The 57,671-nt window shown below is 72.7% G+C and carries 49 protein-coding genes and 2 pseudogenes (1 of these 51 running past the window's edge); 29 read left to right on the top strand and 22 right to left on the bottom strand.

The window, feature by feature from the left end:
* Together AB1460_RS06805 and AB1460_RS06810 are read right to left on the bottom strand one after the other, a co-directional pair.
* A pseudogene (locus AB1460_RS06805) lies at positions 1-221 on the bottom strand (alpha/beta hydrolase); the annotation flags it as partial.
* 44 nt (positions 222-265) lie between these two features.
* The gene (locus AB1460_RS06810) at positions 266-1,117 is read right to left on the bottom strand and encodes a Sir2 family NAD-dependent protein deacetylase (RefSeq protein WP_368959747.1); all 852 of its coding nucleotides are present in this window, start codon (positions 1,115-1,117) and stop codon (positions 266-268) included.
* A 242-nt stretch (positions 1,118-1,359) separates the two neighbouring features.
* Between AB1460_RS06810 and AB1460_RS06815 the strand changes: the two genes are divergently transcribed.
* From AB1460_RS06815 to hypB, 14 genes are all read left to right on the top strand, one after another.
* Positions 1,360-1,530 (top strand): HypC/HybG/HupF family hydrogenase formation chaperone, encoded by a 171-nt coding sequence (locus tag AB1460_RS06815; RefSeq protein ID WP_420497207.1) that lies wholly within the window; start codon positions 1,360-1,362, stop codon positions 1,528-1,530.
* Between the two features lie 41 nt (positions 1,531-1,571).
* Positions 1,572-2,627: a hydrogenase expression protein HypE gene (locus AB1460_RS06820; protein ID WP_368959749.1), complete on the top strand. Its 1,056-nt coding sequence runs from the start codon at positions 1,572-1,574 to the stop codon at positions 2,625-2,627.
* On the top strand, positions 2,624-4,414 hold the full coding sequence (locus AB1460_RS06825) for a nickel-dependent hydrogenase large subunit (RefSeq protein WP_368959750.1): 1,791 nt from the start codon (positions 2,624-2,626) through the stop codon (positions 4,412-4,414). Before AB1460_RS06820 ends, AB1460_RS06825 begins: the two co-directional genes overlap by 4 nt.
* A gap of 6 nt (positions 4,415-4,420) precedes the next feature.
* Entirely contained in the window at positions 4,421-5,023 is a 603-nt protein-coding gene (locus AB1460_RS06830) for a hypothetical protein (RefSeq protein WP_368959751.1), read from the top strand.
* Complete coding sequence (locus AB1460_RS06835; protein WP_368959752.1) at positions 5,020-5,682, top strand: DUF5947 family protein; 663 nt, start codon at positions 5,020-5,022, stop codon at positions 5,680-5,682. Before AB1460_RS06830 ends, AB1460_RS06835 begins: the two co-directional genes overlap by 4 nt.
* The gene (locus AB1460_RS06840) at positions 5,682-6,299 is read left to right on the top strand and encodes a DUF6084 family protein (RefSeq protein WP_368959753.1); all 618 of its coding nucleotides are present in this window, start codon (positions 5,682-5,684) and stop codon (positions 6,297-6,299) included. The genes AB1460_RS06835 and AB1460_RS06840 overlap by 1 nt, the downstream gene beginning before the upstream one ends.
* Complete coding sequence (locus AB1460_RS06845; RefSeq protein WP_368959754.1) at positions 6,296-7,543, top strand: hypothetical protein; 1,248 nt, start codon at positions 6,296-6,298, stop codon at positions 7,541-7,543. The genes AB1460_RS06840 and AB1460_RS06845 overlap by 4 nt, the downstream gene beginning before the upstream one ends.
* Positions 7,540-8,151 carry a hydrogenase maturation protease gene (locus AB1460_RS06850; RefSeq protein WP_368959755.1) on the top strand — a complete coding sequence of 204 codons (612 nt, stop codon included), beginning with the start codon at positions 7,540-7,542 and terminating at the stop codon, positions 8,149-8,151. Before AB1460_RS06845 ends, AB1460_RS06850 begins: the two co-directional genes overlap by 4 nt.
* 2 nt (positions 8,152-8,153) lie before the next feature.
* Positions 8,154-8,258 (top strand): DUF6893 family small protein, encoded by a 105-nt coding sequence (locus AB1460_RS38335; protein ID WP_420497208.1) that lies wholly within the window; start codon positions 8,154-8,156, stop codon positions 8,256-8,258.
* Between the two features lie 5 nt (positions 8,259-8,263).
* Entirely contained in the window at positions 8,264-8,536 is a 273-nt protein-coding gene (locus AB1460_RS06855) for a HypC/HybG/HupF family hydrogenase formation chaperone (RefSeq protein ID WP_368959756.1), read from the top strand.
* Between the two features lie 17 nt (positions 8,537-8,553).
* A complete protein-coding gene (gene hypD / locus AB1460_RS06860) occupies positions 8,554-9,720 on the top strand; it encodes a hydrogenase formation protein HypD (protein ID WP_368959757.1) in 1,167 nt (388 codons plus the stop codon).
* Positions 9,717-10,922, top strand: a complete 1,206-nt coding sequence (gene hypE / locus AB1460_RS06865; RefSeq protein ID WP_368959758.1) for a hydrogenase expression/formation protein HypE — start codon at positions 9,717-9,719, stop codon at positions 10,920-10,922. Before hypD ends, hypE begins: the two co-directional genes overlap by 4 nt.
* 14 nt (positions 10,923-10,936) lie before the next feature.
* The gene (locus AB1460_RS06870) at positions 10,937-11,287 is read left to right on the top strand and encodes a hydrogenase maturation nickel metallochaperone HypA (RefSeq protein ID WP_368959759.1); all 351 of its coding nucleotides are present in this window, start codon (positions 10,937-10,939) and stop codon (positions 11,285-11,287) included.
* Positions 11,288-11,404: 117 nt separating this feature from the next.
* Positions 11,405-12,214, top strand: coding sequence for a hydrogenase nickel incorporation protein HypB (gene hypB / locus AB1460_RS06875; RefSeq protein ID WP_420497209.1), 810 nt, complete (start codon positions 11,405-11,407; stop codon positions 12,212-12,214).
* Here the strand turns inward: hypB and hypF are convergent.
* From hypF to AB1460_RS06890, 3 genes are all read right to left on the bottom strand, one after another.
* On the bottom strand, positions 12,097-14,586 hold the full coding sequence (gene hypF, locus AB1460_RS06880; protein ID WP_368959822.1) for a carbamoyltransferase HypF: 2,490 nt from the start codon (positions 14,584-14,586) through the stop codon (positions 12,097-12,099). The two genes, hypB and hypF, sit on opposite strands and share 118 nt — an antisense overlap.
* Positions 14,587-14,696: 110 nt before the next feature.
* Complete coding sequence (locus tag AB1460_RS06885; RefSeq protein ID WP_368959760.1) at positions 14,697-16,292, bottom strand: YhjD/YihY/BrkB family envelope integrity protein; 1,596 nt, start codon at positions 16,290-16,292, stop codon at positions 14,697-14,699.
* Positions 16,293-16,525: 233 nt separating this feature from the next.
* Complete coding sequence (locus tag AB1460_RS06890) at positions 16,526-17,497, bottom strand: NAD(P)-dependent alcohol dehydrogenase (RefSeq protein ID WP_368959761.1); 972 nt, start codon at positions 17,495-17,497, stop codon at positions 16,526-16,528.
* A gap of 294 nt (positions 17,498-17,791) precedes the next feature.
* Here AB1460_RS06890 and AB1460_RS06895 point away from each other — a divergent pair, with 294 nt between their 5' ends.
* Together AB1460_RS06895 and AB1460_RS06900 are read left to right on the top strand one after the other, a co-directional pair.
* Entirely contained in the window at positions 17,792-18,466 is a 675-nt protein-coding gene (locus AB1460_RS06895; RefSeq protein WP_368959762.1) for a hypothetical protein, read from the top strand.
* 147 nt (positions 18,467-18,613) lie between these two features.
* Positions 18,614-19,552, top strand: a complete 939-nt coding sequence (locus tag AB1460_RS06900; protein WP_026311061.1) for a ribose-phosphate diphosphokinase — start codon at positions 18,614-18,616, stop codon at positions 19,550-19,552.
* A 116-nt stretch (positions 19,553-19,668) separates the two neighbouring features.
* Here AB1460_RS06900 and AB1460_RS06905 read toward each other — a convergent pair whose 3' ends face one another.
* Entirely contained in the window at positions 19,669-20,133 is a 465-nt protein-coding gene (locus AB1460_RS06905; RefSeq protein ID WP_368959763.1) for a universal stress protein, read from the bottom strand.
* 375 nt (positions 20,134-20,508) lie between these two features.
* Between AB1460_RS06905 and AB1460_RS06910 the strand changes: the two are divergent.
* Positions 20,509-20,991: pseudogene (locus tag AB1460_RS06910) on the top strand (toll/interleukin-1 receptor domain-containing protein); the annotation flags it as partial.
* On the opposite strand, the gene AB1460_RS06915 reads toward AB1460_RS06910, so the two are convergent.
* The 3 genes from AB1460_RS06915 to AB1460_RS06925 are packed head-to-tail and all read right to left on the bottom strand — an operon-like array spanning position 20,886 to position 25,495.
* Complete coding sequence (locus AB1460_RS06915; protein ID WP_368959764.1) at positions 20,886-23,003, bottom strand: cytochrome c oxidase assembly protein; 2,118 nt, start codon at positions 23,001-23,003, stop codon at positions 20,886-20,888. The pseudogene AB1460_RS06910 and the gene AB1460_RS06915 overlap by 106 nt on opposite strands.
* Before the next feature lie 4 nt (positions 23,004-23,007).
* A complete protein-coding gene (locus AB1460_RS06920) occupies positions 23,008-23,619 on the bottom strand; it encodes a copper resistance CopC family protein (protein WP_368959765.1) in 612 nt (203 codons plus the stop codon).
* 34 nt (positions 23,620-23,653) lie between these two features.
* Positions 23,654-25,495 carry a bis-aminopropyl spermidine synthase family protein gene (locus tag AB1460_RS06925; RefSeq protein ID WP_368959766.1) on the bottom strand — a complete coding sequence of 614 codons (1,842 nt, stop codon included), beginning with the start codon at positions 25,493-25,495 and terminating at the stop codon, positions 23,654-23,656.
* 30 nt (positions 25,496-25,525) lie between these two features.
* On the opposite strand from AB1460_RS06925, the gene AB1460_RS06930 reads away from it, so the two are divergent.
* A complete protein-coding gene (locus tag AB1460_RS06930) occupies positions 25,526-26,914 on the top strand; it encodes an NAD(P)/FAD-dependent oxidoreductase (RefSeq protein WP_368959767.1) in 1,389 nt (462 codons plus the stop codon).
* A 4-nt stretch (positions 26,915-26,918) separates the two neighbouring features.
* On the opposite strand, the gene AB1460_RS06935 is transcribed toward AB1460_RS06930, so the two are convergent.
* From AB1460_RS06935 to AB1460_RS06945, 3 genes are all read right to left on the bottom strand, one after another.
* The gene (locus AB1460_RS06935) at positions 26,919-29,507 is read right to left on the bottom strand and encodes an HAD-IC family P-type ATPase (RefSeq protein ID WP_368959768.1); all 2,589 of its coding nucleotides are present in this window, start codon (positions 29,505-29,507) and stop codon (positions 26,919-26,921) included.
* 194 nt (positions 29,508-29,701) lie between these two features.
* On the bottom strand, positions 29,702-30,652 hold the full coding sequence (locus AB1460_RS06940; RefSeq protein ID WP_368959769.1) for an undecaprenyl-diphosphate phosphatase: 951 nt from the start codon (positions 30,650-30,652) through the stop codon (positions 29,702-29,704).
* 145 nt (positions 30,653-30,797) lie between these two features.
* A complete protein-coding gene (locus tag AB1460_RS06945; RefSeq protein WP_368959770.1) occupies positions 30,798-32,012 on the bottom strand; it encodes a hypothetical protein in 1,215 nt (404 codons plus the stop codon).
* Between the two features lie 223 nt (positions 32,013-32,235).
* Between AB1460_RS06945 and AB1460_RS06950 the strand changes: the two genes are divergently transcribed.
* On the top strand, positions 32,236-32,538 hold the full coding sequence (locus AB1460_RS06950) for a hypothetical protein (RefSeq protein WP_368959771.1): 303 nt from the start codon (positions 32,236-32,238) through the stop codon (positions 32,536-32,538).
* A 48-nt stretch (positions 32,539-32,586) separates the two neighbouring features.
* On the opposite strand, the gene AB1460_RS06955 is transcribed toward AB1460_RS06950, so the two are convergent.
* The gene (locus tag AB1460_RS06955; RefSeq protein ID WP_368959772.1) at positions 32,587-33,096 is read right to left on the bottom strand and encodes a hypothetical protein; all 510 of its coding nucleotides are present in this window, start codon (positions 33,094-33,096) and stop codon (positions 32,587-32,589) included.
* 443 nt (positions 33,097-33,539) lie between these two features.
* Here AB1460_RS06955 and AB1460_RS06960 point away from each other — a divergent pair, with 443 nt between their 5' ends.
* Positions 33,540-35,198 (top strand): hypothetical protein, encoded by a 1,659-nt coding sequence (locus tag AB1460_RS06960; RefSeq protein WP_368959773.1) that lies wholly within the window; start codon positions 33,540-33,542, stop codon positions 35,196-35,198.
* Here AB1460_RS06960 and AB1460_RS06965 read toward each other — a convergent pair.
* The gene (locus AB1460_RS06965; protein ID WP_368959774.1) at positions 35,182-35,418 is read right to left on the bottom strand and encodes a hypothetical protein; all 237 of its coding nucleotides are present in this window, start codon (positions 35,416-35,418) and stop codon (positions 35,182-35,184) included. The genes AB1460_RS06960 and AB1460_RS06965 overlap by 17 nt on opposite strands.
* On the opposite strand from AB1460_RS06965, the gene AB1460_RS06970 reads away from it, so the two are divergent.
* The 5 genes from AB1460_RS06970 to AB1460_RS06990 all read left to right on the top strand — a co-directional run bounded on the left by AB1460_RS06970 (position 35,417) and on the right by AB1460_RS06990 (position 41,634).
* Positions 35,417-36,268: a transporter substrate-binding domain-containing protein gene (locus AB1460_RS06970; RefSeq protein WP_368959775.1), complete on the top strand. Its 852-nt coding sequence runs from the start codon at positions 35,417-35,419 to the stop codon at positions 36,266-36,268. The genes AB1460_RS06965 and AB1460_RS06970 overlap by 2 nt on opposite strands.
* Positions 36,269-36,311: 43 nt before the next feature.
* Positions 36,312-36,986, top strand: a complete 675-nt coding sequence (locus tag AB1460_RS06975) for a hypothetical protein (protein WP_368959776.1) — start codon at positions 36,312-36,314, stop codon at positions 36,984-36,986.
* Positions 36,983-39,397: a tetratricopeptide repeat protein gene (locus AB1460_RS06980; RefSeq protein ID WP_368959777.1), complete on the top strand. Its 2,415-nt coding sequence runs from the start codon at positions 36,983-36,985 to the stop codon at positions 39,395-39,397. Before AB1460_RS06975 ends, AB1460_RS06980 begins: the two co-directional genes overlap by 4 nt.
* 14 nt (positions 39,398-39,411) lie before the next feature.
* The gene (locus tag AB1460_RS06985) at positions 39,412-40,698 is read left to right on the top strand and encodes a VWA domain-containing protein (protein ID WP_368959778.1); all 1,287 of its coding nucleotides are present in this window, start codon (positions 39,412-39,414) and stop codon (positions 40,696-40,698) included.
* Between the two features lie 213 nt (positions 40,699-40,911).
* Positions 40,912-41,634: an FHA domain-containing protein gene (locus AB1460_RS06990; protein ID WP_368959779.1), complete on the top strand. Its 723-nt coding sequence runs from the start codon at positions 40,912-40,914 to the stop codon at positions 41,632-41,634.
* A 63-nt stretch (positions 41,635-41,697) separates the two neighbouring features.
* Here the strand turns inward: AB1460_RS06990 and AB1460_RS06995 are convergent, their stop codons facing one another.
* The 5 genes from AB1460_RS06995 to AB1460_RS07015 all read right to left on the bottom strand — a co-directional run bounded on the left by AB1460_RS06995 (position 41,698) and on the right by AB1460_RS07015 (position 50,595).
* Positions 41,698-42,813 carry a glutamate ABC transporter substrate-binding protein gene (locus AB1460_RS06995; protein WP_368959780.1) on the bottom strand — a complete coding sequence of 372 codons (1,116 nt, stop codon included), beginning with the start codon at positions 42,811-42,813 and terminating at the stop codon, positions 41,698-41,700.
* Positions 42,814-42,872: 59 nt separating this feature from the next.
* Positions 42,873-44,495 (bottom strand): hypothetical protein, encoded by a 1,623-nt coding sequence (locus AB1460_RS07000; RefSeq protein WP_368959781.1) that lies wholly within the window; start codon positions 44,493-44,495, stop codon positions 42,873-42,875.
* 162 nt (positions 44,496-44,657) lie between these two features.
* Positions 44,658-45,698 (bottom strand): MBL fold metallo-hydrolase, encoded by a 1,041-nt coding sequence (locus AB1460_RS07005; RefSeq protein WP_368959782.1) that lies wholly within the window; start codon positions 45,696-45,698, stop codon positions 44,658-44,660.
* A gap of 143 nt (positions 45,699-45,841) precedes the next feature.
* Positions 45,842-48,064 (bottom strand): tetratricopeptide repeat protein, encoded by a 2,223-nt coding sequence (locus tag AB1460_RS07010; protein ID WP_368959783.1) that lies wholly within the window; start codon positions 48,062-48,064, stop codon positions 45,842-45,844.
* A gap of 191 nt (positions 48,065-48,255) precedes the next feature.
* Positions 48,256-50,595, bottom strand: a complete 2,340-nt coding sequence (locus tag AB1460_RS07015; RefSeq protein ID WP_368959784.1) for an FdhF/YdeP family oxidoreductase — start codon at positions 50,593-50,595, stop codon at positions 48,256-48,258.
* A gap of 346 nt (positions 50,596-50,941) precedes the next feature.
* On the opposite strand from AB1460_RS07015, the gene AB1460_RS07020 reads away from it, so the two are divergent.
* The 4 genes from AB1460_RS07020 (at position 50,942) to AB1460_RS07035 (ending at position 54,593) form a co-directional block, all read left to right on the top strand.
* Positions 50,942-51,751: a hypothetical protein gene (locus AB1460_RS07020; RefSeq protein ID WP_368959785.1), complete on the top strand. Its 810-nt coding sequence runs from the start codon at positions 50,942-50,944 to the stop codon at positions 51,749-51,751.
* 392 nt (positions 51,752-52,143) lie between these two features.
* Positions 52,144-53,481, top strand: coding sequence for a DUF2889 domain-containing protein (locus AB1460_RS07025; protein ID WP_368959786.1), 1,338 nt, complete (start codon positions 52,144-52,146; stop codon positions 53,479-53,481).
* Between the two features lie 141 nt (positions 53,482-53,622).
* Positions 53,623-54,258, top strand: coding sequence for a response regulator (locus AB1460_RS07030; protein ID WP_071085154.1), 636 nt, complete (start codon positions 53,623-53,625; stop codon positions 54,256-54,258).
* A 77-nt stretch (positions 54,259-54,335) separates the two neighbouring features.
* Positions 54,336-54,593 (top strand): Prokaryotic metallothionein, encoded by a 258-nt coding sequence (locus AB1460_RS07035; RefSeq protein WP_368959787.1) that lies wholly within the window; start codon positions 54,336-54,338, stop codon positions 54,591-54,593.
* 135 nt (positions 54,594-54,728) lie between these two features.
* Here AB1460_RS07035 and AB1460_RS07040 read toward each other — a convergent pair whose 3' ends face one another.
* The 3 genes from AB1460_RS07040 to AB1460_RS07050 form a co-directional block, all read right to left on the bottom strand.
* Positions 54,729-55,163 carry a CBS domain-containing protein gene (locus AB1460_RS07040; RefSeq protein ID WP_368959788.1) on the bottom strand — a complete coding sequence of 145 codons (435 nt, stop codon included), beginning with the start codon at positions 55,161-55,163 and terminating at the stop codon, positions 54,729-54,731.
* Positions 55,164-55,231: 68 nt separating this feature from the next.
* Complete coding sequence (locus AB1460_RS07045) at positions 55,232-56,686, bottom strand: hypothetical protein (protein ID WP_368959789.1); 1,455 nt, start codon at positions 56,684-56,686, stop codon at positions 55,232-55,234.
* Between the two features lie 116 nt (positions 56,687-56,802).
* Positions 56,803-57,671 carry the 3' portion of a cation diffusion facilitator family transporter gene (locus AB1460_RS07050; RefSeq protein WP_368959790.1) on the bottom strand. The gene runs 397 nt beyond the window's last position, so the window shows 869 of its 1,266 coding nt (coding positions 398-1,266); the start codon falls outside the window, past its right edge; the stop codon is at positions 56,803-56,805.

Here is a 57,671-nt window from a genome sequence, read left to right on the forward strand (position 1 = left end):
CCGGGGCCCGGGGCGGGGGCGACCGCCACGAGGAAGCGGAAGTCGGGCCGGCCGAGCTCCGCCGTGACCATGGCGAGGTCCGTCCGCTGGCCGTCGAGCAGATCGGCCTCGGTCGTCCAGCCGGCCCGGCTGCGCTCGCCCCGGTAGGCGGACTCGATGAGATCGACGATCGTCGGCGCGTCGCCCACACCGGCGACGCGCACGGTGAGTCCCGCGCGCACGGCGCGTCCCAGGTGGTCGCGCGGCTGTCCCGGCGGCGGGCCGCTCATCGGGCGGCGGCACCGAGCAGCTCGGCCGACAGCCGCGGCAGGACGGCGCTGAGCTGCGCGTCGAGCGTGAAGGCGGCGCGGGCGTCCCCCCGGGTGGGGCCCTGGTTGACGATCCCGACCGGGATGCCCAGCTCCGCGGCGCGCAGCACGAAGCGGTAGCCGGACATGACGGCCGGCGAGGAGCCGAGCACGAGCAGGGCGCGCGCGGAGCTCAGCAGCGTGACAGCGCTCGCGAGCCGCTCGGGCGGGACGGTCGCGCCGAAGAACACGACGTCGGGCTCCAGGTCCCCCTCGCAGCCCGGGCAGCCGACCATGACGAAGTCCGCGATCTCCCGGTCGGCGAGGGTGACGTCGCCGTCCGGGTTGACCTCGGCGCCCAGCGGACCGGCGGCGGCGAACCTGCTGCCGAAACCCGGGTTCGCCGCGCGCAGCCGCCGGTCGAGGTCGGCCCGGGTACCCATCACGCCGCACGAGCGGCAGCGGACCCGGGCGAGGTTCCCGTGCAGGTCGATCACCCGCCGCGAGCCGGCCGCGCTGTGCAGGCCGTCGACGTTCTGGGTGACGACGCCGTCCAGCAGGCCCGCCGCCTCCAGCTCCGCCAGCGCACGGTGCCCGGGATTCGGGCGCGCGCGGGCGACGTGGTGCCAGCCGACGTGGCTGCGGGCCCAGTAGCGGCGGCGGGACTCCGCATCCCGGGTGAACTGCTGGTAGGTCATCGGGGTGTGCCGGCGCAGCGAGCCGTTCGGGCCCCGGTAGTCCGGGATGCCGGAGCCGGTCGAGATCCCGGCGCCGGTGAGCACGGCGACGCCACCACCGGCGACAAGATCGCGCAAGGACGCGAAGGCCATGGCCCGAGCGTAGAACGCGACGGCGGCCCGGATCGGCGGATGGGACGTCGCTCCCGCCACTGCGGGCCATGGCCCGGGCCATCCCTGGCCCTCGACCCCTGGCCCTCGACCCAGATCGTCGAATGGTGGGCCTCACATCCCAGACGTACCGTTAGGCCGTGAACACGCACTGCAAGGGTCCTGCGGACGTAACCAGCCCGAGCGCCCCACCGTGTCATCCCGCCGGCGCAACGAACCACTGCGTGACCTGCTCCGACGAAGTGATCGAGATGGAGGTCGTCCGCCTGGAGGAGGGCGGGCTGGCCCTGGCGCGGGCCTCGACGGGCGTGGCGGAGATCAGCATCGCGCTGGTGGCGGCGCAGGCAGGCGACACCGTGCTGGTGCACGCCGGGGAGGCGATCGCCGTCGCGTGAAGGACCCGTGATCGGTCGACGACGGAAGGGGTGGGGGAACCGTGTCCACAGTCGAGGATCCGATCCACATTCTCTGGATCAACGCCGGTCTGAGCTGCGACGGGGATTCTGTCGCGCTCACCGCGGCGACACAGCCCAGCATCGAGGACATCGTGCTCGGCACCCTGCCCGGGCTGCCCAAGGTCAGCGTGCACTGGCCGCTCATCGATTTCGAATCCGGACCCGAGCAGGGCGCGGACACGTTCATCGAATGGTTCCGCCGGGCCGAGCGCGGCGAGCTGGAACCGTTCGTGCTCGTGGTCGAAGGGTCCATCCCGAACGAGGACCTCATCACCGGCGAGGGCTACTGGTGCGGGTTCGGGAACGATCCGCAGACCCGCCAGCCGATACCGACCAGCACCTGGCTGGACCGCCTCGCCCCCCGGGCACTCGCCGTCCTCGCCGCCGGCACCTGCGCGACGTACGGCGGCATCCACGCGATGGCCGGGAACCCGACCGGGGCGATGGGCGTTCCCGACTATCTCGGGTGGGACTGGAAATCGAAGGCCCAGATCCCGATCGTGTGCGTTCCGGGGTGCCCCGTGCAGCCGGACAACCTGTCGGAAACCATCACCTACCTGCTCTACCAGGCGAGCGGCCAGGCGCCCATGATTCCGCTGGACGACCAGCTACGGCCGCGCTGGCTGTTCGGCGCGACCGTGCACCAGGGCTGCGACCGGGCCGGCTACTACGAGGAAGGCCAGTTCACCACCGAGTACGGAACACCCGAATGCCTGGTGAAGATCGGCTGCTGGGGGCCGGTGGTGAAATGCAACGTCCCCAAGCGCGGCTGGATGAACGGGATCGGCGGCTGCCCGAACGTCGGCGGCATCTGCATCGCCTGCACGATGCCCGGCTTCCCGGACCGTTTCATGCCGTTCATGGACGAACCGCCGGGCGCGCACGTCTCGACCCTGGCCAGCGGTGTGTACGGGGCGGTCATCCGCCGGCTCCGCGCGATCACCGCGCACAAGGCGGACATCGAGCCGCGCTGGCGGCACCGGGACGTCCACGCGCACCGGGACAGCGCAGACCAGCGGGAGAAGGTGCTGACATGACGACCACCTCGGCGCACAGGAAGACCGACGCCCGGGGCTCGAACCTGCTGGAGATGTCGTGGGACCCGATCACCCGCATCGTCGGAAGCCTCGGCGTCTACACGAAGATCGACTGGCCGGCCCGCCGGGTCGTCGAATGCCACAGCACGTCCTCGATCTTCCGCGGCTACAGCATCTTCATGAAGGGCAAGGACCCGCGCGACGCGCACTTCATCACCAGCCGCATCTGCGGGATCTGCGGTGACAACCACGCGACCTGTTCCGTCTACGCGCAGAACATGGCCTACGGGGTGAAGCCGCCGCATCTCGGCGAATGGATCCTCAATCTCGGTGAGGCGGCCGAGTACATGTTCGACCACAACATCTACCAGGAGAACCTGGTGGGGGTCGACTACTGCGAGAAGATGGTCGCCGAGACGAACCCCGAGGTCCTCGAGCAGGCCCGGAACACCGAGTCGCCACACGCCGGCGACCACGGGTACCGCACCATCGCCGACATCATGCACGCGCTCAACCCCATCGAGGGCGAGTTCTACCGCGAGGCCCTGGCGATGAGCCGGTTGACCCGGGAGATGTTCTGCCTGATGGAGGGGCGCCACGTCCATCCGTCCACGCTCTACCCGGGCGGGGTGGGCACGGTGGCGTCGGTGCAGCTGTTCACCGACTACCTCAGCCGGCTGATGCGCTACGTCGAGTTCCTCAAGCGTGTCGTGCCGATGCACGACGACCTGTTCGACTTCTTCTACCAGGCGCTCCCGGGCTACGAGGAGGTCGGGCGGCGTCGGGTCCTGCTCGGGTGCTGGGGCTCGTTCAACGATCCGGCGTACTGCGACTTCAGCTACCGGAACATGGCCGACTGGGGCCGGCGCATGTTCGTCACCCCGGGCGTGATCGTCGACGGCGAGCTCGTCACCAACGACCTGGTCGACATCAACCTCGGGATCCGCATCCTGCTGGGCAGTTCGTACTACGAGGACTGGGACGACCAGCCGATGTTCGTCACCACCGACCCGCTGGGCAACCCGGTGGACCGTCACCACCCCTGGAACCAGCACACCATCCCCCGTCCGGGCCGGCGCGACTTCGACGACAAGTACTCCTGGGTCATGTCGCCACGCTGGTTCGACGGCACCGACCACCTCCCGCTCGACACCGGGGGTGGCCCGATCGCGCGGCTGTGGAGCACCGCGCTGTCCGGGCTGGTCGACATCGGCTACGTCCGCGCGACCGGGCGCAGTGTCAGGATCACGCTGCCGAAGACGGCGACGGTCGGTGAACGCGCCTACGAGTGGGCGATCCCCCGCTGGAGCAACGCGCTGGAGCGCAACCGGGCCCGCAGCTATTTCCAGGCCTATGCCGCTGCCTGCGCGCTGTACTTCGCCGAGCAGGCGCTGGCCGAGGTACGGGCCGGGAACAGCCGCACCTGGGAACCGTTCGACGTCCCGCAGGACGCTGTGAGCTGCGGTTTCACCGAAGCCGTGCGCGGGGTGCTGTCGCACCACATGGTCATCCGGGACGGTCGGATCGCGAACTACCACCCCTACCCGCCGACCCCGTGGAACGCCAGCGTGCGCGACATGAACGGAACACCCGGCCCGTACGAGGACGCCGTCCAGAACACGCCGATCTTCGAGAACAACCCGCCGGAGTCGTTCAAGGGCATCGACATCATGCGCACCGTCCGCAGCTTCGACCCCTGCCTGCCCTGCGGTGTCCACATGCACACGGGCACCGGGCGGACCCTCCAGGTCGTGCACACCCCGCACGCCTTCACCCCCGCGGGATGACCCCCGATGACAGCCACCGCCTCAGCACCCACCATGCCCGCCTCGCCCACCACACCCGCCGCACCCACACCCGCCGCACCCGCGGCCACCGCACCGGCCGCCGCGGATCCGCGGGTCGCCGCGGCCCGGGTGGACGACCTGCTGACCCGGCTGGACCAGCTCGGTGAGAGCCGGACCCGGGTACTCGCCGAGGAGATCGTCCGGGCCCTGATGGAGTTCTACGGCTCGGGCCTGGCCCGGCTGGCCCAGCTCACGGGTGACGACACCGTCCGGCTGTGGGGTACGGACCCCCAGCTGGGGGCCCTGCTGGCCATGCACGGCCTGCACCCCGTCGGGACCCGCCAGCGCGTGGAACAGGCGTTCGCGCAGGTCCGGGAACAGCTCGGCAGCCAGACTCCCACCTTCGAGATCACCGGGCCGGAGGAGGCCCGGATGGTCGTGGTGCGCCCGGCCGTTCCCCCGGCCAGCCCCGCCGTCGCCGCCGCCGTGGAGGACGCCATCGCCGTCCTCGCCCCCGAGGTGACCGTCACCATCGAAGGCGGCCGCGCGGAGGCGGACGACCTGGCCGCGGGACGCACCCTGCTGCCCGTCGTCGGAGTGAGCGGGTGACCGCCACGCTGCGCCGCTTCCTCGCCCGCGACCCGGCCGCCGGCCGCGCCCCCCGGTGCGAGTTCTGCGGCGAGTCGATGCCGGGCGGGACGTCGGACCGGCAGGCGGGCGGGCAGCCCGGTGGGCACGGGCACGTCGCGGATCTCGGCGCGCGCTCCATCCTGTGCGCCTGTGCCGGGTGCCGGTTGCTGTTCACCGCTGCCGGCTCAGGCGGTGGGCGGTACCGGGCGATCCCCACCCGGTACCGGTACGCGCACCGGTTCCCGGCCGCCTCCGAGCTGCTCGCGGCCGCGGCGATACCGGTGGGCCTCGCGTTCTTCGTCATCCACGACGGGCAGATCAGCGCGTTCTACCCAAGCCCCGCCGGGGCGACGCACTGCGAGCTGCCGTCCGACCTGACTCCCTCCGCCGCCCCGGCCGGTACCGCCGGCTGGCTGCCGGAGCCCGATGTCGAGGCGCTGCTCGTCCACGTCACCCGCGACGGCCAGAGCGGCTACCTGCTGCCGATCGATGCCTGTTACCGGCTCGTCGGCGAGCTGCGGCTGCACTGGCGCGGCTTCGACGGCGGAACCGAGGCCCGCGCGCGGCTCGCCGCGTTCCTCGCCGACGCCCGCCGCCAGGCGGGCACCGGCACCGGCACGGGCACGGGGGTCGGCTGATGGCCGATCTGACCTTCAGCTGCGTCGATGTCGCCCCGCTGCGGCACGCGGCTGCTCCGGCACTGCTGTTCCGCCTGCACATCGAGGAGAACAGCGGCGAGCGGCTGCACGCGCTGGCGCTGCGCTGCCAGATCCGCATCGAGACCGCCCGCCGCCGCTACGACGACGCGGAGGCACAGGCCCTGACCGGGCTGTTCGGTGCCGGCCCGCCGCACCCGATCCAGTTCGCGACGGTCTCCGCGATGGTCCCTGGTTTCACCGGCGCCGCGGAGGTCGATCTCACGGTGCCCTGCACCTACGACCTCGAGGTCGCCTCCGGGAACTACTTCAGCTCGCTGCGCGATGGTGTGATCCCCCTGGACCTCCTGTTCAGCGGAACCGTGTTCGGCCTTGGCCCGCACGGGCTACGCGTCGAGCAGGTGCCCTGGCACCTGGAGGCCTGTTACCGGCTGCCGGTGACTACCTGGCGCGAGCTGATCGACCTGTACTTCCCCGGCACCGCGTGGCTGCGCCTGGACCGGAGCACCGTCGACGCCCTGGCCCGCTACCGGCGCGACCGCGCGATCCCCACCGCGGACGCCGCGATCACCTCGCTGCTGGCCGGAGGCGCACCATGACCAGAGTCGACAGGGCCGGAGCGGACCCTCTCGCCTTCCTGGACGAGGCCGCGCGGGCGGTGTCCGACACCGTCCTCTACGAGGGCTACCTCCTTTACCCGTACCGGGCCGACGCGCTGAAGAACCAGCACCACTGGCAGTTCGGCGTCCTGATGCCGCCGGCCGCCGCCGCCCCGGGCAGCGGAGAGCACAGCAGTGCGCACACCGAGTTCCTCCTGGACGGGCCGGCGGACGCCCGGCTCAGGGTCGGTGTCCGCTGGCTGTGGGAACAGGGCGACACGACGCCCGGGTCGGCGAAGCCGGCCAGGGCCGCTCGCCGCGGCGAGGCCGCGATGGGCTTCGCGGTACAGGTCGGCGATCTGCTCGCCGCCCCCACCCGGCGGGTGCTGGCCGCTGACGGCCCGAGCGGGCGGCGGGGCGAGGTTCTCCTCGATGCCCAGCGGCTTCCTGGCCCCTTCGGGGGGTTCCGGATCCGCGTCACGATCCGCAACACCTCTGCCGTGGAACCTCCGGCCGACGAGGAACCACCCGCCGACACCGTCCCCCGGACGGACGAGCGGGACGCCGCACTCGCCACCGCGTTCCTCGGCGTCCACCTGGTCACCCGGGCCGACAGGGGCAGCTTCCTCTCCCTGGCCGACCCACCCGAGTGGGCGGCGGACGCGACGCGGGCCTGCGTCAACGAGCGGCTGTGGCCCGCCCTGCTGGGCCAGGCCGGACCTGCCGACATGGTCCTCGCCGCGCCGATCATCCTGCCGGACCATCCCCGCATCGCCGCCGAGAGCCCGGCGCCGTTCTGCGACGCGACGGAGATCGACGAGATGCTTGCCCTGCGGACGTCCACCCTCACCGACGCCGAACGCCGTGGTGCGCGAGCGACGGACCCGCGCGCGGCGGACCTGCTCGACGCCGTCGCCGAGCTCGCGCCAGCCATGGTCGAGAAGCTGCACGGCCGGACCTCCGTCACCCCGCCGAGCGCGGCAGGCACCCCGGCCCCGGCGCCGCCCGCGCATCTGGCCCCGGGCGGCGCGGTACGGATCCGCCCACGCCCGGGTGAGGTCATGCGCACGGACGCGCAGGACATGTTCGTCGACGGCGCGGCGGCCACCGTCGCCACCGTCCTGCACGACGTGGACGGGCAGACCCATGTCGCGGTCACCCTCGACGACGACCCCGGCGCGGATCTGCGCCGCGAGTTCGGCCGCTTCCTGTACTTCACGCCCGACGAACTGGAGCCCCGATGACCACGCCGGGAACGGACCTGGACGGGGCGGCCACCGGACCCGGACCGGCCGCCCGCACGCTGGTCGCCGGGGTCGGCAACCTCCTGCTCGGCGACGACGGGTTCGGCGTCGAGGTGGTGCAGCGCCTGCTGCGCGGCGGGGTGCCGGCCGGGGTCACCGCCGCCGACTACGGGATCAGCGGCCTGCAGCTCGCCTTCGACCTGTGTTCCGGGTACGGGACGGTGGTGCTCGTCGACGCGCTCGGCCAGGGGCGCCCACCGGGCACCGTCTCACTGGTCGACCTGGGCGGCGCGCGGACGCCGGTCTCTCTCGACGCCCACGGGATGCGCCCGGACGCCGTTCTCGATCTGGTCACGACGCTCGGCGGCAACCTCGACCGGGTACTGCTGGTCGGCTGCGAGCCGGCGCGGGTGGACCACCGGATCGGGCTCTCCGCACCGGTGGCCGCCGCGGTCGCGCCGGCGCTGACCCTGATCCGCTCGGTCATCGGCACCGGTAGTCCCGACGGGCCGCCCGTGACCAGCACGGACGCGCTCTCCCCGGTCCCGCTGCCCCTCGACCTCTCGCTCATCGAACCACCGGTGATCGAACTGTCCACAAGGGAGTGATCATGTCTCACTGGATGCTGCTCACCGCCGCGGCGGCGGGCCTCGGCGCAGTCGCTGTCACGGTGGCCCCGGATGTGCGGCGCTACCTCGAGTTCAGCCGGCTGTGATCCGGATGTGTCTCGGCATCCCCGGCGAGATCGTGGCGATCCGACCGGACAATCCAGACATCGCGACGGTTGACGTCAGCGGGGTCCGGCGGGCGATCAACATCGGTCTGCTGGACGCCTGCCCGCCCGGTCCGGGGGACTGGGTCCTGATCCATGTGGGCTTCGCCCTCTCGCGGATCGACGAGGCGGAGGCGCAGGCCGCGATGGAGTTCCTCACCAGCATCGGCCGGGCCTACGACGACGAGCTGGCGGCCCTGCGTGCGTCATCCATCGACTGACCGGAGAGGTGGAGCTGATGCGTTTCGTCGACGAGTACCGGGACGCCGGCACGGCGCGGGCGTTGTCCGCCCGCATCGCCGGCCTCTGCGAACCCGGGCGTGACTACGCCTTCATGGAGGTGTGCGGCGGGCACACCCACACGATCTACAAACACGGACTGGAGGACCACCTCCCGCCGGCCGTCTCCCTGGTACACGGGCCGGGCTGCCCCGTCTGTGTCATCCCGATGGGCCGGGTCGACGATGCCATGCACATCGCCCGTCAGGACGGGGTCATCATGACCTCGTTCGGGGACATGATGCGCGTCCCGGGCAGCCACGGCTCGTTCTTCGACGCGAACGCCGAGGGCACCGACATCCGGATGGTCTACTCCCCCCTCGACTCGCTGAAGATCGCGCGGGCGAACCCTGACCGGAGAGTGGTCTTCATGGCCATCGGGTTCGAGACCACCACGCCGTCGACGGCGATGACGGTCCGCCGCGCGGCGCAGGAGGGGCTGCGGAACTTCTCTATCTTCTGCAACCACATCACGATCGTCCCGGCGCTACGGGCGATCCTCGACTCCCCCGATGTGCGCCTCGACGGCTTCGTCGGCCCGGGCCATGTCTCGACGGTCATCGGCTGCCGGCCCTACGACTTCATCCCGCGTGACTACGGCCGGCCGCTGGTGGTCTCCGGCTTCGAGCCGCTGGACATCCTGCAGTCCATCCACCATCTGCTGCGCCAGCTGCGCGACGGGCGCTGCGAGGTGGAGAACCAGTACACCCGGGTCGTCGCCGCCGAGGGCAACCCGGTCGCGCTCGCCGCGATCGACGAGGTGCTCGAACCACGCGCCGACTTCGAGTGGCGTGGCCTGGGCCGCATCCCGTGGTCGGCCATGCAGGTGCGGGAGCGCTATGCCGCCTTCGACGCGGAGCGGATCTTCGCGCCGCCGGGAGCCCGGGTGGAGGATCCGAAGGCCTGCCAGTGCGGAGAGGTGCTCACCGGCGTCATCAAGCCGTGGGAGTGCAAGGTCTTCGGCACCGGGTGCACGCCGGAGACCCCGATCGGGGCATGCATGGTCTCCCCCGAAGGGGCCTGCGCGGCCTTCTACAACTTCGGGCGCCTCCGGCACCGCACGCTGGGCGCCGAGAGCGGCAGCGCGGGCAACGCGAAGGCTCCGAAGGCGGTGAGCACGGCATGACGGCAGCAGCCCAGAGAGGCGGGGCAGGCGGTACCGGCGGCGCGGGTGGTGGCGCGCGCGGTCCTGGCGGGAGGGGTGGTGCCGGGGTCCTCGACCGGGTCGAGGCGGCGAGGCGGCGGCGACCGAAGCTGCGCGACACCCACATCACGTCGGCACACGGCGCCGGCGGCAAGGCCACGGCGACGCTGATCGACGCGGTGTTCCTCGAGGCGCTGCGCAACCCGCTGCTGGAGCCGCTGGAGGACGCCGCGGTGTTCACCGCCGGCGCCGAGCGCCTCGCCCTGACCACGGACTCCTTCGTCGTGACGCCGCTGTTCTTCCCCGGCGGCAGCATCGGCGACCTGGCGGTGAACGGCACGGTCAACGACCTGGCGGTCGCTGGCGCCCGGCCGCTGCACCTGGCCTGTGCGGTCATCCTGGAGGAGGGGATGGACGTCGAGGAGCTGCGGCGCATCGTCGGCGACCTGGCCGGGGCGGCAGCCCGCGCGGGAGTCTCGGTCGTCACGGGGGACACCAAGGTCGTCCAGCGCGGCCGGGCCGACGGCTGCTACATCACCACCACCGGCGTGGGCCTGGTCGACCCCGACCTGCACCTCGGCGCCTCCATGGCCCGGCCGGGGGATGTCGTCCTGGTCACCGGGCCGATCGGCGACCACGGCATCACCGTGCTGCTGGCTCGCGGCGAACTGGACATCAGCGCCGACCTCCGGTCGGACACCGCGCCGCTGACCGGGCTCGCCGCCCGCCTGCTCACGGCGACAGGCCCACGTTCGGATCACAGCAGGCACGGCGAGCACGACGGGCGCAGCGAGCACCGTGGGCACGGCGGGCTGCGCGCGATGCGGGACGCGACCCGCGGCGGGGTGGCAACGATCCTCAACGAGGTGGCGCGGGCGTCCGGTGTCGGGGTCGTCGTCGACGAGGACGCGGTGCCGGTGCGCACCGAGGTCCGCGGCGCCTGTGAGCTGCTCGGCCTCGACCCGCTGTACGTGGCCTGCGAGGGCCGGATGGTCGCGGTCGTCGCCCCCGAGGCGGCCGACGCGGCGCTCGCGGCGCTGCGCGCGGATCCACTCGGCGCGGGGGCGGCGGTGATCGGCCGGGTCGTCGACGAACCGCCGGGAACCGTGCTGCTGAACACGACCTTCGGCGGCACCCGGATCGTCGACCTGCTCGTCGGCGACCCGCTGCCTCGGATCTGCTGAGCGGCGGCGGGCAGGTGCACGAGCTCTCGGTCACCGTGGGTCTCGTCGACATGATCACCGAGCGGGTGCCGCCGGACCTGCGGGTCACCCGGGTGGCCGTCGAGATCGGCCGCCTCTCCGGGGTGATGACCGACCCCGTCCGGTTCTGCTTCGACCTGGTCGCCGCCGGCACCCCGCTCGAGGGCGCGCGCCTGGACGTCACCGAGCCGCCCGGGCACGGCCGGTGCCGCCGGTGTGGCAGCGACGTCGCGCTGCCGGACCTGCTCACGCCGTGCCCCTGCGGCAGCCATGAGATCGACCTGACGGGCGGCGAGCAGGTCCGGATCACCGCGGTCGAGGTGGAGCCGGCCCGCGAGGCGGGCTGAGGCGCCGGCCGGCGGAGGGTCGGCGGGCAGGTTGCCGGTCACGGCCAGCCCGGCGGAGGCATCGGTCAGCCCGGTGGCGCGCGGAGCGGTGGGTGGGACGAGGGTGGGAGGTGGCCCATGTGTGGCACGTGTGGTTGTGACAGTCGGCAGGCCAGCCAGGACAGCCGGAGCTGGGCGGCTTCCGGGGCTCGGGACATCCGTCAGGGGGGCGAGGCGCCCTCCGCAGTGGGCACGCAGGCCCGCACGATGCGCCTTGAGCTGGACGTCCTGGCCCGCAACGACGAGGCGGCCCGGGCCAACCGGGCGTGGCTGGCAGCGCGGCGGGCCTGCGCCGTCAACCTGATGAGCTCCCCCGGCGCGGGGAAGACGACACTGCTCGAACACACGATCCCGGCCCTCGCCGGGTCGGTCGCCTGCGCCGTGGTCGAAGGAGACCAGGAGACACCGCTCGACGCGCAGCGCATCCGCGCGACCGGCGCGCCCGCGTACCAGGTGAACACGGGGACCGGCTGTCATCTGGAGGCCGCGACGGTCGGGCGGGCACTGCGCGCGCTCGACCCGCCGGCCGGCGTCGACCTGCCGGGCGGCGGGTCGGTGGTGCTCATCGAGAACGTGGGGAACCTGGTGTGCCCCGGGCTGTTCGACCTCGGCGAGTCGGCCCGCGTGGTGCTGGCCTCGGTCACGGAGGGCGAGGACAAGCCCTGCAAGTACCCGCACATGTTCCGGGCGGCGGATCTCATCCTGCTCACCAAGGTCGATCTGCTGCCCTGTCTGGCGTTCGACGGTGACTCGTTCAGCGGCGCGGTCCGTCAGGTCAATCCGTCCGCGCCGGTGCTGCCGGTGTCGGCGACCGACGGCACCGGGCTGGCCGACTGGCTCGCCTGGTTGCGGTCGCTGGTCGACCGGGCGCTGGCGACGACGGCCTGACCCAGGCTGATCCCGCCGTCGTTGCACGGCACCCGCGCGTGGGTCAGCACGGTGAAGCCTTCGCGGGCCAGGCCGTCCGCGACGTCGCCGAGCAGCCGCAGGTTCCCGAACACGCCCCCGGACAGCGCCACCGTGCCCGCGCCCGGCGCGGCGATCCGCTCCCGCAGCGCCACGCAGGTGTCGACGGTGAGCCGGGCCAGGGTGCGGTGGAACCGGGCCGCGATGACCGGCGCCTCGACACCGTCGCGCAGGTCCTCGACGACACCGGCGATCAGGTCGGCGCCGCGGAGCCGCAGGGCCTCCCCGCCGTCGGCCCCGGCTCCCCCGGCCGGACAGGTGCCGGCCGGATAGGTGCCGTGGTTGCCGGGGGCCGCGATCTGTTCCAGCTCGATCGCGGCCTGGCCCTCGTAGCGGATCGTGTCGCGGACGCCGACCAGCGCCGCCGCGGCGTCGAACAGCCTGCCGACGCTGCTGGTCAGCGGCACCACCGACCGGGCGCGGGCGAGCTTCACGACGGCGTCCCACTGTTCCGCGTTGCGGTGGGCGACCGCCATCGTCTCCGGGGCGTCAGCTCCGCAGGCCAGCAGGTACGCGGCGGCCATCCGCCACGGCGCGCGGACGGCCGCCGCCCCGCCCGGCAGCGGCACGGGTTCGACGTGCGCGACCCGGGCGAAACCGGCCAGGTCGGCCCACAGGAACTCGCCGCCCCACAGGGTGCCGTCGGTCCCTAAGCCCAGGCCGTCGAAGGCCACACCGAGTACCGGCCCGGACTGCCCGTTGTCGGCCAGGCAGGAGGCGATGTGCGCATGGTGGTGCTGCACGCCGACCACGGGCAGATCCTGGTCGAGCGCCCACTTGGTGGAAAGGTACTCCGGGTGCAGGTCGTGGGCGACCAGCTCCGGCTGGACGTCGAACAGCCGCCGCAGGTGCTCGATCGCGCCGGTGAACGACAGCAGCGTCTCGTGGTTCTCCAGGTCACCGAGGTGCCCGGAGAGGTAGGCGCGCCGGCCCGCCGCCAGGCAGACGGTGTTCTTCAGCTCGGCGCCACAGGCGAGCACGGGCCGTCGGACCTCCATCGCCCGCCGCAGCGTCACCGGCTCCGGGGCGTAGCCGCGGGACCGGCGCACCAGGGTCTCCCGCCCCCGCACCGACCGGGCGACGGAGTCGTCCAGCCGGGTGTGGATCGCGCGGTCGTGGAGCAGGAAACCGTCCGCCACCCGGCGCAGGGCGCGCAGCGCCTCGTCGTCCCGGAACAGGATCGGCTCGTCGGAGATGTTGCCGCTGGTGAGCACGATCGGGCCGGGCAGCCGGGCGAGCAGCAGATGGTGCAGCGGCGTGTACGGCAGCATCACCCCGATCGTCGCGACGCCGGGTGCGACCGACGGCGCGATGCGCGGCGGGCCGGCGTCGCGGTGGTCGAGGAGGACGATGGGGCGGCGGCGGCCGGTGAGCATCGCGCGGGCGGCCGGGTCGAGGAAGCACATCCGTTCGACGTCGGGCAGGTCACGGGCCATGATGGCGAAGGGCTTGCCCTCCCGGCGCTTGCGCCGTCGCAGGGTGCTCACCGCCCGCTCATCGCCGGCGAGCACGGCCAGGTGGTAGCCGCCGAGGCCCTTGACCGCGAGGACGCCGCCGGCGCGCAGCAGCCCGGCCGCCTGGTCGAGCGCGTAGGTGGACCGCGCCGCCGGATCACCGGCGAGAACCGCGGCACCGGGCGGCCGCAGCCCGGTGCCCGCGCGCAGGCCGGGGCCGAGCCGGAACTCGGAGGTGAGCCAGTACCCCGGCCCCGGCCGGAACTCGAGCGTGGGGCCGCAGGCCGGGCAGCACACCGGCTGCGCGTGGAAGCGGCGGTCGGCCGGGTCGTGGTACTCCGCGCCGCACCGCGCGCACATCCGGAACGGGGCCATCGTCGTCGCCGCCCGGTCGTAGGGGACGTCCATGATGATGGTGAAGCGCGGCCCGCAGTTCGTGCAGTTGATGAACGGGTACTGGTAGCGGCGGTCCGCCGGGTCGGCCAGCTCGGCCAGGCAGTCGTCGCAGGTGGCGCTGTCCGCGCAGACCTGGGTCCGCGGCCCGCCCGCGCCGGGCGCCGCCGTGCTCTCCACGATGCGGAAACCGGGCGCGCCCGCCGGCGGCGCAGCTTCCTGGTGCGCGCCGCCGCTGTCGGCGCTGTCGCCGCCGCTGTCGGCGCTGTCGCCGGTCCCGGCGGTGCCGGCGGTCGGGAGGCGGATGACGTCGACAGACTCGATCTCCGCCAGCGGGGGCGCCTCGTCCCGCAGCGCGGTCAGGAACGTGGCGATACCGCGACGATCGCCGTCCAGCTCGATGTGGACGCCTTCGCCGTTGTTACCGACCTCGCCGCCGAGCCTCAGCCGTGTCGCCAGACCATGGACGAAAGGGACGGAAACCGACGCCCTGCACGATGCCGGTCACCTCGACCCTGACATGCTCCTGAGCAGCCACCCGTCCAGTGTCGCCCAGCTCATCCGGGGTCGCCCAGCGGGCGGCCGAAGGACTCCCCGTAGACCAGGTCGGAGACGGGGCGGCGGCGCAGTCGCCGCGGGAAGTCCCGCTCGGGGTAGCCGACAGCCAGCAGCGCCGCGACCGCGTAGCCCTCCGGGATGCCGAGCAGCGCCGACACCTTCGCCTCGTCCGCGACGAGCAGCGTCGTCAGCGCGGTGGCGACGCCGGCGCCGCGCAGCGCGAGGCAGAGGTTCTGCACGATCGGGTACACCGACGCCCCGCCGACGATGCTCAGCCGGTCCAGGTCGGTGTCGGTCGGGTGCAGCGCAGCGAGCTTCGCACAGACCACCACGAGCACCGGGACGTCCGCCAGGGTGCGCACGAAGTGGTCCGTGTCCGGCGTCGCCGTGATCCCGCGCTCGTCCAGATAGGGCTGCCAGCGGGCCAGGTAGAGGTCCGCGAGCGCGCGGCGGTGCGCCGGGTCACGGACCACCACGAACCGCACCGGCTGGCGGTTCCCGCCCTGCGGGCCGAAACGCGCCGCGTCGAACGCCTCCAGCAGGACGTCGTCGGGCACCGGGTCCGGCCGGAACCGACGGCAGGTACCCGTGGTGCGCATCGCGTGCAGCAGCTCCATGGGCCGATCCTGGTCGAAGGAGACCTCCACCTGCTGGAAGCTCTTGAACTGCTCCGCCTGCGCGTACGCGGTGTACACCCGCCGGTCCGAATCCGTCAGGACGACGTTGTCCACAAACGGCGTGAGCAGTGCCCGCGGGTAGAGCCTCCCCGCCCGCACCGAGTTGATCTCCATGGCGAACACGATCACCGCGGCGAGCAGGTAGAGCCAGGTGACCAGGCCGAGCACCAGGGCGAACAGGCCGTACACCTGGGTGCGGCCCTGCAGCTGGTACTGCAGCAGGTAGGTACCGGCCGACTGGATGACCTGCCAGCCCAGCGCCGCCAGCGCCGCCCCCGGCAGGTTCGTCCGGAACGACACCTCCTTGACGGTGAGCAGGCGGAACGCCACCAGGATCAGGCCGGTGTTCCCGGCGATGCCGAGCAGCACCGCCAGCACCTGCAGGCCGACACCGAGCCCCGTGCCGAGGTCGCTCGCGCGGGTCGTGATCGCCGACAGCAAGGTCGTCAGGACCACACCGAGACCCAGCAGACCGATCAGCCCGAAGCTGCGCACCCGCGCCAGGAACGGGTTCGGCCGGGAGCGCCGCGGCACCGCCCACACCGTGTCCAGCGCGTTCCCGAGCGCGCGGGCCACCCCCAGGCTGCCCCAGATGCTGCCGAGCACACCGATCGCGACCGCCGCCGCACTGCCCCGAAGCGCGCGGACGTCGCTGCGCAGCTGATCACCGATGATCGGGAACTGGCTGAGCGCCGAGCTGACGACCTGCTCCTGCAGATCCGCGTGCCCGGCGAGCACGAAACCCAGACCGGTCACGAGCAGCAGCAGCAGCGGGAACAAGGAGAGGAACCCGTAGAACGCGATCAGCGCGGCGAGGTAGCCGCCCTGGTCCTCCGCGAACTTGTAGACCACCGCCAGCGGGAACGCGACACTCGGCCTGCTCTGCTGCGCACGATCAAGACGTACGCCGAGGCCCATCCCCCGCCTCCTCGGTTCCGGCGCGCCGCTCGGGCAGCACCCCCGCAAAAGTATCTGGCCCGACAACCGCGATCGTAGGGAGGACCTGCACCGAGGTGTCCCACTCCGATGCGGGATCTACACCGAACGGCCGGCAGGATCGCAAGGCGCTGAGCGTGGGCGTCGGTGACGTTCGGCGGGGTGGCGGACACAGCGGCGGACGCGATCGCGGACGGGGTGGCGGACGGGCGTGCTCACGAACGGATCGAGATCACCACGTTGCCGAGCTTCCGCCCGGACTCGACATACCGGTAGGCGTCCACGATCTCCTCCAGCGGGTACTGCCGATCCAGAAGCGGCTGGAACTGCCCGGAGGCGAGCAGGTCCCGGAGGTGCTCGACCATCTGCTGGTCGATCGAGGGGAACGGGAACATCACCTTCCTGCCACGCGCCAGCGGGGTGAGCGCCGCCAGCAGCAGGTTCTGCCCGAACCGGCCGGGCTCGCCCGAGGCGTACACCCCGCCGGGCCGGAGCAGTCTCCGGCACCGGCGCCACGAACTCGCGCCGACCGCGTCGAGCACGGCGTCGTAGCCGGCCTCGTCCTCGTCCCGGGTGAAGTCCTGGGTCGTGTGATCGATGACCCGGTCGGCGCCCAGCGCTGGCATCCGGTCGACCCCGTCGGGCCCGCACACCGCCGTGACACGGGCACCGCGGCACGTCAGAAGCTGGACCGCCGCCGACCCGATGGCCCCGCTCGCCCCGATGACGAGGACCCGCTTCCCCTCCCAGGCCGGGATCCTCCTGATGAACGACAGGGCGTAGTGCGCGCCCTCCGTGGCCGCCGCGGCCTGCTCGAAGGAGACCCCTGCCGGTATCCGCGCCAGCGGCCCGTCGGCCCGGACGGCCACGTACTCCGCGTGCGCTCCGAAGGGGCCCTCGTTGTAGCCGAAGATCTCATCCTCGGGCTGGAAGGCGATGACCTCGGGGCCGACCGCCTCGACCACCCCGGCGAACTCGTTCCCGAGAGTCGTGGCCTTCGGCCTGGCCAGCCCGGATGACAGCCGCAGGATGAACGGCCGGGCGGCCCGGTAGCCGCAGTCAGTCCGGTTCACCGTCGCCGCATGCACCCTGACCAGCAGCTCACCAACACCGGCCCGGGGTCTGTCGACCTCCCGGATCTCCACGACCTCCGGCGGGCCGTATCTGGTGTGCACCGCAGCCCACATCCGCAAGCATCTCCTGTGACTCTCATCGCGCCTCGCGGACCTGGGTAATCGGCTGGACCAGGCCTTCTGCGACTGCCGCGTTCTCCTCCAGGACCAAGCGGCCCCTACGCTGTCATACCTGTACGAGGATTTCGGGTGCTCGCGGTCACGGGTAGGCGCCGTTCGTCGGATTGTGGCCGGTGCGGGCAGTGCCATTCGGGGCGCGGATTTCGGCCGGCAAGTAACGGACTCGACCGTTTTGCCATACTTCGGCGCATGCGATGGAGATTTCGACGGTATCGATGGGGGCCGGCGGTGGCGCTCCTTGCCGCCGCCGTCCTGCTCGCAGGTTGCGGTGGGAATGACATCGAACGGCCAGGCGAAGGCCCAGCGCCGACCGGCCCCGCGGCGGCCCCGGCGGACGCCACAGCGGCCTGCCTGGCCCTGGCCCGCAGCCTGGATGACCTTCGCCCGGCGGTGGACCTTTCGCGCCCGGGGCCGACCCATCGCCGGATGAACGGGGTGGGGGGTCTCGTCCGTGCGGCGGCCAGCTACGACAGCCGTCTGGGGACGCTGGAGGAGGCTGTCGACCGAGTCGTGGCCGCCGCCATGGCACTGGACGCAGCCGGTCTCACCGAGGCCGTCCCGGCCGCGCTCGCCGTCTGCCGGACAGCCGGCCTGCCCACCGGACAGGACGACGGGTCGGACGCGGCCGCGGACGCGGCGGCAGGATGCGCCGCGGTGGCGCGGAGCCGGGACCTGTTCGCTGCCACCGACGTCCAGTCGGTCACGTTCGAGACCAATCTGCGCCTCGGCGGGGCCGAGGAGCTGCTGATCGCGGCGAGCGAAGCGGAGAGCCGCTACCAGCCCGTGGCCGACGCGATCAGGCCGGTGCGGGAGCACCTGACGGTCCTGGCGCTCGACCGGCTACCCGCCAGCGGTGCCCGCGCGCTCGCCACCTGCGGACAACAGGGACTACCGCACGAGTAAAGGTACGAGAAGGCACACGGGGACCGTCACGCCGCGCATCCACCTCACCGGACACCCCGCCCCGCGCCAGACACCGGCCGAGCGGCCTCGGACACCCTCATAGGATGAACACATCCCGACAACCTCCCGAACAGCCAGGAGCGGTGCGTGCGAGAGATTGCCGTGTTCAGCGGAAGCGCCCATCGGCAGCTCGCCGACGAGGTGTGCAGGCACCTGGGCGTGCCGCTGTCACCGGTCCAGATCGACCGGTTCGCCAACGACTGCCTCGAGGTGCAGCTGCAGGCGAACTGCCGCGAGCGTGACATCTTCATCATCCAGCCGCTGGTACGCCCCGTCCAGGAGCACCTCGTCGAGCTTCTCCTCATGCTGGACGCCGCCAGGGGTGCCTCCGCCGCCCGGACGACCGTCGTCATCCCGCACTACTCCTATGCGCGGTCGGACAAGAAGGACACACCGCGGATCTCCATCGGCGGGCGCCTCGTCGCCGATCTGATGGTCACCGCGGGAGCCAGCCGCATCCTCGCGATGACCCTGCACTCCCCGCAGGTGCACGGGTTCTTCAGCGTCCCCGTCGATCACCTGCACGCGCTGCGCGAGCTCGCCGACCACTTCCGCCAGTACGACCTGTCGAACACCACCGTCGTCTCCCCCGACCTCGGCAACGCCAAGGAGGCGGCACGGTTCGCCCGGCGGCTCGGTGTTCCGGTCGCGGCCGGGGCCAAGCAGCGGTTCGCCGACGACCGGGTCGCCATCAGCGCGGTCATCGGGGACGTCGCCGGTCGCGACATCATCATTCTCGACGACGAGATCGCCAAGGGCAGCACCGTGCTCGAGCTGCTCGACCGGCTCCGTGACATCGGCGTCCGCTCGATCCGCGTCGCCTGCACCCACGGGCTGTTCGCGAACGGGGCGCTGAAGCGGATCGGCGACCAGCCGGACGTCCTCGAGATCGTCTGCACCAACACGGTGCCCGTGCCCGAAGCCGAGCAGACGTCCAAGCTGAAGGTTCTCTCCATCGCACCGGCACTCGCCGAGGCCATGCGGCACATCCACAACGGCGAGTCGGTCAGCGCCCTGTTCGACTGAGGTCGGGCCGCCTGTCCTTCCCGCGTCCACTACGGACAGGTCGGGCCTGGGCCTGCGGCCGAACAGGTGCGACGTCAGCCCCGGGAACCGGCCCTACGCACGGACGCGCTCGGGCGCTACTCGTCCAGCTCTGTCGGGACGACCAGAACGGGCCGCTTCGCCCAGTTGATCACTCGATGGGAGACCGAGCCGGTCAGCAGCCGCTCCAGGACGACCCCGCCGCCGTGCCGGGTGCCGATGACGATCGCGTAGGCGTCGACGCTGTCGGCCACGGCGAGCAGGCGCGCCGCGGGATCCCCGGCCAGGACGTGCAACCGCCAGGGCACGTCGCTGCCCGCCAGTGCCCGTTCCACCAGCGTGCGGACCTTCCTGGTCTGAGCATCCTGGTCAGCCCTGAGGAACCGCTCGGACAGGTGCCGCCCGGGCACCGTGGAGACCATCACGCGGATCTCGCCGCGGCTGAGGGGCTGGACGTGGACAACATCGAGTTCCGCGCCCAGCCGCCGCGCGAGGTCAGCCGCCCGGACCAGGGCGGCGGGAGCTGCTTCCCGGATGTCGGTCCCGACAACGATGTGCTGCATACCCACAGCGTTTCCGCCAGCAGCCCGGCTAGTCGGAACCGGTGCAGCCCCGCTGGTGCCGCGTCACGCTACGTTCGCCCTGCCAACGACCTGGCGTAGCCGCTGGTCCTGGCCAGCTGCCAGGCGATCCACACCATGCTGCCCGTCCGCTGGTCCCGGTCTCGGAGTCCACCGGGTTCCGGTTCCCACCCGAGGTGATCTGCGGGCAGTCCGCTGGTACCTGGGCTTCAGCCCCTCATCTCGCGACGTCGAGGAGCTGCTCGCCGATAACGCAACAGTGCCAGCCGACTCGTTACGCTGAGAACACGGAACGGGGGCCGTCGGGCCGCGCGGGACGCTGAAAGGGCTACGCGTGAGCGGTGAGATCAGGAATGGGCAGAGTGGATCGCCTGGCAACTTGAGGACGCCAGCCACACAGCAATCCTGCGGTATGGGGACTCGGTGGCTGGTACCGAGTACCTGGCGTGGATCGAGCGTTCGTTACAGGAATGTGACCACGTCGTCGCTCTGCTGTCAGAGGCGTATCTGCGGTCGGCGATGGGCCAGACCGAGTTCAACATGGCGTATCAGCGCGACCCACGGATGTTTCACCGAAGAGTCGTTCCTGTCCGAGTGCAGCTTTGCGAGCTCAAGGCGGGATCCCTCCTTGCCCAGCTCAGTTACTTCGACATCTTCGGGCTAGCCGCGGGGCAGGCGTGTGGACCGCCAACCCGACGGCCGGCAGCGCACTCCGGCACGACGGTCGAAAAGCCTCAGGAAGGCGGTTTGCCGCCGGTGCCCTTCGGGGCGGCGTTGTCGCCCTGGCTCGGAATGGACGGCGCCGGCGCGGGCCCGGTTCCGTTGAGGCGCGCGAGGTAGGCGTTGTAAGCGTCCAGCTGGTCGTCCACGCCCGCGGCGTCGACCCGGCGTTCGCGGGTGCGGGCGCGGCGTTCGTCGGTGCGTGACCACTGCACGGCGAGCACCAGCATCACGATCAGCGTCGGGATCTCGCCGAACGACCAGGTGATGCCGCCGGCGGTGCCCTGGTCGTCGAGCGGTGTCGCTCCCCACGGCCGCACCAGCTGCTCGTACCAGCTGCTGCCCAGCACCGTCGTCGTGCTCATGATCGTCAGGCCGAGGAAGGCGTGGAAGGGGATCACCGCGACCAGCATCAGCACCCGCCCCGGATGCGGCGGCCGTTTCGGCAGCGGGTCGATCCCGATGAGCACTTCGAAGAAGTAGAAGCCCGTCATCAGGAAGTGGGCGTTCATGAAAAGGTGCCCGAGGTGGTCGTTCATCAGATACCCGAGCAGCGGGCTCAGGTACAGGATGTAGAGGCTCCCGGCGAAGTTCGCGGTGACGAACAGCGGGTGGGTGACCACCCGGGCCGGCCAGGAGTGCAACGCCGCGAGCAGCCATTCCCGCGGCCCGCTGCGGTACGGCGCTGACGCCGGTCGCAACGCCCGGAGCGCAAGCGTGATCGGCGCGCCGAGGACCAGCGGGATGGGCGCCAGCATCGTGAGAATCATGTGCTGGGACATGTGCACGCTGAGCAGCACCGGGCCGTACAGCCCCAACCCGCCGGAGGTCACCACGACGACTAGGACGAGCCCGGCGAGGAACCCGACCGTGCGGCCGACGGCCCAGCTGTCCCCACGGCGGGCCAGCCTGATCACACCGGTCAGGTAGAGCCCGGCGGCGAGCATTGCCAGGCCGAGGAACACCCAGTCAGGGCGCCAGGATGTCAGCAGCCGCTCCGGCGTGATCGGCGGCGGCATCGGGTAGCCGAGCATCGCCTCCGTGGCATTCGGCGGGACAGCCGCGTCGTTCACCGGCGGGGGCGTCCGGGAAAGGCCGGCGGCCAGGCCGAAGGTCGCCGCCAGCACGCTGATCTCCACCGCCGCGAGCCCGCGGAACACCCGCCGCCGGGCCGCCGGAGACGAATCATCGCCGCCCGCTGCCACTGCCGCTGCCGGTGGCTCGGCGTCGGTGACAGCGCCGCCGGCCGCGACCGCGCCGGACAGGCGGCCGATCACCCGGCGGCGTACCAGGCCGCCGATCGCCACGGCCGCGACCAGCCCGGCGATCTTGCCGAGGATCAGCAGGCCGTAACGGTCCTCGACCAGCGGGCCGAAGCCGCCGAGCCGGACGGCGGCACTGGCGATCCCGCCGACCGCGGTGGCCGCCGCGGCTGCCGCGGCGAGCCGGGAGTAGCGCCGCAGCGCCGCGAGGAACGAGTCGTCGGCCAGCCCGCGCATGGTCGTCAGCGCGAGCAGCCCACCCGTCCAGACGACCGCCGCCAGGATGTGCAGGCCGAGCGCGACGACCGCCAGCGCATGCTGGGACGAGCCGGCCGCGTGGCCGGTGAACGCGGTGGGGATGAGCCCGGCGCAGGCCAGCGCCAGCAGCCACCCGGCGGCCACGGTGGACATCAGGGTCGCGCCCACGAGGGCCACGATCAGGGCACACACTGCCACGACAAGCAGTGCCCGGCCCTGCGGCGTCGCTTCGACGAAGGACCGCAGCGCCGACGGATCCGCCATCTCCCCGGGCGGGCGGGCGGAGATGTCGGAGGCGGTGAAGACCAGCTCCGCGACAGCCGCGGCCGCCCAGACGGCCGCCGCGACGGCTGCCGCCCGGCCGTGCCGGCGGGCCGCCGCCCCCAACCGGCCCTGCTGGGATGGGATGAGCACGGCCGCGGCGAGCAGCCAGCCAACCGTGCCGACCGAGGCCACCTCGCCCACCACCCGGGCGATCGGCAGCCCCCAGTGCGTGAGCGAGCCGGCGTCGGGCAGGCCGGGGAGACTCACCGCGGCGGGCGCCGTCGCGACGATCACCAACAGCACGATCAGTGCGATCGCCGCGGCGACCGCGGCCACGGGAACTGTCACCGCGCTACTCCCGCTTCCGTCGGATCAGCACCACCGCGCCGCCGAGTGCGGCGACCGCGGCGACCAGGACGCCGATGATCCACCAGTCCTCGCCCTCCTTCGGGGGCGCCGGGTCAGCCGGAGCTGACGGTGACCCCGGCCCCGCCGCTCCCACCGGCCCGGCCGAGGTCGCCGTCGCAGCGGTGGCCGCGGGCGTGGGCTGCCCGGCGGGTGCCGCGGTGGCCGCGGAACCCGTGCCGCCGGCGACCGTGAACGAGAACTCGCCGCTGATCGGATGACCGTCGGCCGAGACCACGCGCCAGGCTACGTGGTATCCGCCGGTCGCGAGGTCAGGGAGGGCCACCGACAGGGTTGTCTCGATGACCTGGGGTTGTCCGGTCTCGACCTGCCGCCCGTCACCGCTGGTCACGGCGACGGTGGCGTAGTCCGTCCAGACCGGTTCGTTGAAGACCAGGGAGATCTGGTCGGGCGGTGTGGCCAGCGTGGATCCGTTACCCGGCTCGGTGCGCAGCACCGAGGAGTGCGCCCAGGCCGGACGGGGCGGGGCGACCAGCACCAGGAAGCCGAGGAGCAGTGCGGCGACCGCCGTCAGTGCTGGGGGCACGGTGCGCGGCACCGTAGCGATCGATCCTCGTTGCACCGGGCCGAGTCTACGTTCTACCAGCGGTAGAAGACGGTGCGCCCGGGGACGGGACACCAGCGCCGCGCTCATCCCGGACCGCGGTCAGCAGCCGTTCCAGCGCGGCCCGCGGCACCTCCATCGCCGTCAGCTCCAGGACGTCCTGACCGCCGCCAAGGCGCGGGTCGTCCTGCCCGGGCTCGATGATCAGAGCACGGACAAGCGCACGGGCCTCGTTCTTGGACACCGTGCGGCCCTCACCGGCCGCGGCGCGAATGACGCCTTCGCGCAGGACGTTGCCGATCCGCCCGTGCGCGCGCTCCAGCAGCCAGCGGGCGACGAACCCGCCCCCGGCGGCGAAGCCGGCGGGGGACCCGCCCTCGAGCTCGACCAGCTCCGCGTGGACGGCCACAGACCGGGCGGCGCCCGGGTCGGCCGGCGGCGCCGGACGGAAGGTCAGCCGGTACTTGGGCTCGAGGAGCGCGGCGAGCTGGTCGCGGGCATCGCGGGTGCTCACGTCCGGATGGTCGGCCGGCACCACGAACCGGGCCCTGGCGGCGGTCACGGCGAGCAGGCCACGCAGCAGCAGCGGCCCGGGATCGGCGGTCAGGTCGACCGCCACCTCCGCGTCGGGGCGCAGGTCCCGGAGATAGTCCGAACCGGTGAAAAGGGCGCGCAGACCGAGCCTGCGAGTGCCCGCTCCCGCGGCCGGAACAGCCGGAACAGCCGGAACGGGGGCGGCCGGCACCGCGTCGCCGCCGCGCGCCTCGGGGGCGCCGGCGGCGGTGGCCTCACCGATGACGGTTGTCGCCGTACCCACGTCGATCCGGGCGGCGCTTTCGACGGACTGGCGGCCATGGGTGTAGATGCGCGTTCCGAAGCTCTCGGCCAGCCGGTCGAGGACCTTCCAGGTGCGGGTCGTGGGCGCGCAGACGTACAGATCGCTCGCGCTTCCCACAGCCTGCGCGCCGTCATAGCGGTTGAAGGCCGGAAGAATGGTTTCGAAAACCACACCGAACTGCTGCATGGACTGCTGGACCTGAAATCCCAGCATCGGATGAAGCCGGCTGTGCCCGTAGGCGACGACAACGACACCGTTCGTCCGGTCGCGCAGTCCGGAAAGACCACGGCCGAGGAACAGACCGACACCGTCCGGCGTGTACGGCGGATCGGTGAGGGCGAGATCCGCCCAGTCCCGCGCAGCCGCCGGGAGCGTGAAGCGCAGGTCACCGAACAGCGTCCGGATCGCCAGGTTCTCGGCGCGCGCCGTCTCGTCGATGTACGCCAGCGTCCGCTCGTCGATGTCGACGACGGTGATCTCGGTTCGCGGGCAGGCACGGGCCAGCGCGATCGATGTCAGATCGTGATCGCCGACGAACAGGACCCGCCGCTCGGCCAGGTCATAGGTGGAGCTGAGCCAGTTCACCCGGCGGGCCAGCGTCTGCGCGGTGGCGGCGACGTGGTCGAGATCCCGGCGGGGGGCCGGCGCGGCCGCGATCAGGGCCGCCAGCGCCTCGATCGGGGCGGCGCCGGAGGGCCCTTCCAGCACAGCACCCGCCCCGGCGCCGGGACCCGGACCCGGATCCGGCCCCGGCCCGGGATCGATGTCGTCCAGCCCGAAAAAGGCGCGGTACTCGGCGCTCATATCAGGCCGGATCCGGAAACGGCCCGAATCTTCGGTGAGATCTTCTCCCAGGTTTCGCAGAAGGTCCTCGACTGCCCGCCGTGGTGTCGCGGTCGCCACGATGAGCGCCTCGATCGGCTGGCTGGCCCGCGTCAACAGGGAGATAATTTCGCGCAGCGGCCGGGAGCGCACACCGAAGCCGCCGAGATAGGCCGCAACAGCGTCCACCGAGGAATTTCTGCCGGTCATGTCGACATTCATATCATCGGGGGAGCAGCGGTGGTCAGGTCGGTCCCGGGCACACTGAGCAGACCGGCTGTCACCGTGCGGGAGCAGCCGCCCCGGGTGGTGGTGGTCGGCGGGGGCTTCGCCGGGGTGCGCCTGCTGCGGCGGCTGGAGTCACTCGTCCCGGCGGGGCGGGCCGAGCTCGTCGCCGTCTCCCCTGTCGATCATCTGCTCTACACCTCGCTCGTCCCGCAGGTCTGCGCCAGCTCCGTCGAGCCGCGGCACCTGGCCGTCGCCCTGCGCTCGGTCCTGCGCCGGACACTGCTGTGCCTCGGTGACGCCGTCGCGGTCGACCTCGCTGCCCGGACGGTGACAACGCGCACCGTCGACGGATCAGCCCGCACCATCGCGTGGGACCGGCTCGTCCTCGCGCCCGGCTCGGTCACCGCCACCCCGGAGGTGCCCGGTCTCGCCGAGCACGCGCTGGGCCTGAAGACTCTTGACGAGGCCGTCGCGCTGCGTGATCACGTTCTGGCCCAGCTCGAGCTGGCCGACGCCACGGAGGATCCCGGGCAGCGCTCCGCGCTGTGCACGTTTGTCGTGGTCGGCGGCGGCTACACGGGCACCGAGCTGGCCGCGCAGATGGCCGCGTTCACCCGCCGGGCCACCGCCGCCTGCCAGCGGGTGCGGCCCGGCGACGTCCGGTGGGTGCTGGTCGATCACGCGCCCCGGCTCCTGCACGAGCTCGCGCCGGCGCTGGGCCGGCGTGCCGCCCGGGTGCTCGCCCGGCGCGGGATCGATGTCCACCTCGGCACCTCCGCGGTGGAGATCAGCGCGGATTCCGTCGTCCTCGCCGCGGGCGGGCCGAACGTCCGCCGGCACACCCGGGTACCGACCCGCACCGTCGTCTGGTGCGCCGGGGTGGCGCCCAGCCCGCTCGCGGCCGTGCTCGGGCTGCCGACGGACCGGGGGCGGCTCGTGACCGACGAGTTCTTCCGGGTCCCCTCCGCCGACGGCGTGTTCGCGCTCGGGGATGTCGCCGCCGTGCCGGACTCCACCCGCGGGGGCGCGCCCGCCGGGCAGACGGCGCAGCATGCCGTCCGGCAGGGCGTCGCCGCCGCCCGCAATGTCGCCGCCTCGCTGGGGATCGGGTCAGCGCGCCCCTACCGGCACCGTGACCTGGGCTTCGTCGTCGACCTGGGCGGACGGGACGCGGTCGCGAACCCGCTCGGCGTCACTCTCAGCGGGCTGCCCGCGGCCGTGGTCACCCGCGCCTACCACCTCGCGAGCCTTCCCTCCGCCGCCAACCGGGCCCGCGTGGCGACCGACTGGCTGCTCAACGACCTGTTCGGCCAGGAGATCACCCACTACGCCGCGCCCGGCTCCGCCGGCAGAACGATCGCCGCGTCCGAGAACACCCAGATCTACGGTCGGCGGACCTGACGGCCTACTCCCCGCCGCCGTGACCGGGCACGCCGCCGTGCCCGTGCCCATGCCCGCCGCCGTGCCCGTGTGCGCGGGCGCGGGCGGCTTCGGCGTCGAGATGGCGGCGGGTGAAGAACCAGACGATCTCCAGTGCGACGGCCGCGACGGCCGCGAGGGCGACGCCCGTCCACGGGCCCTTGCTGCCGACCAGCGACAGCTGGAAGAACTCCTGCCCGAACGGCACGGCCAGCACCAGCGCGAACGCCGCCGCCATCACGGCGACGAGCAGGATCCGCCACCAGGTGTAGGGGCGCGCGACGATCACCAGGGCCCACAGCGCGATCAGGAACAGCGTCAGCGTCGCCATGGACGTCTCGGCGTCGAGATCGTCGTAGATCGAACGGGCCACGAAATAGGACACCAGCGTGGCCGCGGCCGCGAGCACGCCGGCCGGCATCGCGAACCGCAGGACCCGGCCGACGAAGTCCGGGCGGGCCCGTTCGGCGTTCGGCGCGAGCGCCAGGAAGAAGGCCGGGATACCGATGGTCAGCGAGCCGATCAGCGTGAGGTGCCGGGGCAGGAACGGGTAGGGCACCTGCGTGATCACCACGACGACGGCGAGCAGGACCGAGTACACCGTCTTGGTCAGGAACAGGTTGGCGACCCGCTCGATGTTGCCGATCACCCGGCGCCCCTCGCCGACGACCGAGGGCAGGGTGGCGAAGCTGTTGTTCAGCAGAACGATCTGGGCGACCGCCCGGGTGGCCTGACTGCCCGACCCCATGGACACGCCGATGTCGGCGTCCTTGAGCGCCAGCACGTCGTTGACGCCGTCGCCGGTCATCGCGACGGTGTGACCGCGTGACTGCAGGGCGGCGACCATTTCCCGCTTCTGCCGCGGGCTTACCCGCCCGAAGATCGAATGGGTCTCCAGGACGTCCGCGAGGGCGTCCTGCTCCTCGGGAAGGGTCCGGGCGTCCACCGGGTCGTCGGCGCCGGGCAGGCCGAGGGTGCGGGCCACCGCGCCGACGGACAGCGCGTTGTCACCCGAGATGACCTTGGCCGCGACGCCCTGCTCGGCGAAGTAGCGCAGCGTCTCCGGTGCCTCGGGCCGCAGCCGCTGCGCGATGACGACCAGCGCGACGGGCGTGGTCCGCGCGGGCACCCCGGCGGGGTCGGCCGCGACGGTGGCGAGGGGGACGTCCAGGCTGGCCAGCAGCAGTACCCGCAGGCCCTGGGCGCCGAACTCGTCGACCTCGGTCAGCGCCGGGTGGCCGGCGGGCAGCAGAACATCGGGTGCGCCGATGAGCCAGGTGGAGGTCGCCCCCGCGGGGTCGGCCAGCTCGGCGCCGCTCCACTTGCGAGCCGAGGAGAACGGCACCTCCGCCTGGACGGACCAGCCGGCCGGGGCGGGGTAGGCATCGATGATCGCCTGCATGCTCGGATTGGGCCGCCGGTCGGCGGCGCCGAGGGTCCCGAGGACAGCCACGACCCGGTCGCGGACGGCGCCGTCCGCGCCGTCCACCCCGTCCGCGACCGGGCCGACGAGGCGCAGCTCGGCGACGTCCATGGCAGCCTCGGTGAGCGTGCCGGTCTTGTCCAGGCAGACGACATCGACACGGGCCAGGCCCTCGATCGCCGGGAGCTCCTGGACGAGGCACTGCCGGCGGCCGAGCCGGACCACCCCGACCGCGAACGCCACCGAGGTGAGCAGGACCAGCCCCTCCGGGACCATCGGCACCAGCCCGGCGACCATCCGCCGGACGCCCTCCGCCAGGTCGTCGTCGTTGACCGCGATCTGGCTGATGATCAATGCGATCCCGGTCGGGATGATCATCCAGGTGACCACCCGCAGGATCGTGTTGATGCCGTTGCGGAGCTGGGAGTGCACCAGGGTGAACCGGCTCGCCTCCTCGGCGAGCTGCGCGGCGTACGCCTCGCGGCCGACCCTCGTCGCACGGAACGCGCCGGAGCCCGCGACGACGAAGCTGCCGGACATCACGTGGTCGCCCGGCTGCTTGTGCACCGGATCCGCCTCGCCGGTGAGCAGCGACTCGTCGACCTCCAGGTTGTCGGCCTCCAGCAGCAGGCCGTCCACGGCGATCTTGTCGCCCGCCCCCAGCTCGATGACGTCGTCGAGGACGATCTCCGCGGCCGCGAGCTCGGCGGCGACCCCGTCACGGCGCACGACCGGCCGCGCCTCCCCGACGACGGCCAGGCGGTCGAGCGTCCGCTTCGCGCGGACCTCCTGGATCACACCGATCAGGGTGTTCGCGATGATCACACCGCCGAACAGGGCGTCCTGGACCGGGCCGACGATCACGATGAGCACGAACAGCACGCCGACGATGGCGTTGATCCGGGTGAAGACGTTGGCACGGACGATCTCGCCGACCGACCGGCTCGACCGGACGGGCACGTCGTTGACCCGGCCGTCCGCGACCCGCTCCGCGACCTCGGCCGCGGTCAGCCCGCCGGGCGCATGGCCCTGATCACTCTCGTGGTCGGCCTGGACACCCGGTTCCTCGGCACCCGCGCTGCCACCGGCTTCGGCGCTGCCCCCGGCTTCGGTCGACGCGGGTGTGGAGGTGGTGGCCACCGGCCGGTCCATTCCGCCGCTCTCCTTCGATCGCTCCGCGGATCTCGCGCTCCCCCTTGCGGGCACCACCGTATTTGACGGCCCAATCCGACGGCCCGCCGCACCGACTCGGGGCAAGGTCGCGCCGGGACGAGTGGGACGTCGGCGAGGTCAGGCCGAACGGCTGCGGGCGGCATGGCCAGGCCGAACGGCCGCGGGCGGCGTGGTCAGGCCGGGACGGCGGGCATCCTGCCGGCGAGAACGAGGGCGAGCAGCAGCAGGCCGAGGCCGACGCGGTACACGACGAACGGCGCGAACCCGTGAGCGGAGACGTAGCGCAGAAACCACGCGATCGCCGCGTAGCCGACGAGGAAGGCCATCACGCTCGCCGCGCCCAGCGGACCCCACGCGACCGTGGACGCCGGCTGCCGCGCCTCCCGGTACAGCCGGTCCAGCCCGAACGCCCCCGACACGGCGACGGCGGGGACGGCGAGCAGGAAGGAGTAGCGCGCCGCCGCCTCGCGGGAGTAGCGCAGCATGAGCCCACCGCCGATGGTCGCCCCCGACCGGGACACCCCCGGGATGAGCGCCGTCGCCTGGGCAAGCCCGATCAGCATGCCGTCGCGGGTGGACAGCTCCGCCAGCGGCCGGCGGGGCACGGCCCGGCTGCCGGCCCACCGGTCGGCGGCGCCGAGCAGCAGGCCCACCCCGGCGAGGGTCCCCGCCGTCAGGCGCAGGTCACGCAGGCGTCCCTTGATGACGTCCTCGAACAGGTAGCCGCACGCGCCGATCGGCACGGTGCCGGCCGCGATCAGCCACGCCATGCGCGCCTCGTCGGCCTCGTCCGGCCGGGCCGGGCCGGGCCCGGTTCCGGGCCGGGCATCGGACCTGGTGGCGGCCCGGCGCGCCCGGCCGGAACGGACGTCGCCGCCCGGGCCCTCGCGTCCGGAGCCGCCGACCGACCGCAGCCAGGCGCGCCCCATACGCGTGATGTCCGAACGCAGGTAAACGATCACTGCGGCGGCGGTGCCGATCTGGGTCACGGCGGTGAACGCCGCGCCCGGGTCCTCCCAGCCGGCCAGCGCGGCCACCACCCGCAGATGGGCGCTGGAGGACACCGGCAGAAACTCGGTCAGGCCCTGGACCAGGCCCAGCACCGCACCCTCGGTCAGGTTCATCGCTTCACCGCGGGATCGGTGTCCACTGCCCCGACGCTATCGGGGCACCCGAGCCACCGCGGACACCGGGTACCCGGACGCCATGGCCCGCCGGCATTCTGGACCTACCGGTCAGGCATCGATCCGGTCAGGCATCGACCGGTCGTCACCGCGGCCCGTCACCGCGGCCCGTCGCCGCCGACCGGGTGTGCTCGGCGACATAGCTGCCCGCCGCGATCGCCACGGCGATCGGCCACTCGATGGCCTCGACGGCTGTAAGCGTCCCCAGACCGACGTAGTAGGCGGTCATCTTCGCGGACGGGATCACGACCGGACCCAGACGGTGGTTCGTGTCCGCCGGGGGCGGGCCCATCTCCAGGCGCGCCGTGACGTAGGGCAGGTGCAGCACCACGGTCCGCCCGTCCTGCGGACGTCCGGCCCGGCCGCGGATCACCCGCCCGATGGCATGGGCCGCCGCCTTTCCGGGACGCGGTAGACGCCCTGGCTCCTCCCCCGACAGGGACGAGCCGCCGGACGCACCGGCCCGGGACGCACCCGCTCGCGTCGCCCGGGGCCGACCCACCGACGGACCGGCGGCGCCTGCGCGCGCGCTCGACGCACGGGCGGGTACCGGGCGTGACGGTGCCGTCCGGGGTGCCGCCGTCCCGCCCGCGGCTGCGCGCGCCGCCGCCGGACGGGACGTGGTCGTGGTCGCACGCGAGGTCGTCGTGCGGGACGCGGCCGTCCCTCCTGCTGCACTCCGTGCGGTGGAGCGCGCGCCGGCACCGGCCGCCGCGGTGCTCTCGGCAGGCGCCGAGGACGACGCCCCGGGCTTCTCGGTGGTACCGGCCGACCGCTTGGGGCCGGAACTGGTCGCCCGCGCCGCCCGTGGGGTCGCGCCGCCTGCACGCGCACTCGCCCGTGTGGTGCCCGCGCCGGATCCCGTCCTGGCGCGCCCGGAGGCCGCGCGGGGCGCCCCCGCCTTGGTCCCGTCAGTGCGGGAAGCAGCCTTCGCGCGGCCGGGCACGGCCTCCCCGGTGCCCGATGCAGCTTCCCCGGCGCCAGCCGGGACGCCGTCGCGCCGCTTGGAGGAATCCCCGTCCGGCGAGGCCGTCGGCTGCGCGTCGGCACCTGTGCGGGCGCCGTCGCCCTGCGCGGTTCCACCCGCGCCCACGCCGGAGCCGGCGGTCTCCGCCGGCTGTGGCGCGCCCGGAGCCGACTGGTCGCCCCGGGTACCGGGGTCCGGTGCTCCGCCGGTGTGGGCCGGGGGCGTGGGCGCGGGCGCCGTCACCGCCGAGGTCGCCCCGGAGCTGCTCGCCAGGGCGCCGACAGCCCCAGCACCGTTCCTGGACGTACTGGTCTCCGATGAGCTGGTCGCCATGGGGCCGTTCCCTCCGTCGCGTGCCGTGCAGCAGCGCACCCACCACAGATCATTATCGCGGAGCGTATATCACTCATGACACAGAGGAGTGTTCGACCTGCCGCACCGTGCGTCACGTCCACCGTTCCTCCGTCGCCCGCGTCTCATTGACCTGGCTTTGCGACGACCCAGCGATTTCTTCCTCGCACCCGGCTTGTCTCATTATCCTTCAGATGTGGACACCGTGCCTCCGAACGACTACAAATGGCTACTCGGGTTCGCGACAGCCAACGTGGTGTTGCACACGCTCACCACCGTCCTCCGCCGGCGCTTCGGTGACGAGGTGGCAGCGACCTACGAAACCTGCGCCCGCACCGTGGTGCTCGGCGCGTTCACCGTCTGGCTGGCCGTGTTCTGGGGGTTCACCTACGCGGCCGTCTTCGTGGGGCTGGGAGCCGCGACCACCGCTGTGGAGCGATACCGCCGCCGGCGGGCACACTCCACGGCGCCGGAGACCGCAGACACACCCGCGGCGAGACGAGCCTGAAAAGGGAGCTCGGCGCGGCGGCGGTCGAGCTTCAGGCAGCCGGACCGCCTACATCGTCCTGGCCACTTCGGCGGCACGCAGCTGACTGATGACCGAGTATCCGGCACGATACAGTGGAGAAAAAGCGTGGCCGGGCTCACTCAGATCATTCTCGGCAACGTCGAAACAACGGCGCCCACCGTAGGTCAACGCCCGAAAGGCGACATGCCCGGCCACCGGAACGGCGGCGCGCTCGCCGTCGTGCTCGAAGCGGGTCAGGCACCCTTCGACGATGGCCAGAAAGTGCCGTGTTGCCGCAACGACCGAGGGGTGGGCGCCACCCCCGACAACACCTCCCCCAGCGCTCGCGTAGAGGCTGGTGGTGCCGTCGGCCAGCGAGACAAGCGTCGTGGTTCCCTCGGATTCACCGATTTCCATCAACGCACCCCACACGACGGTGCCACCTGTGTGCCGAAGCATTCCCTCGACCGCTGGGTCGAGGGTCAGAACACCCTCCCGAAGCCGGTGGAACAATAGCGAACCGCTGTCGGAACGGCGAAGCCCACTCGTGGCGAACATCGTCCAAATCGTAGTGGTGAACCCAGCATCCGTCCCGCCAACCAGCCAGATCCGAACCAAGTGATCAGTGCTGACTACACTTTTGGTGGTCTGGTCGACGGCGTCCGGACCACCGCCGGTCGCGAGGCTCCCCGGGAGCACGGTCCCCGACCCCAACGCACACGGATGGCAGCGGAGCGACCACGTTCCGGAGTTGAGCGCCTTCCCCTCCATCCAGGGCTGCATCGCCCCTGCCCGACGGGCCGTCGTCCATCCGACAGCACCCGCGGCGATGAGAGACGAATCAGTCACGTAGGGCACACTGTCGATGTGATTGTTCCGAGGGGAATGTTCCGGTCGAACGATGCAGGCCGGCCGCACCGCTGTCGCTGTCGTCAGGCCGGCGGCCCCGCTCGGGATCCCGTCGCAGACCGCTGCTGGTCCCGGCCGCGGTAGCCCGAGGCATGACGACCCGCGAGATCTGGCCACGGCAGCCTTCGGACCACCCGCGGCCCGGCACCGCCGTTCGTGCCGAGCCCGGCGGCGTAGACGCGGAACCCACCGACGGAGAGGCGGCGCCGCGCGTCACCCCGGACGCTGGCCACGGCGGAGCGGGGTCCGGACGCCACGGCCGTGTCGACACCGGAGGGCACCGCTCAGGCTGGTTCGGCCGGGACTGGTTCACCACACCGAGGCGCCTGTGGATCTGCGCCGGAGTCTGTGTCGTCCTGTGCGTCATCGCGGCGACCGCCACCTTCTCGATGGCGCAGCGCCGGGCGCATGCTGTCACGGCGATCAGCGGCGCGGTCATGGAGCGCACCGAGGCGTCGTGGGACATCCACCGGTCGCTGGCCCGCGCGGCCGCTGCCGAGGCCGAGACGTTCATCGGGCCGCCGCCGGAGGGCTCCCAGGCGCCCGCGACTCCGCGCTCCGGGGCAGCCGAGGGGGCGGCGGGCACCTCCCGCGAAGGGATCTACCACGAGTTCGATCAGGCGCTGCTGACGGCGGCGGGGGCGATGGTCCGGGCCGGCGCAGGCATCAGCCCGGCGGCAGGGGCGCAGGTGTGCCCGCCGGCGCGAGCACAGCCAGATCCGCGGCCCCCGGTCACAGAGCCCGCCGCGCAGGCAGCGGCAGCCCTTACGACGCTGGTGTGCCTCACCCCGACCTACCAGGAGCTGATCGGTGAGGCCCGGGCGAACAACCGGGCCGGGAACAGCGTGGGCCAGGCCTACCTGCGCAGCGCGAACGCCCTGATGAACGACCACCTGTTGCCCGCGAGCGCGACGCTCGCCCGCTCGCACACCACCGAGCAGGCCCGGCAGTTCGAGCGGGCCACCCGCTCGCGGGACATCGTGTGGCTGGCGGTGGCCGCGGGCCTGGGGCTTGCGGCGCTGATCGGCACCCAGATCCTCAGTGTGCTGTGGACCAGACGGTGGGCGAACCCAGCCATGGTCGCGGCGACACTGCTGGTGCTGGGCGGGATGGTCTGGCCGCTGGCGGCGCTGGCCGGCGAGCGGTCGGCACTGGCCTCGGCCAGCGAAAGCCACCAGCTGCGCGGCCTGCTCGCCCGGGCCAACCACCTGTCGCTGCGCGCCGAGGCGGACGTTCTCTACTGGCGCATCGCCCAGGGCGGTGACATCGCCTTCGACGACGACTTCGACCGGACGGCAGCGCAGCTCGCCTGCGCGGCCTCCGGCAGTGCCACCACGGAGGTTCCCGGCGAGCTGTGTGGCCCGGCGACCTTCAGGCAGCTTGATGCCGGGATCATCAGCCTCATCAAGGAGGCCTGGGATGCCGGCAGCGCCGCGATCGGCAGCGTCGCCGCCGAAGCCCCCGCTCCCGACAGCAGCTCCCCTGCGCGATCCAGTCCCGGACCAGGCGCGTCGGGTGATCGCAGCGCTCCGGACGACCTGCAGGCGGTACCCGTCGCCCTGGAACGTTTCGCTGCTCTGGACAGCGCGCTGACCGGGGCGGACACGGACGCCCGGGCCCGCTTCGACGCCGAGGTCGCCCGCGCGGACAGGGCGCTCTGGGGTGTCGCGATCGGGGCCCTCCTGCTGTTCGGCGGGGCCGCGGCACTGGTCGCCATCGGCCTGGAGCCCCGGATCAGGGAGTACCGGTGACCGGCACGCCGTTGAAGGGCCTGCGCCGTACGTGGCTCGCACTGCTGCTGGTGACCGTGGGGGCGGCGGCCACCGCGTGCTCCACCGTCCCGGCGAAGCTTCCCGCCGCGGCGGACCAGCCCTGGGGGACCCTGGCCACCGCCTCCGCCGACCCCGGCGCGAGCACCACCGCCTCGGGCGAGGACATGCCGAGCGAGCCACGGAACCTCGTACCGCCCATGGATCCCCTGCCGGGACCGGGGTCGTTCCCGCCGGGCGGGTCGCTGCAGAACATTCTCGATCGCGGGTACCTGCGGGTGGGCGTCTCCCGCGACACCCAGCTCCGCGGCGCCTGGAATCCGGTGGAACGCCAGTACGAGGGCTTCGACGTGGACATCGCGCGCAGGATCGCGGATGCACTGTTCGGCCCCGACAATGCGGGTGAAGCGGACACGATCAGGTATGTGCCGGTCAGCTACTCCGAGAGGCTCCCCGCAATCGAGAACCGGCGGGTGGATATCGTGATCAGCACGCTGACCTACACAGAGGCGCGGGCGAGGCGGGTGGGGCTGTCCCAGGCCTACTTCACCGCCCATCCCCGCCTGCTGACCCGACGTGATCCAACCCGTGCGTCAACGGCATCCCAGGCCTCCCCGGTCGCCGCCGCCTTCGCGGATCTCGCCGAGAAGCGGGTCTGCGCGCCGCGGGCGACAACCTCACTGGCCAACCTGCGGCAGAAGCTGGTCCAGTTCGGCGGATTTGAGATCGAGGGCAGCCTGAACGAACTGTCGGACTGCCTCGTCGCCTTCCAGCAGGGCACGGTCGACGCCGTGGCTGCGAACGACGCCAGTCTGGTGGGGATGCTGGAGCAGGACGCCACGGCAGAACTCGGCGACGCCGAAATCGGGGGACAGGAGTACTACAGCGTCGGATTCACCCGCGGTGATACCGAGCTGGCCGGCTTCGTCAACGGCGTTCTGGAGGGTATACGGCGCGACGAGGCTGTCTGGGCGGGGTTGTGCGAAGCTTGGGCTGTTGCCGAGATGCCGTGCGAGGGGTCGAGGCCGCCTGAGCCGCAATGGTCCCGCTGATGGCCGGTACAGGCCAGCTCCGGCGAAAGGCTGGGAACGCACAATGAGCGACGTGAACCCGGCCAGGCCGGTGAATCCCGCCGCGCCGCCACGAGCGGCGGAACCGGCACGACCGTCGAGACCGGCAGGACCGGGCCGGGACGGCGGCGCCGGTGCGGCACGGGCGGTTGACAGCGCGCTGGCGGTTGCGCGCCGCCGTCTCGCCGAGCTCGTCACGCTGGTGACGGGGGCGGAGGATGCGGTGGAGAAGGCTCGCGGTCTCATCGCCGAACCGGCGGGCCTGGTCACCTTCGCCGATCCGGACGTCCTGGACCAGGCCGGCGCGGGCCTGCGCCCCTGGCTGGCGGATCTTTCCGCTGCCGCGCTGACCGGCGGTCGCGAGGCGGACGTGATGGCTGGGCTCGCGCGATGGCACACCCTCGCCGACGAGACGGAGCGGGTGGCGAAGGCAGTGGCCCGTACGAATGCGATGCCGCTCGACCAGCGCCGCGAGCTGCGCGGGCGGCTGGAGGCGGCACACGCGAAGGCCGTCCGGCTGGGGCTCGCCGAGGACGAGGAGCTTTCCGCGCTGCACGCACGGGCATTCGGGACGCTCTACCGCGCACCCAGCGATCTGGTGGTGGCGGAGCGCCTGACCATGGCCTACCTGCACGCTCTGACCGATCATGAGGATGCGGATGCGGATGCGGCGGGCCGGACGCACGGGGAGTTGCCGTGAGTGAACTGACCGAGGTTCCCTGCCCCGAGCCGGACTGCCCGGACGGGTTCATCAAGACCAGCGGCTACTGCAACATGTGCGGGTCGGCCGCGCCGTCGACCGACGCCTCCGACGCCTCCGGTTCCGAGGATTCCCCGAGGTCCCCGAAAGCCTCGGAATCCCCGACGCCGCACACGCAGCCGGTGGACGAGTCGTCGTCGGAGCATGGCCAGGATCCGTTGCGGCTGCCGATCGTCGACGCCCTGTTGATGGCGGACACCCCACCGCTGATGGCGAACCCGACTGTTCCGAACCACCTGCGGGAATGCGCGGCGTGCGGGTCGAAGGTCGCCCGGGCGGGAACGGGCCGCGGCGCGGAGCTGGAGGGTTTCTGCCCACAGTGCGGCCAGCGCTACTCGTTCACGGTCAAGCTCTTCCCGGAGGAGCAGGTCGGGCATTACACCGTGCACGGCGTGATCGCGCACGGTGGCATGGGCTGGGTCTACGCGGCGATGAACAACCGGGTGGGCAAGTGGGTGGTGCTCAAGGGCCTGCTGGACGTCGCCAATCCGGATGCGCGGCGGATCGCCGAGGCGGAGCGGCGGGTCCTCAGCGCGGTGCACCATCCGAACATCGTCAAGATCATCGACTACGTCTCGCACCGGGGCGAGGACTACATCGTCATGGAGTACGTCCCGGGAGTGTCGCTGTCCAGGCTGGCTGACCGGCGGCGGCCGGGACGTGACGGGCGGCCGGAGCCGCTGCCGCCGGCGGACGCCATCCGCTACCTGTTGCGGCTGCTCCCGGCGCTCGGCCACCTGCACCGGCGCGGCCTGGCCTACTGCGACCTCAAACCGGACAACATCATGGTCACCCCGGAGCAGGTCGTCCTGATCGATCTGGGCGGTGCCCGGCGGCTGGACGACCAGACCTCCAGCTTCCTCTCCACCCCCGGCTACCGGGCGCCTGAGCTGGAGGACGGCGAGTTCCGCGCGGCCCAGGAGAGCCGGCACGGCGTCCCGACGGTCGCCTCGGACGTCTTCTCCGCCACCCGCACGCTGGCGCGCCTGGTACTGGGCCGGTTCCCGGGCTTCCTGGACGACCACCGCCACACGCTGCCGGCGCGCGGCGAGTACGGTCCGCTGTCCCGGTTCGAGTCTCTCGACCATCTGCTGCGCCGCGGCACCGCGAAGGACCCGGCGGACCGGTTCGGGAGCGTCGGGGAGTTCGCCGCGGAGCTCACCGGCGTCCTGTACGAGATCGTCACCCGGACCGAGCACCGTCTTCCGCCGCTGGCCAGCCGCTGGTTCGAGCCCGAGCTGCACCCGACGGGAGAGGCGGGCGGCAGCCGCCCGGCCGATGCGGCGGGGGTGCCTGCGGCGGGGCTGCCAGCTGCGGAGCGGGACACGGGCGACCCGCCGGCCGTGTGGGAGATCCTGCCCGAGCTGCGCGTCGACGCCGACGACCCGCAGGCGCGGATCCTCGCGGCGAGCCCCGGCGAGGACCCGGCGGCGCTGGCCGCCCGGCTGGCCGACGTGGAGCGGCCCACCCTCGCGACCCGCCTCGCGCTGGCCAGTGCCCAGCTGCGGGCCGGCGACGCGGCGGAGTCCCAGGCGACGGTCTCCGCCCTGACCGTCGACTTTCCCCGCGACTGGCGGGTGGTCTGGTACCAGGGCGTCCTCGACCTGGCCGCGGGCCGGCCGCGCCGGGCCAGGAAGGCGTTCGAGCGGGTCTTCGCGTGGATCCCCAGCGAGCTGGCCCCGCGGCTCGCGCTGGCGACCGCGAACGAGGCCGCGGACGACCGGGAACGCGCGGCGGAGCTCTTCGACGCGGTCAGCGCCATCGACCCGGCGATCACCAGCGCGTCGTTCGGGCTGGCCCGCTGCCTGGACAGTCCCGCCGGGAAGCTCGCGGCGTACGAGCGGGTCCCGCCGTCCGCCTACGCCTTCACGACCTCCCGGGTGCGGATGATCCGGGTTCTCGTCGGCTCGCTGACCCGGCCCGACCGGGCGGTACCCGCCCCGCCCGCGGTGAGCCGGGATGATCTCGCGCGCGCGGAGGCCGTTCTCGCCGACCGCCGGCTGGACCTCGACCGCCGGCTGGAGGTGGAGCTCCGCCTGGACATCCTCGCCGCGGCGCTGCGCACCGTGAGCGCACAGCCGTCCATACCGGCACAGGCAGCCGCACCGGCGCCGGCGGCTGCACCGGCACAGACGGCTGCACCGGCACAGGCGGCTGCCGCACCGGCGGCCCCGGTGACTGCTCCCGCGCCCGTGCGCCCGACGGTGCTGGGACGTCCGCTGGTGGACCACGACCTGCGGCTGGGCCTGGAGGAGGCGTACCGGGAGATCGCCCGGCTGACCCGGAATCGCCGGGAACGCATCCGGCTCGTTGACAAGGCAAACCGGGTCCGACCGCGGACCCTGCTGTGATCCGGAGATCTCCCATGATCAGTTTCACGGTTCAGGCCGACAGCAGTGGCTTCCTCGCCAGGGACACCACCGACGCGCACGCGCTGGTCACGGTGCGGGCCCGCGAGGACGGGACGCCGGGCCACCGCAACACGGACTACGCGGAGGTCATCATCGTCGACTGCTCCGGGTCGATGATGGCTCCCCCGACGAAGATCTACGCGGCGCGACGAGCGGCCTGCGCCGCCGTCGACGCCCTGCGGCCGGGCGCCCGGTTCGCCGTGATCCGTGGGACGAGCACCGCCCAGCCGGTCTACCCGCCCGGTGGCGGCCTGGCGCCTGCCACCGCGGAGCACCAGGCGGAGGCAAAGCGGCACATCAACCGAATCGACGCGGCCGGCGGGACGGCCATCGGCCGCTGGCTGCTCGCCGCCCGCGACCTGTTCGCGGCGCACACCGGCGGTTTCCGGCACGCCATCCTGCTCACCGACGGGAAGAACGAGCACGAGACACCGGCGGCCTTCCAGGCCGCACTGGCCGCCTGCCAGGGCCGTTTCCAGTGCGACAGCCGCGGGGTGGGCCGCGGTTGGATCGCTGCCGAGCTCAACGCCGTCTCCGACGCCCTGCTCGGCAGCGCCCGCGACATCGCCGACCCGGCCGACCTGGCCGCCGACTTCCAGAAGATGACCGACACCGCGATGGCCCGCCTCCAGCCGGAGATCGCGCTGCGGGTGTGGGTCCCGAAGAACGCGCAGGTCAGCAGCTTCAAGCAGGTCACTCCCGCCATCAGCGACCTGCTGGGGCGGGCCCGGCCGGTCAGTGCGCTGGAATGTGACTTCCCCACCGGCGCCTGGGGCGCCGAGCAGCGCAGCTACCACATCACCGTCTCGGGCCTGCGCCCACGCACGTCGCCGGACCCGTGCCGGCTCGCCCGCATCTCCCTCGTCTCCGGCGAGCAGCAGTCCTTCGGCCAGGCGGACATCACCGCCGTGTGGACGCCGGATCCGGCGCTGTACACCCAGCGCTCGCGGCTGGAGGAACAGGGCCACAAGATGATCAGGCTGGAACGGACCTTCACCGAGGGCATCGACGCGCTGCGCCGCGGCGACGGTCCGACCGCCCTCACGTACCTCCTGCCGGCCCGCGGCCTTGCCTACGACCTCGGCGACGCCGAGAAGATCGAGATGCTGGACCGCGTCCTGCGGACGGACCCGGCCACCGGTGAGGTGCGGATCCGGGACGGCGTCGACCCGCACGACCTGGAGGTGTTCGGCGTGCGCTCCCGCTTCACCAGGCCTGCCGAACCGAAGGACGCCCCATGAGCTCGCCTGCCGTCCCGGAGGACCGCGCCGGTGGGGCTGGCGAGAGTGGTCCCGCCTACCGCCCGCCGACCGGGTGGCTGGCCGGTGCCGCGGCCGCGCTGCCCTACCCGTTGCCCGAGCCGTCCGGCGAGACCACCCACGGCGTGCCCGGGGGGGGCCGGGCAGGACACGGGCTGTGCTCCCGGCCCGGACGAGGAGGCCGACGACCGGGACGTGCTCGGCCTCGGCCTCGGCATCGACCCCGACACCCTCGACGACGACGCCACGCTGGCCTCGGGCCGGTCGTGGCGGCCGGCGGACGTGCCCGACATCGACTTCGACGATCTTCCGACCAGGCCGCCGGCGGACCCGAGGGCCCCATGGGCGACGTCCACGGATCCGTCCGTCGGCAGCTGGGATCTCAGGTCCAAACCCGGCTGGCCCCCGCCCGAGCCGTGCCGGCACTGTGGGACCCGCCGCCTGGTGACCGACGCGTACTGCCTCGGCTGCCGCTACGAGTTCACGACCGGTCGGCGCCCCGCGGTACCGGTGGTCCGGCAGCTGCCCGCCGCGGGTCCGGCCTGGAGCGCCGTCATCGAGGTCGACCCGGTCCACTTCGGGACTCTCATCGGGGACGATCTGCGCCTGCCGGCGGACCGGCTGCCCCGCGTGGTCGCACTGGAGAACCCGGAGATCCTCATCGGCGCCCGGCCGAGCCGCGCGGAGCCAGTCATCAGCCTGACCGGCCCGCTCGACGACCCGGCCGTCTCCGGCCGCCACGCCGGGCTCGTGCGGCAGCCCGACGGCAGCTACGCGGTCGTCGACCACGGCTCCCGCAACGGCACCCGGGTGAACCGGGACCCCGAACCGATCCGGCCGGGACGTCCCGTGCCCCTCCGGGACGGCGACCGGGTGTTCGTCGGCGCCTGGACCCGCATCACCCTGCGCCTGCGTTGAGCGGAGCGGACCGGTGTCCCAACCGGCCCAACCGGCCTGGCCGACCTATCCGACCTGGCCGGCCTATCCGACCTGGCCGACCTGGCCGTCGGGCCAGTGCGGCTGGCGTTCGGTCGGCAGGTGGGCCTGGATGCCGGGCACGTCGCTGAGGAAGTCGGCGTACAACCGCTGCCAGCGGCCGTCGGTGAACATGTCGAGCAGCATCCGGTTGAGGAACGCGACGAGGTCGCTGTCGGCTTTCCGGCGCGCCTCGGCCGCCGGGCCGGTGAGCCCGAGGTCAGTGCGGGCGACCGCCATGCCATAGGGCTCGTCGAGGGTCGCCAGTTCCGCCGCGGACGCGCCGGCGAACGCCTCCCGCCCGAGCACCCTGACGGTCGGGTCCTGCTGCTCCATCCCGGCCAGGATCGTGTCGTCGCTGGCCACCGCGTCGACCTCACCGCGCTGCAGCGCCGCCAGGCAGTCGGCGGACCCCACCCGGCTGACCGGCACCGGTTCCGGCCGGCCTTCCGGGAACCCCGGAAGATTCAGGATCTTCCCGATCGAGGTGCTCCCCTGGGAGGAGCAGACCCGGCGCCCGGAAAGGTCCGCGACGGTACTCAGGCCGGAGTTTCTGGATACCAGCAGGGTGAACGAGGCCTCGAAGTAGACCCCGGAGAAGTTCACCCTCTCCTTGCGCGCGCAGGTCATCGTCATCGTGCCGATGACGACGTCCACCTCGTCCTCGGCCAGGGCCTTCTCCCGGTCCCGGGTGTCGACGGCGTGGATCTCGACGCGGGAGGGGTCACCGAAGATCGCCCGGGCGATCTCGCGGGCGAGTTCGATCTCGAAGCCCTCGGGCACGCCGGTGTGCCAGTTCATGGAGGCGAACGGCCTCGCCTCGGCGACGACCCCCACCCGCAGGACCTGGCGTTCCTCGATCTCCGCGACCCGCTGCGCGTGGGCCCCGGGCTGCGTCAGGGCCTCCACCGGCTGCTCACTGCGGCGCGGCACACACTGCGCGTCCTGGCCCGCCGCGCCCTGGCCCGCCGGCACCGATGCGGGGGACGGAACCGGCGCGGCGGCACGAGTGCCCGCTGTGTACGGCAGCGGCGAGCCTGTCGTCCCGCAGGCCGAGAGCCCGCCGGGCAGGAGCAGCAGCAGCGCGGCGAGGCCGATCCGCACGGCCCTCGGAGCGGACATCGGCGGGGACGTCAGCCCGCTCCGTCGCCCTCGGTGCCGTCGCCATCGCCGTCGCCGGCTCACCGGTACTCCCGGATGCGCGACCCGATGCCCAGGCCGGCGCAGAGGACGGCGAGGACCGCGGCCCCGACGACGATGCCGGTGAGCAGCCGGACGTCCCGCGCCGCCGCGCGCAGCTCGGCGGCGAAGCTGTCCGTGCCCTGGGCGAGCAGCTCGTCGGTGCCGCCGACGAACCTCTCGAAGTGCGGGGAGGCCAGGGTGCCCTCGATGGCCCGGCCGAACGCGGTCGGGCCGGTCGTACCGGCCGCACCGGTGCCGGTGCTGTCGCCGGCCGGTGCCGTCGGTGGGGGCTCCTGCAGTGTCGCGACAGCTCTGGCGCGCACCTGCAGCCAGCGCCCGAGGTCGCCCCCGAGCTCGGCGCGCTGCCCGGCGAACCGGTCGGGAAGCGCGATCAGGCCCGCGGTCAGGGTGCCGCCGCCGCTGGACGGTCCCTTCGGCTGCCCGTCAGGCGTGTAGCCCAGGGCCGACACGGCGTCCTCGAAGCAGCGGTCGGCGTTCTCGCCGTTGCCCAGCGAGATCAGCGAGAGGAACTCGCAGGTCCGCGCCTGCAGCGCGAGCGTGCGGGAGGCCGCCAGCAGCGTCGTCGGAACATAGTCGGACCGCTGCGCGGTGACCAGTCGCTCCCCCTGCCCGTGCAGCAGCACGAGCCCGGCCGACCCTGCGCCGACCACCAGGATGGTCGCCGTGACCAGGCCCAGGTTGAGCATCCGGTTGGTGCGCCGGAAGACGTACACCTGTGCACCCACCAGCGCGACCAGAACGCCTCCGAGGGCGCCGAGGAGCACACCCTCCGCCGCCCCGCTGGTGGCCTGTCGGTAGTCCTGGTCGACCCGGTCACCGTAGGCGGCCACCAGCTGGTCGGTCTGCCCGAGGATGCTCCTCGTCATGAGGTCGGAGGCCAGGTTCTGGTAGGCGCCACCCACCGTGTTCCCCGCCCGGGTGTTGGCCGCCGCCGCCGCGACGAGCCCCGTGTACTCGGGTATCAGCGTGGCGATCCGGGTCATGAGGCAGTGGGTGGACTCCGGGTCGCGAGCCCGGTCACAGGCTCCCGGGTCGATCTCACGCAGGTCGAGCAGTGCGGTCTCCGCGCCGCGCAGGGCCGCGCTGTACGGGTTCGCGGCCGCGGCGGGGTCGGCACCGGCCGCCCCGTCACCGGCGCCGCCCGGAGCGGCGTCACCGGTGAGGTCGCCGGCGATACCCGCGGAGACGTCGCCGGAATGGTCACCGGCATAGAAATCGTCGGCCTTGACCCGGTCGTAGAACGAGCGGCGTTCCGCCGGGCTCAACGAGCTGGGGGCGAGGGTGACCCAGGCGAAGACGTTGGACGCGGCCGTCGCATCAGCGCCGGCCAGCCCGGCCCGCAGCCGCTCGGCCGCGATCAGGGCGGCGACGGAACGCTCGCGGATGCTTTCCGTCGCGGTGAGCCGCCGATCGAGAACCATCTGCGTCACCAGCCCGGCCACCAGGAGAACTCCGGTGAGCAGGGCGAGAACTCCGACAAACCGCGAGCCGGCCCCGGCGGAGCGGACCCGCCCCGCATGACGGCGTGCGCCCGCCCACAGCTGCGCCGCAGAACGGGGCGCCCCGATGAAGGAATGCCCGGAATGCTCAGCGCCCGACACTTCGGCCTCGCCCGGGCGAACCGGCGGAGCCTGTCATCGTCACGGCACCAAGCGTACACAGAGCAGGAAAAGGCCGTGCCCTGTCGACGGAACTCCCCCGCGAGATGATCAGCCCGCGGTGCATTCAGCGCCGGGACCAGCGGCTTTCGCCCGGTGATGCATTCATGCGGGAATCCGTTCCCAGGCCGGCGGCTCGCCGGGCCGTTCGCGGACGAGCCCGCGCCGCTCCAGCGCGCGCAGGTGCGCCAGCGCCTCGGCGACGGCGCTCCGCTTCACGAATCCGTCGATCTCGACCCACGGCCGCGACCATTCCATCTGGCTGGCGACGTCCCATCCGGTGGCCGGGCCGGCAGCAAGCGCGGCCAGGACCTCACCGAAGCGCTGCTCGTGATGGTCGTGGAGCTGCTTCACCCGCTCCGAAAGGCCGTCGAAGCGGTACTCGTGCGCGGGCAGGGTGGCCTCGGCGGGCAGCTCGTCGACCTTGTCCAGCGACCGCAGGTAGTCGCCGAGCGGGTCGTCGCCAAGAAGGTCGTCGGCCGCGCCCGTTCCGAACGGAATGTTCGGCGTGATGCGCGGCAGAATGTGGTCTCCGGAGAGAAGGAGCCGGTTCACCGGTTCCCAGAAGCACAGATGGCCTGGGGAATGTCCCGGCGTCCAGACCGCGCGCAGGTCCCAGCCGGGGACATCCGGCCGGTCGCCGTCGTTGAGCAGGATGTCGGGGCGGGCCATCGCGGGCAGCGGGCCGGGCGGCAGGTGCGCCGGGGTGACGTCCCGCAGCACCTCGGGCGGCGCGCCAGCCCGCCGCAGCGGGGCGTTCGCCTTGTCGATCAGTTCGGCCGGCTCCATCGGCTCGAGGCGCAGCAGGGCCGCGTCCGCGGGGTGCAGCGCGATCCAGGCGCCGGAGACCTCCCGCAGGCGCCCGGCCAGGCCGTAGTGATCGGGGTGCATGTGCGTGGGCATGATCCCGCGCACGTCGGTCAGGGCGTAGCCGGCGACGGCGAGCCCGGCCTCGACAGCGGCGTAACCGGTGTCGGTGTCCCATCCGGGGTCGATCACGTACGCGCCGCGGTCTGTCTCGAACAGGTACATGAAGACATGGCTGAGGCCGGCGGTCGGCAGCGGGATCGGAATGCTCCACAGCCCGGGCCGGAGCCGTTCGACCGGTGGCAGCTGCGGCCCGGCCGGACGCGCCTGGCCGGTCACGCGCCGATCACCGCGGTCTGGTGGCTCGGTCGCCTCATCCGATCATCCTCCTCACTCGGCCGGCGGCGGGCGAGCCATCGTGGCAGGCACTGCCCTGTCGCACGTATCGATATATCTTTATGTCAATTTTCGGGCGGGCGCTGTCAGCCGCCCGCCCAGAGAGCTGTGATGTCAGCCCGGTGGCGACCGGCCCACCGGATCACCGACGCCTGCGGACCCGGTGGCAGATCGCCCGACCAGCGCTCGCCCGACCATCCGAACACGTCCCATCCGATCACCTCGGTAAACAGGTCCCGGCCCGCGTCCGTCTCCTTCAGGGCCGCCAGATCCAGCGCAAGGTGCAGAACGGCGTACAGGGTCAGCGGATGCTCGTCCCCGAGATGCTCGCGCGCAGCGGTCAGCACCCGCTCGTGGAGAACATGGGCCTGCCGCGCCTGACCGAGACCACGCAGAGCCACACCGAGGACGGCGGCCGTCCACCAGGTGTCCGCATCGCCGGCACCCGGCGTCCGTTCGCGCCGCGACCAGGTGTCGCCGAGCAGGTCCCGGGCCGGCTCGTACTCCCCCAACCGGACCAGGACCTCGCCCAGGCCGTCGGCGGACCGCAGCGCGTCCCGGTCATCGGCGCCGAACAGCGCTCGCTGGTGGCCGAGCGTGCCCTCGAACAGTCGCGCCGACTCGGTCTCGTCGCCGAGCTCGCCGCAGACCCGGGCCAGCGCGGACGCCGTGCGCAGCGTGTCCCGGTGCCGTTCCCCGGACGTCAGCACCCGGCGGCGGTGGACGTCCGCCAGCAGCTCGCGAGCCGCGGCGGGATCATCGCAGCCGTCCGCGAGGATCGACGCCTCCAACTCGGCCGCGGCGAGCACGTCACGGTGATCGGGGCCGAGCCGCTCCACCCAGCGCAGCCGCTCCTGCCGCACCAGCTGCCGGCCGCTGCCGTACTGGCCGGACGTCCGCAGGTAGCGGCCGACCCGAAGTGTCACGGCGCGCAGACCCGCCTCGTCCCGGTCGCTCGGAGGATCGAGGTCGACATTGCTGCTGCCGGTATCGCTGCCGCCGGTGTCACTGCTCCTGATGGGTCTGGCGGCCAGCTCGACAAGGGTTCGGAGGTGGTGTTCCAGGACGGCGGGAAGTGGCGGGGCCGCCGCGTCCTCTCCCGCACCGCCCGCGGCGTCGGTCCGGTCAGCGGGATGCTCCGTGCCGAGGGCGGCGACGAGGTGCCGGGCCTGGAGCAGGGCCACAGCCCTGCGCTCCCGGGACATCCCGGCACGAAGCAGCTCCTGGACCAGCGGATGCATCCGGACCGCGCCGCCGCACGCCTCCGCCAGCCCGAAGCGCACGAGCCCGCGTGCCGACGCCGTCAGGGGCAGCGGTGCGGCGGCCAGGAACGCCAGTCCGTCCAGGAGCTGGGCCCCGGGCGGGCTGTCCGCCGCGAGGGCGTCGCGACTCGTGCTGACGACCGCAGCCAGCCGCCGCTCGGGCTCGGGCACCGGAACCGGCCCGGCCCCGGCCCCGTCCTCGTCCTCGGGCTCGGGCTCGGGCTCGGACCAGCCGGGGTGTTGTGCGAGGAGGTGCAGATAGGCGGGCACCGCCATACCGGTCGCGGCCAGGAAGTGGCCGGCCTGCGTGACGGCGAGCGGATGGTCACCGAGAGCCGCCGCGAGCAGGTCGGCGGCCGCGGCGGTGATCCGCTCGTCGCACCGGCGGAGGAGCTGGACCGATTCCGCCCGGCTGAACACATCGACCGGCAGCACCCCGGACGCGAGCCGGGCAGCTCCGGGGCCGGCGGCGATCATGATGACCTGGCCCGTGTCGGGGGGTGCGGCAAGGCCGAGGTCCCGTGGTGAGGTGACGTTGTCGTAGATGAGCAGCCAGTCGGAGCGCTGGCCGAGCTCGGCCCAGAGGCGGCGCAGCACGGCTGCCCGCGGCCCGGCGGCGGGCGGTGCGACGGCCGCGGCGAGGTCGAGCAGGCAGGATTCGGCCCCGGCCGGCGTCCTCGCGTCCACCCACCACACGAGCCCGTACGCGTCGGCATGACGGTGCGCATAGGCGGCGGCGAGATGCGCACGACCCGTCCCGCCCCTGCCCCGCGCCGGGACGAGAACGAGGATGACGCCCCGCGCACCAGCCCGCCCGGCGGGATCCCACCTCCCGCTGCCAACCACGGGAGGCCGCCGCTCGCCGCCGGCCGCGGCGGGCCGCCGCCCAGCGCCGTCAGCAGGGCGCAGCGCCCGGTGCAGCCGGCCCAGAAGATCCTCCCGGCTGACGACAGGCGGGGCCGGGCACGGGACGTTCCACACCCGAGGCCGGTCCGGGCAGGCCGCTGCGCCCGCGCCGCCCGCCGGCTCCGATCGCGTCCGCGACACTCATCACCTCGACTGGTCAAGAATGACTGTGGGGAATGCACCATCGCCCGTCCGCTTCAACACGCCGGCCGGCCGGACTGGTTCCCGAATGCGTCGAACAGGCCGAAGGCCTGCCTTTTCCAGGCCTGGTGTCCCAGGCCTGGAAAAGGCAGGCGGACCGCGCCGTGACAGGCCGACGGGCCTGTGGCCGGCTATTCGGTTCCGGGACGGTTCGCCGCGTTCTCCAGGCGGATCAGGATGGATTTCGAGGTGGGGGTGTTGCTCCGCCGTGCCGTGCTGTCCAGCGGCACCAGGACGTTCGTCTCGGGGAAGTAGGCGGCGGCGCAGCGGCGGGCTGTCGGGTAGGCGACGGCCCGGAAGCCGGCGGCTCGGCGCTCGACGCCGTCGGACCACACTCCGACGATGTCGACGCACGCACCGTCGGCGAGGCCGAGATCGGCGAGGTCCGCGGGGCTCACGAGCACCACCCGGCGGCCGTGGCGGATCCCGCGGTAACGGTCGTCGAGACCGTAGACGGTGGTGTTGTACTGATCGTGCGAGCGGATCGTCTGCAGCAGCAGGTGCCCGGGCGGGATCCGGGGGATCTCGACGGTGTTCACGCTGAACGCGGCCCGGCCACTCGGGGTCGGGAAGGTGCGGCTGTCCCGGGGCGGGTGCGGCAGCAGGAATCCGCCTGGTTCGTCGAGCCGGGCCTCGTAGCCGGCGAAACCGGGAACCACGCGGGCGATGTGCGCCCGGATGAGGCGGTAGTCCTCGGCCAGCGACGCCCAGTCCACCGCGGGCCGCCCGGGGGCCGCCGCGCCCTGGGGGACGCCCAGGGTGGCCTTCGCCAGGCCGCAGATGATGGCGACCTCGGAGCGCAGGTCCGGCCCGGCGGGTGTCAGCCGCCCGCGTGAGGCGTGGACGGCACCCATCGAGTCCTCGACGCTGACCCGCTGCGGGCCGGCGCTCCGCAGGTCGAGTTCGGTGCGGCCGAGCGTGGGCAGGATCAGTGCGCGCTCGCCGGTCACCGCGTGCGAGCGGTTGAGCGTGGTGGAGACCTGCACGGTGAGCCGGCAGCGGCGCATCGCCGCCTCGGTGACGGCGGTGTCGGGGGTGGCCGCGACGAAGTTCCCGCCCATGGCGACGAACACCGTCACCCCGCCGTCGCGCATGGCCCGGATCGTGTTGACGACGTCCAGGCCGTGCCGGGACGGCGGGGTGAAGCCGAACTCGCTCCCGAGCGCGTCGAGGAACGGCTGCGGCATGCGCTCCGAGATCCCCATGGTGCGGTCGCCCTGGACGTTCGAATGGCCCCGCACCGGGCACACCCCGGCCCCGGGGCGGCCGATGTTGCCGCGCAGGAGCAGGAAGTTCACGACCTCCCGGATCGTCGCGACGGCGGCCGGGTGCTGGGTGAGGCCCATCGCCCAGCAGACGATCACCCGGTCGGCGGCGAGCACCCGGCCGGTCAGCTCGTCCAGCTCGGCGGGCTGCAGACCGGTGGCGGCGGTGATGTCGGCCGCGCCGAGATGGCTGCGTGCGTGCGCGGCGAACGCCTCGAAGCCGGTGGTGTGCCGGTCGATGAAGGCACGGTCCAGGACGCTGCCGGGACGGGCGTCCTCGGCGGCGAGCAGGCGCGCGGACAGCGCCTGGAACAGGGCCAGGTCACCGCCGAGGCGGATCTGCAGGAACTGGTCCGCGAGCGCGGTACCCCGGCCGAGGACGCCCCGCACGTGCTGGGGGTTGCGGAAGCGCAGCAGCGCCGCCTCCGGCAGCGGGTTGACGGCGACGACGCTGCCGCCGGCGCGCTTGCACCGCTCCAGGGAGCTGAGCATCCGCGGATGGTTCGTGCCCGGGTTCTGCCCGACGACGAGGACCAGATCCGCCGTTTCCAGGTCCTCCAGGGTGACGGAGCCCTTGCCGACGCCGATGGTCTCGGTCAGCGCTACCCCGGACGACTCGTGGCACATGTTGGAGCAGTCCGGCAGATTGTTCGTCCCGAACGAGCGGGCGAACAGCTGGTACAGAAACGCCGCCTCGTTACTCGTCCGGCCCGAGGTGTAGAAAGCAGCCTCGTCCGGACTGTGCAGCGCGTTCAGTTCGGCGGCTGTGATCGCGAACGCGTCGTCCCAGCTGATCGGGGTGTAGTGGTCCGAGCCGGCATCCTTGTAGACCGGCGCCACGAGCCGGCCCTGCCCGCCGAGCCAGTACTCGGAACGCGTGGCGAGGTCGGCCAGGCTGTGCGCGGCGAAGAACTCCGGCGTCACCCGGGCGCGGGTCGCCTCCTGGGCGACGGCCTTGGCGCCGTTCTCACAGAACTCGACCCGCGAGCGGTCGCCGGGGCGCGGCTCGGGCCAGGCGCAGCCCGGACAGTCGAAACCGCCGTCCTGGTTGAGCAGCCGCAGGGTCTGGACGGAGCGGCGCACCCCCATCAGGTCGTTGCAGCGCGCCAGCGCATGGGCCACACCGGGGACACCCGCGGCCCAGGTCGCCGGGTCGCCGGTCCGCAGCCGGCCGTCGTCCGGCTCCGCCGGGTCGCCTGTCACCATGGTCGCGCCGCCGTCCTTGGTCCTACCAGGTTCGAGGGTCCCTCCAGGTTCGAGGGTCCTACCAGGTTCGAGGGTCCTACCAGGTTCGAGGGTCCTACCAGGTTCGAGATGCCACGCCATTCGGTCGTTCAGATTACGCCTGATCCGACCAGGCCCGATCCGACCGGGCGCAAATCCACGGATGCATCTACGGATGCGTGTCGCATTAAATGCCGATATCGTCCGCGACGTCGTCCATGGTCACCTCACCTACGGGCGGCAGGGGAGGGACCACACCCGAGCTGGAACGGGAGCCGGCGCGTGCGTACGCGGGCGGCCACCGATCCGGCATTGCGAAAGGACGACAATGCGAAACCCGTCCACTCGATTCTCGCGACTCGCCGCCGTGACGGCTGCTCTCGGGGTCGCGCTCGTCCTCTCCGCCTGCGGTGGGGGCGATGACGACTCCGGCGGCGCCGCCGCCACCACGGGTGACGTCCAGAGCACGCAGGCGGCGACGGGGCCGCGCAACGGGATCGAGTCCAGGCCCCCCGCCGACATCGTCACCGCCGCCGCGGACGCGCTCCGCGGGGCGGGCAGTGTGCGGTACGTGGGGCGCAACGTCAGTGGCGGCCGGGCCGCCTCGCTCGACCTGCGGCTCGCCGCGAACGGCGTCGTCACCGGAACCCTCGACCAGAACGGCCAGCGCGTCGAGGTGCTCCGCGTCGACAACGTCGCCTACATCCGCGGCACGGCCGGGTCGGGCACGTTCCCCGGCGCCCGCCCCGACCAGTGGATCAACACGGGGTCCATCGGGGCGTCCGACGATCTCACGATCACCGGCGCGGCCGACGAGATCCTGGAGATCAGGAAGGAGATCGAGAACGGCGAGCAGCCCACCCTGGAGGAGGTGACCGAGCAGGGCACCCCGGCGCTGAAGCTGACGACGGCGTCGTCGACCCTGTTCGTCTCGCTCGTCGGCCCGGCCGTGCCGCTGCGCCAGCTCGGCGACAAGAACGGCAACACCCTGGATGCCACGTTCTCCGAGTTCGGCAGGCCGGTCGTCGCCACCGCACCGACGGACGTCTTCCAGCCGCCGACCGTCCCGGGGGTCGGAGCCCCCCAGAGCGACCCGGCCGCCAGCCCCGCAGACGCCGGAGCCGCGGCGAGTTCCTGACCCACGGCGCGTTCCCGCCGGCGCGCGACGCCCGTCCTCCACGCGCCGGCGGGGACCGGCCGTTCGCGGCCGTGCCCACCGTGACCTCGGGCTTCCCGGATCCGAGGGTGCCAGCAGCAAAGAGCTTTACGTCATATCTTTTTGTTTCCTGCTACACGGAACACGATTCACCCGAACAATGCCTCGGACGTACGACCGCCCGACCTGACCGATACCTGCCAGGCGACGCAGATCACACTCGCAGCACAGTTTTGACGCAGGTCACACCCAGCGCGGATGTTTTTGTGAAAAGGCCGTCACCGCCGGGGGACGGATGTGTCGGCACCGCGCCATACGCTGGGGTTGTTCATCGCGCCCACCGAATGCGGCCGCGAGCGAGCAGCGATCGGAGTATGCGCATGGCGCACGGGCAGACGGCACCCACGACCGTCCAGTCGTCTCTCACCCGGCTGACACCGGGCCGTGCCGCTCCACGCGTCCCGCACATCGCCCGGCCGCGCCAGAGTGAGGACGGTGCCCGCCCCGCCGGCCCGCCGCCCGCGGCGTCGGCGACGTTTCTCGGCGAGATCCCGCTGTGGCCCGGCATGACGGGCTCGGCGCAGGGCACCCCCGCCCGCCGCCCGGGCTCGATCCGGCGCACCACCTCGGTGATGATGGAGCGCCCGCAGGGGCTCACCGGCCCACTGCACCTCGTCAGCACCGGGCGTGACCTGCTGACCACCACGGCCGGCGAGGCCGTCGTGGTGGGCGAGGCCCGACTGCGGGTCGTCCTCGACTACATGGCCGCACCGGGCGGAGTCCTCGAGATCGAGTCCGAGCCACCCGTCCCCGCCCTCGCCGACCTGGTCGGAGCCTCGACCCGGTCAGGGTTCCGCGCGGCAGCGCGCCGGGCCCTCACCGCGCCGGCGGGAGACCTCGGTGGCGGCGACGCGGCCACACCGGCGACCGATCGCTCGCTGCTCGGGCAGCTGCTCGACGATGTGCCGGTCGCGGTGCTGGTGTCCGGCGCGGCCCTCGGCCGCAACGGCATCTTCCGCGAGGGCGCCGCGGTGAACGCCGGGGCCGGGTCAGGCGGCAACCCCATGATCGATGTCTGTGCCGGCTGGCAGCAGGGCGGGCTGCTCGCCCGGCTGTCCGCCGAGCGTCGCGCCAACCCGGGCACCCCGGGCAACCCGGGCACCCCGGTCCGCGCGGTCAGCGTCCCCGCCGGTGACCTCGCCCTCGGCGACGACCCCCTGGGGTGGCATCCGCTGCCGCCCATGCCACCCAACGCCATGCGCCGCCTGCGGCGGATCGACGTGGTCCCGGTGAGCCCCGGCCCGGCCGGCGGCGGTCCCACCGACGGCGAAGCCACTCGCGGAGCGGCCACCGACGGAGCGGCCGTCGGCGCGGTGTCGGCCGTCGAGGTCGAGGCGCTGTTCCGCGACTCCTTCCTGGAGGCGCCCGGGCGCGAGGTACTCGTCCACGAGTACGGCGTCGAGGCCGAGGTTGACAGCGCCGGCCTGATCAGCCGGGCCCGGGCCCGGGCCGGTGCGCTTCCCGGCCGGGAGTGCCCGCAGGCACTCGGCAGCGCCGACCGCCTCGTCGGCCTGCCCGCGGCGGAGCTGCGTCGCACCGTCGGCCGGGCGTTCGTCGGCACGAGCACCTGCACCCACCTCAACGACACCTTCCGGACCCTCGGCGACCTCCCCGACCTGATCACCTTCCTCGGTGGCACCGCCGACCGCTGACCAGGTGCTGTGGCGGTCGGTCGTCAATGTGCCTTTCGGTGCGCAGGCTCCCGGGCAAAGGTCCCGGCGCCGGTGGTCCGTACCGGCTGACCTGGCCGGCGAGCACGCGATCCGGCCCTCCGCGCGGGTAATTTGTTGATCATGAGTGGAGTTCGCGTCTTCCTCCTGGACGATCACGAGATCGTGCGCCGGGGCATCCGCGAGATGCTGGAGGACTCCGGGGACATCGAGGTCGTCGGAGAGGCGTCGACCGCGGCCGCCGCACTGCGCCGCATCCCCGCCGCCCGCCCCGACGTCGCGGTGCTCGACGCCCGGCTGCCGGACGGCAACGGCATCGAGGTATGCCGGGAGATCCGCTCCTCACAGCCGGCGGTCGGCTGCCTCATCCTCACCTCCTACGACGATGACGACGCACTGTTCGCCGCGATCATGGCCGGGGCGGCCGGATATCTGCTCAAGCAGATCCGGGGCAACGACCTGGTCGGCGCGATCCGTACGATCGCCGCAGGCCGCTCGCTGCTCGACCCTGCGGTCACCCAGAAGGTCCTCGCCCGGCTGCGGGACGAACCGATCGAGGACGAGCAGCTCGCGGCCCTCGGCGCCCGCGAACGCCAGATCCTCCGGCTGATCGCCGAAGGCATGACGAACCGCCAGATCGCCGCGTGTGTCCATCTGTCGGAAAAGACGGTGAAGAACTACGTGTCGGCCATTCTCGGCAAGCTCGGCCTCACCAGCAGGACGCAGGCCGCCGTCTTCGCGGCCCGGCTGAAGGCCTGACAGCCCGACGACCTGACGACATGCGATCACCTCGGCACCGAAAGTAGTCTCGTGGCGTGCCGAGAGGAGAGGCCGCGATGGCGACCTGCGATACCTGTGGAAACGACTACTGGATGGCGTTCGAGATACGGGTCGTCAGTGGTGAGAGGTACACCTTCGACTCGTTCGAGTGCGCGGTGCAGAAGCTCGCGCCCCGCTGTGAACACTGCGACTGCCGCGTGATCGGGCACGGGGTGGAGGTCTCCGGCCGCTTCTTCTGCTGCGCCCACTGTGCCCGCCACGGCGGCGGCATCGGCCGCGAGATCCGCGACGCCGTCGGCGCCCACCCGAACTGACCATCTGCCCCCGAACTGACCGGCGTGCCCGGCCTCACCGGTGCGCCCGGCCTGTGGCCTCCGACAGCCGGCCTCCCACAGACAGCGGACAGTCACCGTCCCACCCGGCCGGGCAGGACGGTGACCGTTCGCCGGTCAGGACGGCCGGTCGGCCGGCCCGCTCTTGATCGCCTCGACGAGCGCGCCGATCTTCTCGCCCGGCAGGCTCCGGGCCAGGTCCGCCTCGCTGATGATGCCGATGAGCCGCTTGTTGTCGATCACCGGCATCCGCATCACCCGGTGCGACATCATCTGGTCCAGCACCGTGTCCAGATCCGCGTCCGCGCGGACGTAGAGCGGACGGCCCTGCCCCAGCTCGCCGGCGCGCACCGAGTCCGGGTCCTTCCCCTCGGCCAGACAGTGGATGACGATGTCACGGTCGGTGATGATTCCACCGAGCCGGTCGTCGGCACCGCAGATCGGCAACGCGCCGACCCCTAGGTCACGCATCATCCGGGCGGCGCTGGTCAGCGACTCGTCCGCACCGATGCACTGCGCGTCCCCGTGCATGATGTCCCGAGCTGTCGTCATGGCTGTTCCCCCTTTACGGTCCGTTTTGGTATACCCGCAGTAGTCACTGGCACACGGTTGGCCGCCACTCACCCGGGGATTCCGGCGGCGAGGCGCCCGTTGCGGACCGTCTCGGCGAGGGAGGAGCCCTCCTCGGAGCACCTGAGCTCGATCAGGTCCGCCCACGTGTCGGCCGCGACAGTCGCGGCCTTGCTGCGGCGTCCGGCGTCCGACCAGGGCGCCTCGAGGATCACCGAGTCACCGTTCTCCAGGGCCTCACGTGCCCGGCGCAGCATCTCCCCGCACACCGCGTCGGCCGGCCCGGAGCCGCCGGTGCCGCCAGCGCCGCCAGCCGTCGGCACCCGCGTCGACACCGACGCCGACGCGGGTGCCGACGCGGGTGCCGCACCAGCCGGGTCGACGGCCAGCTCGCGGCGCACAGCCGCTGCCGACAGGAGCACCCAGCCGTCCTGGTCCGCGGCGAGGCGCCCGGCGAGCGCCGACCGCAGCGAATCCGGGGCCCCGCCGACCAGCACCAGCCGAACCCTCGCCCGGCGCAGATGCTCCCGTGCGAGGCCGACGAGGTGACGGGCCTGCCCCGCGGCGGACGCATCTCCGATGCGTGCTCGCACCGCCGACGCCCCCGCCCGGACGACGGCCCGCTGGGCCAGGTAGAACTGCGCCAGGGACGGCGGATGGGTCTCCCCCGCGAACTCGCCGAACCAGCCGAGGAAGCGCCGGGCCAGCTCCGGCGCACCGCGCAGCTCGAGGTCGACCGCGAGGACCGCCGCGTCCGCGAGGACGTCCCCGATGCGCCGGCTGTCGTCGGCGGGCACCCGGTCCAGCATCCGCGGGCCGTCGGGCATGCAGAAGATGTGCTCGGCCAGCAGGTTCCCGTGCCCGTCCCGGATTCGTCCCCGGGTCGCCCGCGCGTCGAACACCGCCGCCCGCCCGCACAGGTACCGCAGGCCCAGCCGGCCGATGTCGTCCACCTCGTCCGCCGCCAGCATGACGTGGCGGAACGGCGCCAGCGCGTCCGTCGCGGCGAGCCACCCGGCCTCGACGTCCGGCAGGCGACCGCGCGAGGCGATCTCCGCGGACGTCTCGCACCGCTCGTGGAAGGCGACGAGTGTGCGGGCGACGTCCCGCAACGGCTCCTCGACCGACTCCCTCCGGGCGAGGAGCTCGGACAGGCTGCGGTCGCCGGGCAAGCGGCGCATCACGACCATGTGCTCCACCGGTGTCCCGGTGTTGTCCCGAACATCGGCGACACCGAGGTACACGCCTGGGGCGAACGGACGGTTGCGCACGATCTCCGCCCGGCAGGCCGCTTCGCGCGCCTCCCGGCGGCGCAGATCCGCTCTGCCCGCGGGCGCCCGCTTCGGCATCTTGTAGACCCGGTCGGAGACGAAGAACAGGGTCGAGTGCGCGGTCTCGACAGTGGACATCGTCGGCGTGCCCACCCCGCCACCGCCCTTCGCCTCGCTCGGGGGCGGGAACGGCGCCACCCCGCCCCCGCGATCGGACGTTCCCGGCTGCGTCACCTGGGCCTCCCTCGGCTCGGAACGGACGGACCCATCTGGTGGGTGTGCCCGTCCCGAGCCGGGAACGACCGATCACACGGCTGGTGGATGCCGGCCGGAGCGCCGGTGGACGCCTGTCAGTGGCGATGTACCGGGATCATCCGGGCGCCCTGACCGGTCACCACCTGGCGGACGCCGCAGGGGTCGCTGCCGGTCGGCGCGCAGGGCTCGCACTCGGTCTCCACCGTGGCGTGCTCGACACCGTACTTCTCGGCGAGCACGGCCTTGACCCGGCCGGCGACCGCCCTGGCCTCCTCCAGTGTCGGATGCCCGGTGACCTCCACGTGGGCGCTCGCCGCGAAGACCCGGTCGGACAGGCCCCAGATGTGCATGTCGTGCACCCCGCGGACGCCGTCCACCGCCAGCACGTCACCGCGCACCGCCGACATGTCCAGGCCGACCGGCGTCGCCTCCAGCAGTACCCGCGACGACTGGGCGAGCAGCCGGAGTGCCTGCACGCCGATCAGCACCGCGACGGTCAGCGACAGCGCCGGGTCGAGCCAGTACCAGCCGTCGGTGAGCCAGATGACGAGGCCGGCCACGGCCACGGCCACCGACACGAGGGCGTCCGCGGCGAGGTGGATGACCGCGGCCCGGGTGTTGAGGTCACCGTGCCGCTCGTGCACGAACAGGGCGCTCGCCCCGTTGCCCACGGAGGCGACGAGCGCCACGGCGAGCACCGCCAGCCCGTCGATCGGCCGCGGATGAGCGAGCCGGCCGACCGCCTGCACACACACCAGTGTGGTCACCACGAGCACGCTGGCCGCGTTCGCCTGCGCGGCGAGGACGGGCCACCGCAGCCCGCCGAAGGTACGGGTCGCGGACGGCTCCTGCCGCGCCAGTCTGATCGCGACCAGCGCAAACGCCACTCCGGCGGCGTCGGCCAGGTTGTGCGCCGCGTCCGCGAGGAGCGCGACCGAGCCGACGATCAGCCCGGCGGCGAACT

This window comes from Parafrankia sp. FMc2 (assembly GCF_041008525.1).
Classification (GTDB): Bacteria; Actinomycetota; Actinomycetes; order Frankiales; family Frankiaceae; genus Parafrankia.

Bases quoted from the DNA above. Each gene is read 5' to 3' on its own strand.
- AB1460_RS06810 (WP_368959747.1), bottom strand. From the start codon at position 1,117: ATGGCCTTCGCGTCCTTGCGCGATCTTGTCGCCGGTGGTGGCGTCGCC.
- AB1460_RS06825 (WP_368959750.1), top strand. From the start codon at position 2,624: ATGACGACCACCTCGGCGCACAGGAAGACCGACGCCCGGGGCTCGAAC.
- AB1460_RS06830 (WP_368959751.1), top strand. From the start codon at position 4,421: ATGACAGCCACCGCCTCAGCACCCACCATGCCCGCCTCGCCCACCACA.
- AB1460_RS06840 (WP_368959753.1), top strand. From the start codon at position 5,682: ATGGCCGATCTGACCTTCAGCTGCGTCGATGTCGCCCCGCTGCGGCAC.
- AB1460_RS06845 (WP_368959754.1), top strand. From the start codon at position 6,296: ATGACCAGAGTCGACAGGGCCGGAGCGGACCCTCTCGCCTTCCTGGAC.
- AB1460_RS06850 (WP_368959755.1), top strand. From the start codon at position 7,540: ATGACCACGCCGGGAACGGACCTGGACGGGGCGGCCACCGGACCCGGA.
- AB1460_RS38335 (WP_420497208.1), top strand. From the start codon at position 8,154: ATGTCTCACTGGATGCTGCTCACCGCCGCGGCGGCGGGCCTCGGCGCA.
- AB1460_RS06855 (WP_368959756.1), top strand. From the start codon at position 8,264: ATGTGTCTCGGCATCCCCGGCGAGATCGTGGCGATCCGACCGGACAAT.
- hypD (WP_368959757.1), top strand. From the start codon at position 8,554: ATGCGTTTCGTCGACGAGTACCGGGACGCCGGCACGGCGCGGGCGTTG.
- hypE (WP_368959758.1), top strand. From the start codon at position 9,717: ATGACGGCAGCAGCCCAGAGAGGCGGGGCAGGCGGTACCGGCGGCGCG.
- hypB (WP_420497209.1), top strand. From the start codon at position 11,405: ATGTGTGGCACGTGTGGTTGTGACAGTCGGCAGGCCAGCCAGGACAGC.
- AB1460_RS06885 (WP_368959760.1), bottom strand. From the start codon at position 16,292: ATGGGCCTCGGCGTACGTCTTGATCGTGCGCAGCAGAGCAGGCCGAGT.
- AB1460_RS06890 (WP_368959761.1), bottom strand. From the start codon at position 17,497: ATGTGGGCTGCGGTGCACACCAGATACGGCCCGCCGGAGGTCGTGGAG.
- AB1460_RS06905 (WP_368959763.1), bottom strand. From the start codon at position 20,133: ATGCAGCACATCGTTGTCGGGACCGACATCCGGGAAGCAGCTCCCGCC.
- AB1460_RS06925 (WP_368959766.1), bottom strand. From the start codon at position 25,495: ATGACCGGCAGAAATTCCTCGGTGGACGCTGTTGCGGCCTATCTCGGC.
- AB1460_RS06935 (WP_368959768.1), bottom strand. From the start codon at position 29,507: ATGGACCGGCCGGTGGCCACCACCTCCACACCCGCGTCGACCGAAGCC.
- AB1460_RS06940 (WP_368959769.1), bottom strand. From the start codon at position 30,652: ATGAACCTGACCGAGGGTGCGGTGCTGGGCCTGGTCCAGGGCCTGACC.
- AB1460_RS06945 (WP_368959770.1), bottom strand. From the start codon at position 32,012: ATGGCGACCAGCTCATCGGAGACCAGTACGTCCAGGAACGGTGCTGGG.
- AB1460_RS06955 (WP_368959772.1), bottom strand. From the start codon at position 33,096: ATGTTCGCCACGAGTGGGCTTCGCCGTTCCGACAGCGGTTCGCTATTG.
- AB1460_RS06960 (WP_368959773.1), top strand. From the start codon at position 33,540: ATGACGACCCGCGAGATCTGGCCACGGCAGCCTTCGGACCACCCGCGG.
- AB1460_RS06970 (WP_368959775.1), top strand. From the start codon at position 35,417: ATGGATCCCCTGCCGGGACCGGGGTCGTTCCCGCCGGGCGGGTCGCTG.
- AB1460_RS06965 (WP_368959774.1), bottom strand. From the start codon at position 35,418: ATGGGCGGTACGAGGTTCCGTGGCTCGCTCGGCATGTCCTCGCCCGAG.
- AB1460_RS06975 (WP_368959776.1), top strand. From the start codon at position 36,312: ATGAGCGACGTGAACCCGGCCAGGCCGGTGAATCCCGCCGCGCCGCCA.
- AB1460_RS06985 (WP_368959778.1), top strand. From the start codon at position 39,412: ATGATCAGTTTCACGGTTCAGGCCGACAGCAGTGGCTTCCTCGCCAGG.
- AB1460_RS06995 (WP_368959780.1), bottom strand. From the start codon at position 42,813: ATGTCCGCTCCGAGGGCCGTGCGGATCGGCCTCGCCGCGCTGCTGCTG.
- AB1460_RS07015 (WP_368959784.1), bottom strand. From the start codon at position 50,595: ATGGTGACAGGCGACCCGGCGGAGCCGGACGACGGCCGGCTGCGGACC.
- AB1460_RS07020 (WP_368959785.1), top strand. From the start codon at position 50,942: ATGCGAAACCCGTCCACTCGATTCTCGCGACTCGCCGCCGTGACGGCT.
- AB1460_RS07025 (WP_368959786.1), top strand. From the start codon at position 52,144: ATGCGCATGGCGCACGGGCAGACGGCACCCACGACCGTCCAGTCGTCT.
- AB1460_RS07030 (WP_071085154.1), top strand. From the start codon at position 53,623: ATGAGTGGAGTTCGCGTCTTCCTCCTGGACGATCACGAGATCGTGCGC.
- AB1460_RS07035 (WP_368959787.1), top strand. From the start codon at position 54,336: ATGGCGACCTGCGATACCTGTGGAAACGACTACTGGATGGCGTTCGAG.
- AB1460_RS07040 (WP_368959788.1), bottom strand. From the start codon at position 55,163: ATGACGACAGCTCGGGACATCATGCACGGGGACGCGCAGTGCATCGGT.